This is a genomic window from Mycobacterium sp. C31M (assembly GCF_053345865.1).
In genome coordinates this window covers 225,898-283,568 of record NZ_JBKFAX010000006.1, presented here as the reverse complement: position 1 = coordinate 283,568, position 57,671 = coordinate 225,898, and the positions used below count along the sequence as shown (strand labels likewise).

Annotated in this window: 35 protein-coding genes and 1 tRNA gene (1 of these 36 running past the window's edge); 17 read left to right on the top strand and 19 right to left on the bottom strand. The window is 67.0% G+C overall.

The window, feature by feature from the left end; all coding sequences use genetic code 11:
• Positions 1-109 precede the first annotated feature (109 nt).
• The 4 genes from ACLBYA_RS12095 to ACLBYA_RS12080 are packed head-to-tail and all read left to right on the top strand — an operon-like array spanning position 110 to position 6,252.
• Complete coding sequence (locus tag ACLBYA_RS12095; RefSeq protein ID WP_447709638.1) at positions 110-844, top strand: hypothetical protein; 735 nt, start codon at positions 110-112, stop codon at positions 842-844.
• A complete protein-coding gene (locus ACLBYA_RS12090; RefSeq protein WP_447709637.1) occupies positions 841-2,229 on the top strand; it encodes a cytochrome P450 in 1,389 nt (462 codons plus the stop codon). The genes ACLBYA_RS12095 and ACLBYA_RS12090 overlap by 4 nt, the downstream gene beginning before the upstream one ends.
• 39 nt (positions 2,230-2,268) lie before the next feature.
• Entirely contained in the window at positions 2,269-4,413 is a 2,145-nt protein-coding gene (locus ACLBYA_RS12085; RefSeq protein ID WP_447709636.1) for an Rv1355c family protein, read from the top strand.
• A gap of 3 nt (positions 4,414-4,416) precedes the next feature.
• Positions 4,417-6,252, top strand: a complete 1,836-nt coding sequence (locus tag ACLBYA_RS12080) for a putative bifunctional diguanylate cyclase/phosphodiesterase (RefSeq protein WP_447709635.1) — start codon at positions 4,417-4,419, stop codon at positions 6,250-6,252.
• 32 nt (positions 6,253-6,284) lie between these two features.
• On the opposite strand, the gene ACLBYA_RS12075 is transcribed toward ACLBYA_RS12080, so the two are convergent.
• Positions 6,285-6,953: a class I SAM-dependent methyltransferase gene (locus ACLBYA_RS12075; RefSeq protein ID WP_447709663.1), complete on the bottom strand. Its 669-nt coding sequence runs from the start codon at positions 6,951-6,953 to the stop codon at positions 6,285-6,287.
• Positions 6,954-7,143: 190 nt separating this feature from the next.
• On the opposite strand from ACLBYA_RS12075, the gene ACLBYA_RS12070 reads away from it, so the two are divergent.
• A complete protein-coding gene (locus ACLBYA_RS12070) occupies positions 7,144-8,940 on the top strand; it encodes a putative bifunctional diguanylate cyclase/phosphodiesterase (protein WP_447709634.1) in 1,797 nt (598 codons plus the stop codon).
• Here the strand turns inward: ACLBYA_RS12070 and ACLBYA_RS12065 are convergent.
• Positions 8,937-9,692 (bottom strand): FAD-binding protein, encoded by a 756-nt coding sequence (locus tag ACLBYA_RS12065; protein ID WP_447709633.1) that lies wholly within the window; start codon positions 9,690-9,692, stop codon positions 8,937-8,939. The two genes, ACLBYA_RS12070 and ACLBYA_RS12065, sit on opposite strands and share 4 nt — an antisense overlap.
• A 393-nt stretch (positions 9,693-10,085) precedes the next feature.
• Between ACLBYA_RS12065 and ACLBYA_RS12060 the strand changes: the two genes are divergently transcribed.
• Both ACLBYA_RS12060 and ACLBYA_RS12055 read left to right on the top strand, forming a co-directional pair.
• Positions 10,086-11,318, top strand: coding sequence for an acyl-CoA dehydrogenase family protein (locus ACLBYA_RS12060; protein WP_447709632.1), 1,233 nt, complete (start codon positions 10,086-10,088; stop codon positions 11,316-11,318).
• Complete coding sequence (locus tag ACLBYA_RS12055) at positions 11,319-12,434, top strand: acyl-CoA dehydrogenase family protein (RefSeq protein ID WP_447709631.1); 1,116 nt, start codon at positions 11,319-11,321, stop codon at positions 12,432-12,434. It begins immediately after the preceding gene.
• 3 nt (positions 12,435-12,437) lie between these two features.
• On the opposite strand, the gene ACLBYA_RS12050 is transcribed toward ACLBYA_RS12055, so the two are convergent.
• Positions 12,438-12,695 (bottom strand): hypothetical protein, encoded by a 258-nt coding sequence (locus ACLBYA_RS12050; RefSeq protein ID WP_447709630.1) that lies wholly within the window; start codon positions 12,693-12,695, stop codon positions 12,438-12,440.
• Between the two features lie 74 nt (positions 12,696-12,769).
• Here ACLBYA_RS12050 and ACLBYA_RS12045 point away from each other — a divergent pair, with 74 nt between their 5' ends.
• The gene (locus ACLBYA_RS12045) at positions 12,770-13,006 is read left to right on the top strand and encodes a hypothetical protein (protein WP_447709629.1); all 237 of its coding nucleotides are present in this window, start codon (positions 12,770-12,772) and stop codon (positions 13,004-13,006) included.
• Here ACLBYA_RS12045 and ACLBYA_RS12040 read toward each other — a convergent pair.
• On the bottom strand, positions 13,003-14,574 hold the full coding sequence (locus ACLBYA_RS12040) for an FAD-dependent oxidoreductase (RefSeq protein ID WP_447709628.1): 1,572 nt from the start codon (positions 14,572-14,574) through the stop codon (positions 13,003-13,005). The genes ACLBYA_RS12045 and ACLBYA_RS12040 overlap by 4 nt on opposite strands.
• Positions 14,575-14,715: 141 nt before the next feature.
• Between ACLBYA_RS12040 and ACLBYA_RS12035 the strand changes: the two genes are divergently transcribed.
• From ACLBYA_RS12035 to ACLBYA_RS12025, 3 genes are read left to right on the top strand one after another with little or no spacing between them, the layout of a single operon-like run.
• Positions 14,716-15,297 carry a TetR family transcriptional regulator gene (locus tag ACLBYA_RS12035; RefSeq protein ID WP_447709627.1) on the top strand — a complete coding sequence of 194 codons (582 nt, stop codon included), beginning with the start codon at positions 14,716-14,718 and terminating at the stop codon, positions 15,295-15,297.
• A gap of 22 nt (positions 15,298-15,319) precedes the next feature.
• Positions 15,320-15,823, top strand: a complete 504-nt coding sequence (locus ACLBYA_RS12030) for an AMP-binding protein (RefSeq protein ID WP_447709626.1) — start codon at positions 15,320-15,322, stop codon at positions 15,821-15,823.
• Complete coding sequence (locus tag ACLBYA_RS12025) at positions 15,760-16,752, top strand: AMP-binding protein (RefSeq protein ID WP_447709625.1); 993 nt, start codon at positions 15,760-15,762, stop codon at positions 16,750-16,752. The genes ACLBYA_RS12030 and ACLBYA_RS12025 overlap by 64 nt, the downstream gene beginning before the upstream one ends.
• Here the strand turns inward: ACLBYA_RS12025 and ACLBYA_RS12020 are convergent, their stop codons facing one another.
• From ACLBYA_RS12020 to ACLBYA_RS11995, 6 genes are all read right to left on the bottom strand, one after another.
• A complete protein-coding gene (locus ACLBYA_RS12020; protein ID WP_447709624.1) occupies positions 16,753-17,541 on the bottom strand; it encodes a DUF2127 domain-containing protein in 789 nt (262 codons plus the stop codon).
• A gap of 34 nt (positions 17,542-17,575) precedes the next feature.
• Positions 17,576-19,171 carry a TROVE domain-containing protein gene (locus tag ACLBYA_RS12015; RefSeq protein ID WP_447709623.1) on the bottom strand — a complete coding sequence of 532 codons (1,596 nt, stop codon included), beginning with the start codon at positions 19,169-19,171 and terminating at the stop codon, positions 17,576-17,578.
• A 366-nt stretch (positions 19,172-19,537) separates the two neighbouring features.
• Positions 19,538-41,971, bottom strand: coding sequence for a non-ribosomal peptide synthase/polyketide synthase (locus ACLBYA_RS12010; protein ID WP_447709622.1), 22,434 nt, complete (start codon positions 41,969-41,971; stop codon positions 19,538-19,540).
• Complete coding sequence (locus ACLBYA_RS12005) at positions 41,968-43,761, bottom strand: ABC transporter ATP-binding protein (protein ID WP_447709621.1); 1,794 nt, start codon at positions 43,759-43,761, stop codon at positions 41,968-41,970. The genes ACLBYA_RS12010 and ACLBYA_RS12005 overlap by 4 nt, the downstream gene beginning before the upstream one ends.
• The gene (locus tag ACLBYA_RS12000; protein WP_447709620.1) at positions 43,758-45,482 is read right to left on the bottom strand and encodes an ABC transporter ATP-binding protein; all 1,725 of its coding nucleotides are present in this window, start codon (positions 45,480-45,482) and stop codon (positions 43,758-43,760) included. The genes ACLBYA_RS12005 and ACLBYA_RS12000 overlap by 4 nt, the downstream gene beginning before the upstream one ends.
• A 2-nt stretch (positions 45,483-45,484) precedes the next feature.
• Complete coding sequence (locus ACLBYA_RS11995) at positions 45,485-45,739, bottom strand: MbtH family protein (RefSeq protein WP_447709619.1); 255 nt, start codon at positions 45,737-45,739, stop codon at positions 45,485-45,487.
• 114 nt (positions 45,740-45,853) lie between these two features.
• Between ACLBYA_RS11995 and ACLBYA_RS11990 the strand changes: the two genes are divergently transcribed.
• On the top strand, positions 45,854-46,798 hold the full coding sequence (locus ACLBYA_RS11990; protein ID WP_447709618.1) for a methionyl-tRNA formyltransferase: 945 nt from the start codon (positions 45,854-45,856) through the stop codon (positions 46,796-46,798).
• Between the two features lie 63 nt (positions 46,799-46,861).
• Here the strand turns inward: ACLBYA_RS11990 and ACLBYA_RS11985 are convergent, their stop codons facing one another.
• Positions 46,862-48,190: a lysine N(6)-hydroxylase/L-ornithine N(5)-oxygenase family protein gene (locus tag ACLBYA_RS11985; protein WP_447709617.1), complete on the bottom strand. Its 1,329-nt coding sequence runs from the start codon at positions 48,188-48,190 to the stop codon at positions 46,862-46,864.
• The gene (gene panD / locus ACLBYA_RS11980) at positions 48,190-48,597 is read right to left on the bottom strand and encodes an aspartate 1-decarboxylase (RefSeq protein WP_447709616.1); all 408 of its coding nucleotides are present in this window, start codon (positions 48,595-48,597) and stop codon (positions 48,190-48,192) included. Before panD ends, ACLBYA_RS11985 begins: the two co-directional genes overlap by 1 nt.
• A 284-nt stretch (positions 48,598-48,881) precedes the next feature.
• Between panD and ACLBYA_RS11975 the strand changes: the two genes are divergently transcribed.
• Positions 48,882-49,685, top strand: a complete 804-nt coding sequence (locus ACLBYA_RS11975; RefSeq protein ID WP_447709615.1) for an ABC transporter substrate-binding protein — start codon at positions 48,882-48,884, stop codon at positions 49,683-49,685.
• An 11-nt stretch (positions 49,686-49,696) separates the two neighbouring features.
• Here the strand turns inward: ACLBYA_RS11975 and ACLBYA_RS11970 are convergent, their stop codons facing one another.
• Entirely contained in the window at positions 49,697-50,917 is a 1,221-nt protein-coding gene (locus ACLBYA_RS11970; RefSeq protein ID WP_447709614.1) for an oxygenase MpaB family protein, read from the bottom strand.
• A 73-nt stretch (positions 50,918-50,990) separates the two neighbouring features.
• Here ACLBYA_RS11970 and ACLBYA_RS11965 point away from each other — a divergent pair, with 73 nt between their 5' ends.
• Positions 50,991-51,686, top strand: a complete 696-nt coding sequence (locus tag ACLBYA_RS11965) for a TetR/AcrR family transcriptional regulator (protein ID WP_447709613.1) — start codon at positions 50,991-50,993, stop codon at positions 51,684-51,686.
• On the opposite strand, the gene ACLBYA_RS11960 is transcribed toward ACLBYA_RS11965, so the two are convergent.
• Genes ACLBYA_RS11960 through ACLBYA_RS11945 form a run of 4 tightly spaced genes read right to left on the bottom strand, consistent with a single transcriptional unit; the run spans position 51,683 to position 55,771 of the window.
• Positions 51,683-52,093 (bottom strand): DUF5078 domain-containing protein, encoded by a 411-nt coding sequence (locus ACLBYA_RS11960; protein ID WP_447709662.1) that lies wholly within the window; start codon positions 52,091-52,093, stop codon positions 51,683-51,685. The two genes, ACLBYA_RS11965 and ACLBYA_RS11960, sit on opposite strands and share 4 nt — an antisense overlap.
• A 35-nt stretch (positions 52,094-52,128) precedes the next feature.
• Positions 52,129-52,458, bottom strand: a complete 330-nt coding sequence (locus ACLBYA_RS11955; RefSeq protein WP_447709612.1) for a DUF732 domain-containing protein — start codon at positions 52,456-52,458, stop codon at positions 52,129-52,131.
• Positions 52,455-55,352 (bottom strand): MMPL/RND family transporter, encoded by a 2,898-nt coding sequence (locus tag ACLBYA_RS11950; RefSeq protein ID WP_447709611.1) that lies wholly within the window; start codon positions 55,350-55,352, stop codon positions 52,455-52,457. Before ACLBYA_RS11950 ends, ACLBYA_RS11955 begins: the two co-directional genes overlap by 4 nt.
• Entirely contained in the window at positions 55,349-55,771 is a 423-nt protein-coding gene (locus ACLBYA_RS11945; RefSeq protein WP_447709610.1) for an MmpS family transport accessory protein, read from the bottom strand. Before ACLBYA_RS11945 ends, ACLBYA_RS11950 begins: the two co-directional genes overlap by 4 nt.
• A 201-nt stretch (positions 55,772-55,972) precedes the next feature.
• On the opposite strand from ACLBYA_RS11945, the gene ACLBYA_RS11940 reads away from it, so the two are divergent.
• From ACLBYA_RS11940 to ACLBYA_RS11930, 3 genes are all read left to right on the top strand, one after another.
• The gene (locus tag ACLBYA_RS11940) at positions 55,973-56,626 is read left to right on the top strand and encodes a TetR/AcrR family transcriptional regulator (RefSeq protein WP_447709609.1); all 654 of its coding nucleotides are present in this window, start codon (positions 55,973-55,975) and stop codon (positions 56,624-56,626) included.
• A gap of 17 nt (positions 56,627-56,643) precedes the next feature.
• A complete protein-coding gene (locus tag ACLBYA_RS11935) occupies positions 56,644-56,826 on the top strand; it encodes a type II toxin-antitoxin system Phd/YefM family antitoxin (protein WP_447709608.1) in 183 nt (60 codons plus the stop codon).
• A 116-nt stretch (positions 56,827-56,942) separates the two neighbouring features.
• Positions 56,943-57,167, top strand: a complete 225-nt coding sequence (locus ACLBYA_RS11930; RefSeq protein ID WP_447709607.1) for a PIN domain-containing protein — start codon at positions 56,943-56,945, stop codon at positions 57,165-57,167.
• A gap of 208 nt (positions 57,168-57,375) precedes the next feature.
• On the opposite strand, the gene ACLBYA_RS11925 is transcribed toward ACLBYA_RS11930, so the two are convergent.
• A tRNA-Ala gene (locus tag ACLBYA_RS11925) sits at positions 57,376-57,448 on the bottom strand.
• Positions 57,449-57,504: 56 nt separating this feature from the next.
• Positions 57,505-57,671: the end of an MFS transporter gene (locus ACLBYA_RS11920; RefSeq protein ID WP_447709606.1), read on the bottom strand. The gene runs 1,102 nt beyond the window's last position; only the last 167 of its 1,269 coding nucleotides appear in the window; its start codon lies beyond the right edge, outside the window — the gene reads right to left on this strand; its stop codon occupies positions 57,505-57,507.

The window sequence follows — 57,671 nt, the reverse complement described above, 5'->3', positions numbered from 1 at the left end:
AGTCTGGCATCTGCCCTGGATATCGCGATACTTATCTGGACTATTTGAAATTATCCAGGGACCATACGCCGGTGTGGCAACGTCCCGATACTGATTGGTGGATACGCGAATGACCGTGCCGATCGCCGATTCTGACATAAACGGCACCGCTATAGATTCGTCCGTCCGCTGGCGTAGCCATGACGCCGATTGCACGCTCGTTCTCGCGACCCCATGGGCCGAACCCGAGCTGTGGGATGACTTCGTTGCGGGGGCGGTGCGCAGTTACCGCAAACACGGAGTCGTTCAAGCGATCGAACCGAGCACACTCGCCGACCCATTCACCACATCTCTGTTCCTCGCGGCGGTCACCGATGACGGCCGCGTCATCGGCGGTGTCCGGGCCCAGGGGCCCTACCGTGACGCCGACGAGGCCCACGCGATCGTCGAGTGGGCCGGCCAACCCGCCCTGCCCGCGGTGCGCAAGATGATCTCCGACCGACTTCCGTTCGGTGTCGTCGAGATCAAGACCGCATGGACAGACGACAGCGGCCCGGCGGGCCGTCAGCGCGGTCGGGAATTGACGCCTATTCTCGCCCGCATGCCTCTGCATGCCACCCTGGTCCTCGGCGCCAAGTTCGCGATGGCCACCGCGGCCGATCACGTCCTGGACCGCTGGCGGTCCTCCGGTGGTGTGGTGTCGACACGGATCCCCCCGACGCCGTACCCCGACGAGCGATATCGCACCAGGATCATGTGGTGGGATCGCGCCGAGTTCAGCAGATACGCCGATGCGCAACAGATCTCGGCGATCATCGCCGAGTCCAATCATCTGGCCGACCTTTCGGGAGCCGTTCCTGCATGATTGGTCGCGCAGTGAACACCCATCAAGTGACCGACGTTTCCGCACTCCCACTCCCCCCGGTGAACCCGCTGCCGTACCGGCAGCGCGCCAAGGCCCTGCGCAACTTCCATACCGGTGTGGACGAACTGCGGGACGCCGGCGGCCCGATCAGCCGGTTCCGGCTGGGGCCGTCGTGGCTGCTCCCGCCGATCGTCGTCGCCACCTCCCCGGAGGCCATCCGCGACATCCTGTCGGTCAAGAACGGCTCGGTCGACAAGACCTCGCTGGTGCTCTCGGAGCTGCGCCGGGTACTCGGCGCCAATCTTTTCAATCTGCCCTATGAGCAATGGCTCCCGCGCCGTCGCACCATCCAGCCGGTCTTCACGCGCCAACAGGTTCAGGCCTTCGGCGGGCACATGGCCGATGCTGCGGAGTGGGTGGCCACCGACTGGACCGACGGCAAGACCGTCGATCTGGATCAGGAGGCCCGCCGGCTCACCCTCAGCGCGCTGGGACGCTCGGTGCTGGGCCTGGATCTCAGCGATCACATGGCCGATATCGCCGACCCGCTGCGCGAGGCGCTGACCTATGTCGCCGACCGGGCGCTGCGACCTGTGCGCGCGCCCAACTGGTTACCCACCCCCGCCGGGCGCCGCGCCCGCGCGGCGAGTGCGACGTTGCATCGCCTTGCCCACGACATCCTGCAACGCTGCCGTGCCGACCCGGACGTGGACGCACCGCTGGTACGCGCGCTGCTGGCGGCCACCGATCCCGAGACCGGAAAGGGACTGTCCGACAGCGAGATCGCCGAAGAGCTGATCGTCTTCCTGTTCGCCGGGTACGACACCACGGCAACCACACTGACCTACACACTCTGGCAACTGGGCCGCCACCCTGATATCCAGGATCGGGTCGCGGCCGAGGTCGCCGCGCTGGGTGATCGCCGGCTCGAACCCGCCGATGTCGGGGCAATGCCCTACACCGTGCAGGTGCTCAGGGAGTCGCTGCGACTGTGTCCGCCAGGGCCCAGCGGCACCCGATTGGCCACCAGCGATGTGGCCGTCGCCGGATACCGGGTACCCGCGGGCACCATGTTGGTGTTCGGACGGCTGGCGGTGCAGCGCGATCCGGCGCTGTGGGATGACCCGTTGACCTACGATCCGGACCGGTTCAGCCCAGAACGCAGCCGAAACCGCAACCGCTGGCAGTACATTCCGTTCGGCGGTGGGCCTCGGTCGTGTATCGGTGACCATTTCGCCATGCTCGAGTTGACCCTGGGCCTGGCAACGTTCATCAAACACGCCCGGATACGCTCCACCGGCGAGGATTTCCCGCTCGAGGTGCCGTTCACCATGGTGGCGGGCGGACCGATTCCCGCGCAGATCAGTCTGCGGGGGCGTCGTTGACGAGAGACCTGGTGACGGGCAAGCAGTGAGGACAACAGAATGAGTGATGTGTCGGACGACCTGAACCACGGTGCGGTCATCCTCGACCCGGCGGACCCCGCGGACGCAGCGACGTTGGCGGGGCTGCGCGCCGACGAACGGATCGCGGTCATCGACCACTACTCCGAGCAGCACGCCCAGCTCACCGCCCTGCGCACCCCGGCGGCACGGACGCTGCGTGACGAACCGATGCGGTGGGCGCACTATCCGTGGCGACGTGCCGTGGTGGCCGTCCTCGGCCCGCAGGGCTTCCGCGCCGTCCGCCTGGACCGCAACCGCAACCTGATCACCTCGGAGGAACAGGATCGCCTGCACGGCTTGGCAATCGGTGTGGCCGGCCTGAGTGTGGGTCATATCATCGCGCACACCTTGGTGATCCAGGGACTGTGCGGCGAGCTGAGATTGACCGATTTCGACACCCTGGAGCTGTCCAACCTCAACCGTGTCCCGGCCACCGTGTTCGACCTCGGCGTCAACAAGGCGGTGGTGGCGGCGCGGCGGATCGCCGAGCTCGATCCGTACCTGCGGGTGCGAGTGCACGACGAAGGGCTGACCCGCGAAACCCTGGACACCTTCGTCGATGGCCTGGACATCGTCGTCGAGGAATGCGATTCGCTGGACATGAAGGCATTGCTACGGGAGGCTGCCCGCAGCAGGCGAATTCCGGTGTTGATGGCGACCAGCGACCGCGGTCTTGTCGACGTCGAGCGGTTCGACTCCGAACCCGACCGACCGATCCTGCACGGTTTGCTCAGCGATGTCGACGCCGCGTTGCTGCCCGGTATGAGCAGCCGGGACAAGGTTCCCCACATCCTGCGCCATCTCGAGGCCGACCGGCTCTCACCCCGCACCGCGGCATCCCTGGTCGAGGTCGATCGGTCGATATCCACCTGGCCGCAGCTCGCGGCCGATGTGAACCTGGGCGCCACCTCCATCGCCGCGGCCGTTCGCCGGATCGGACTCGGTGAGCCCCTGCCGTCGGGACGCACCCGCGTCGATATCGAGCAAGCGCTTGATCAACTCAGTGAGCCCGACATGTCGCACGTGCCCTCGACAGCTGCCGAGGAGCCCGCACCACCGGTGCCCGAGCAGGTGCCTGCCCTGATCGCGCACGCGGCGAGCAGGGCACCGTCGGGCGGCAACATCCAGCCATGGACGATCGTGACCGACAAAGCGGCAGTCGGCATCCGACTGAACCCCCGATACACCGTGAGCATGGACGTCGGTTTTCGTGGCGGAGCAGTCGCGGTGGGAGCCGCGCTGTTCAACGCGCGCGTCGCGGCCGCCGCGCACGGCGTGCTCGGTCCGGTTGCCGTCACTGCTGACACACCCGACGTACTGACCGCCACACTGCAGTTGGGTGACGGCATCGACACCGCGTTGGCGGCCTTCTACGAGCCCATGCTGGCGCGTACCACCAACCGTCACCCCGGTGTACCGACCGAGATCACTGCCGAGACCGTTGCAGCGCTGACCGAGGCCGCTGCCGCGGAGGGCGCGCGACTGCGGCTTCTGACCGATGGGCCTGTGCTGGCGGCGGCGGCCGACCTGTTGGGAGCCTCGGATCGGATCCGTTACCTGACACCGCACCTGCACGCGGAGATGATCAGTGAACTGCGCTGGCCCGGCGATGCCGACCCGGACACCGGGATCGACGTCCGCAGTCTCGAACTGGATGCCAGTGACGATGCGGTTCTCGGCATCCTGCGGCGCTCCGATGTGATGCACCACCTCGACCGTTGGGACGCCGGCAGCGCCCTCGGCGACTTCGCCCGCGACCGGGTACGCAGCGCCTCCGCGCTCGCCGTGATCTCGGTCGACGGTGCAAAACTCGCGGACTTCGTCCGTGGTGGGGCAGCCACCGAGGCGGTGTGGATCCGCGCCGAACAGCACGGGTTCGGGGTGCAACCGATGTCACCGGTCTACCTCTATGCCCGTACCACCGAAGAGCTCAATGCGCTATCCGAGAGGTACAGTGGAGAACTGGCAAAACTGCGATCCGAGTTCCGTGCGCTGGTCGAACTCGAGGACGGCGAGGAGGTTGCACTCGTGTTACGACTCGTCAATGCTGCCGCTCCGAGCGTCGCAAGTCGCCGCGACACCCGCCGTATCAAGCTGCCCGACTCCCGAGAACACCTGCACTAGCCCATGTCCCGTGGCCTGAGCGAACTCGTCACCAGCATCGCCGGACAACTCATGGCCGCCGACGTCGACTCCGCGACGGCGATCAGTGATGCGGTGCTGGCCGACCTGGCGCATTTCATGGGCCTCGATGTGGCCTTCCTGCGGCACAACGACCATTCGATCCGCGCGACCAGGCTGATCGCACAATGGCCGGTCCGCGAGTACGTCCCGGATCCGGACCCGATCGGGGTCGTCTACTTCGCCGAGGCCGATCCGGTGTTCGCGGCGGCCGAGCATCTCAAAGAGCCGTTCGTGATGCGGCCCGAGCCCAGTACCGATGAGTACCAGCGCCGTATCGAGGAGGGCACGGCGGTGCCCCAGATCTCGATGGCCTCGGTCCCGCTGCTGAACAAGAACGTCACCACCGGAACCCTGGGATTCATCAAATACGGTGACCGAGAATGGCATTCGGCAGAGATCGACGCACTCAAGACCATCGCGACGCTGTTCGCCCAACTCCAGGCCCGGATAACCGCCGAACAGAAGTTGCGGTACCTGGCCGACCATGACGATCTCACCGGGCTGTTCAACCGCCGCTCGCTGATGGCCCGACTCGACGATCGATTGGCCGCCGGCCGGCAGGGCCCGGTGGCCGCCCTGTTCCTGGATCTCGACCGGCTCAAGGCGATCAACGACTACCTCGGTCACGTGTCCGGTGACCGGTTCCTGGAACTGTTCGCCGAACGTCTCCGCGAGACCGTGGACGGCAGCGCGATGTTGGCCCGACTCGGCGGTGACGAATTCGTCGTCGTACCACATGACCCGATGTCTCTGGACGATGCCCGGGCGCTGGCAGAGCAGTTGCTGGACAGTCTGCGCGGGCGGGTCAAGGTCGACGGTGAGACGCTGCGCAGAACGGTGAGCATCGGAGTGGCCACCGGCACCCCGGGCCGGCACGAGGCCGCCGACCTGATGCGCCATGTGGACCAGGCACTGCTCGCCGCCAAGAGCGAGGGCGGCAACCGCATCGAGGTGTTCAGTCAGGATCTGGCCCTGCGCAACGACCTTCGCAACGACATCGAACTCCATCTGCGCGGCGGTATGGAGGCCGACGCACTGGTACTGCACTATCAGCCCGAGGTGGACCTGCGCACCGGGAAAGTACTCGCCGTCGAGGCCCTGTGTCGGTGGATGCACCCCACCCGCGGCATGATGCTCCCGAGTTCCTTTGTTCCGGTGGCCGAATCATGCAACCTGGCAGCGGAATTGGGACGTATCGTATTGCGCTTGGCATGTGCACAGCTGCACAGCTGGCGATCGGTGGATCTGGCGAAGGGCATCGTCCTACGGGTCAACGTGTCCCCCGTCCAGCTCGTGGCACCCGGTTTCGCCGAAAGCGTCGCCGAGACCATCGCGGAGTTCGACATCGACATCGGCTCGGTATGCCTGGAGGTCACCGAAAGCCTTGTCGTCAAGGACATCGAGACCGCCTACGCCAATATCACCGGACTCAAGCGCATCGGCGCCAAGGTCGCCATCGACGATTTCGGCACCGGTTACAGCGCGCTGTCCCGGCTGAAGTCACTACCCGTCGACACACTCAAGATCGACCAGGCCTTCGTCCACGAACTCGGCCGCGACCCTGGCGATCTGGCGATCGTGCGAGCCATCGTGGCACTGGCCGAGGCCTTCGAGCTCGAGGTTGTCGCCGAGGGCCTGGAAACCGTCGACGCTGCCGAGACACTGCTCGATATCGGGTGCTGGCGAGCGCAGGGCTATCTGCTCTCACGACCCGTCGACGCACCGACTATGCAGCAGTTGTTGCGCCACCCGTACCTGCCGCTGCCCACCGGGGCGTGAGCCGGCCCGGCAACTGATAAAGAGCTGTGCCGCTAGGCCTTCCGCGCGGTCAGCAGCAGGGCCGGCAGGTGTACCCGGCCCTGCTCGTCGACATCGAAGTTGTGCTCGGGCAGATTGGGCACATCCGGCAATCGGACGGCGACAAACGCCTTGCGCAGGCTCTCGACGTCCCAGTGTTTGGCCACCGCATCATGAACCTCTTGCTCGGTGACCAGGTTCGGCACCGGGAACGGCGAATCCGGTGGCAGTGCATCGGTGGTGAACACCAGCATGAACAGTTGCGCTCCGGGCGCCGCGGCGGCACGGATGCCCTGCAGGTAGCCGTCCCTTGCCTCCACCGGCAGCGAATGGAACAACGTGCAATCGATCACGGTATTGAATTCGTCGGCGTACGCGAGTTCACGCACATCGCCCTCGACGAATTCGAGATCGGTCAGACCACGTTCGGCTGCACCGTCACGGGCTTCGGCGATGGCAACCCCCGACAGGTCGATTCCCACCACCCGGTAACCGGCTGCGGCCAGGGCAAAACTCACATCGCCGACCCCGCAGCCGACGTCGAGCACCGGTGCGCGCACCGCACCGGATTCGATGACGGCCACGATCTCGGGCTGGGCCACGCCGATATTCCACGGCGGCGGTCCGGCGAACACATGGTTGCGGTAGGCGGCATCCCAGTCCATCACTTCCGACATGCGCAGGACATTACCGGGTCCTATATCGCGTTATGACATAGACACAACGCCTAGACTCACCGAATAGCTAGTGGCATACACAGACGGGAGCATCAGGTATTGGCGCCGAGACTGCCGACTCGCGCCACCGACGCCCCAGACCCGCCGCGGCGGGCAGCGCGCGTCGGACCCCATCGACCAAGTTCTGGAGGATCGGGTGCCAGCTGACCTGGAGGTGATCGTCACCGGCGCCGCCACCCATCTCATCGCCGCCGATGCGGCGACGTCGGTGGCGGCCAGCACGCAGGTACTCACCGATCTCGCCGGTCATTTCGACGTCGACATCAGCTTCCTGCGCCATCATGACCATGTCGGGCGCACCAGCCGACTCATCGCCCGCTGGCCGCCCGAGACCAAGGCCGAGCCGCAGGAATTGGTACATTTCGCCGACGCCGATTCGGTGTTCAAACTGGCCGAGAATCTCAAGGCGCCGACCGTCGTCGGCCCGGGAGCCACCCAGGACCATCAACGCTCCGTTGCGCTTGCCCCGCTGTTGTCCGGCGATATCACCACGGGCGTGCTCGGCTTCACCAAGACCGGTGGCCGCAGCTGGACCGAGCCCGAACTCGAAGCCCTGATGGCGATCGCCTCACTGTTCGCGCAGGTACAGGCGCGGATCGCGGCAGAGGAGAGGTTGCGGTTCCTGGCCGAGCACGATGACCTCACCGGATTGCACAATCGCCGTGCGTTGATGGCGCATCTGGACGAGCGACTGACACCCGGCCGGACCGGTCCGGTCGGTTGTTTGTTCTTCGATCTGGACCGGCTCAAGGCCATCAACGACTATTTGGGGCACACCGCTGGCGACCGGTTCATCCGGATACTGGCCGACCGGCTGGTACAGACCGCCGGACCAAGCATGATCTGTCGGCTCGGCGGTGACGAGTTCGTGGTGATCCCCGCGGTCGCGACCGATACCGCGACCGCGACCGACCTGGCCCGCCGACTGCAGGCTGAGCTGCTGCGGCAGGTGTCGATCGACGGTGAGATGGTCACCCGGACCGTGAGCATCGGGGTCGCCACCGGGTCACCTGGCCATGACACCTCCTCGGATCTGCTGCGCAAGGCCGACCGTGCGGTGCTGACCGCCAAGAGCACCGGCGGAAATCAGGTCACGGTCTACTCGGCGGCGATCTCACTGGAGAGCGAGTTCCGCAACGAGATCGAGCTGCACCTGCAGAGCGTCATCGAGACCGACGCGCTGTTCCTGCGGTACCTGCCCGAGATCGACATGCGCACCGGCAAGATCCTCGCCACCGAGGCCCTGGTCCGCTGGCAACACCCCACCCGCGGCCTGCTGTCGCCGGACTCGTTCATCGGTGTCGCCGAATCGATCAATCTGGCAGGCGAACTGGGCCGCTGGGTGCTGCACACCGCATGCGCCGAGCTCGCCCGTTGGCGGGCGGCCGGCGCCGGGTCGGACATCGTGTTGCGGGTGAACGTCTCACCGGTGCAGTTGGTGGCCGACGGGTTCGTCGAGTCTGTGGCGGCAACCCTGGCCGAGTTCGCTCTCCCCCGCGGCTCGCTGTGCCTGGAGATCACCGAGAGCATGGTGGTGCAGGACATCGAGACGACCCGGACCACGCTGGCGGGTCTGCACGATGCCGGTGTCCAGGTCGCCATCGACGACTTCGGTACCGGTTACAGCGTGCTGTCCCTGCTCAAGTCGCTGCCCGTGGACACCCTCAAGATCGACAAGAGCTTCGTCCGTGATCTGGGCGCCAACCCCGGCGACCTGGCGATCGTCCGGGCCATCATCGCGCTGGCCGAGGCCTTCGACCTGGAACTGGTCGCCGAGGGTGTGGAGACCGAGGCCGCGGCGGTGACGCTGCTGCATCACGGCTGCCACCGGGCACAGGGCTTTCTGCTGTCCCGGCCGATACCGGGCGAGGAGATGGAGGCCCTGCTGCGCAGAGGCCGTGTGTCGGTGGACTTTTCGGTTGGCCGACCCTAGGCGGGCGGGTCCACCTCGCGCAGGACTTCCAGTCGGCCGAAGCGACCCGCACGCTGTCCGACCAGGCTGATCAGCCCGCCGGGCTCCAGTTGTTCCTCGGCGAGGACCGGGTTTCCCGGGCTGACGGCCACCCCGATACGCGCCTGCACGGCGAGCGGACCGTTCGCCGTGTCGAGCACGACACCCTCGATCCGGCCCTCCTCACCGAATACGAGGCGCTGCAGGGTGGTGTCGGCCTCGATCTCGATCTGCTGTTGGGCGGCCAATTCTTCGAGCCATTGGCTCAGCGTGCGTCCCGGTGCGGTCACCTCGGCCAACGTCGCCACCTCGACGGCCGAACCGCCGGTGGTCCGCATCGCGACCGTGGGCCAGTAGGCGACCCGGGTGAACATCACGCCATAGGGCGAGCCGAGGCAGCGCGCCGCCCAATCCCACAGTCGGGATCCCACGAAGGTGTCGACCTGGGCGCGGCGCCCGGTGTCGACCGGGGCGGGGATGTAGACGTTGCGTTTTGCCAGTTCGGGGGCCTCGATGGTCGGCAGTTCGTCGATCAGCGCATCGAGGTACGCGGCGGTCTCGGGATCGTCGAGCCTGGGCAGCCAGCCATGCGCGCCGCTGTCCGCCGGAACCTGGCCGCCCTTCGGCGGTGTCGCGACGAACACCTCCAGGTCGTTGGCAGCGGCGGCCACGGCGCAGGCCAGGCCCGCGGGCCCGGCTCCCACGGCCACCACGTCGACCATCTCGTCCCACATGTGTCGTTATAAACCTTGCAGTAGCTGTAATCCACGCCACATCCGATACGCGGCGAACCTTGGCAACTCTATCTCATGTGTCCTGATCGGCGGTTTGGTCACTAACTCGCACCCGACTCAGGTTCTGGCAAAGATGAGCCGTGATTCGCATCGGGGTTCGATGAAGTTTGCCAGTGCTGATCATGGCAATGCGATCACGATAACACTCACGACCTTGTTCGATCCGATTCCGAACTCGGGTACCCGCACTTCGACGCCCTCCACACACCTGTTTCCACCAGTCACCCTAAGTCCGTCGGTCACCGACAAAACTGAACACGAGGGTTTCCTAATTGACGATTGACTGCTACTTATATAGCTAAGTTAGATAGCCGGACTGGGAAGGGCAGACCCATGGACCTGAGTTGGTCGGAGGCCGATACCGCCTTCCGCGATGAAGTCCGTCAGTTCATGACGGACCGGATGACCCTCGAGATCCAGCGCGCCGGGCGGCTGATGACCAGCGTCTACAGCGATCACGAGGCCAGCCTGGCGTGGCAGGCGATCCTGCACGAGCGTGGCTGGGCGGCGCCGGCCTGGCCGGTCGAGTACGGCGGCTGCGACTGGAGCCTGACTCAGCACTACATCTTCAGCCGCGAGTCACAGCTGGCCGGCGCTCCGTCGCTGTCCCCGATGGGCATCCGCATGGTGGCGCACGCGATCGTGAAATTCGGCACACCGGAGCAGAAGGACTACTTTTTGCCCCGCATCCTCACCGCCGAGGTGTTCTTCTGCCAGGGCTACTCCGAGCCCGAGGCCGGATCCGACCTGGCCGCACTGACCATGGTCGCGGTCGAAGACGGTGATGACCTGATCTGCACCGGCAGCAAGATCTGGACCACCCACGCCACCGAGGCCAATTGGATGTTCGCCCTGGTCCGAACCTCCCGCACCGGGAAGAAACAACAGGGCATCACCTTCATCCTGGTCGATATGGCCACCCCCGGCATCGAGATCCGCCCGCTGGTGATGACCTCCGGCGAGGAGGTCCAGAGCCAGGTGTTCTTCGACGAGGTCCGGGTGCCCAAGGCCAACATCATCGGCACGATCGACGACGGCTGGACCGTGGCGAAGTATCTGCTCGAGTTCGAGCGGGGTGGCGGTGCCACCGCTCCCGCCCTGCAGGTGATGGCCGAGGACATCGCCCGCGTCGCCGCAGGGCAACCGGCTCCCGGTGGCGGTCCGCTCATCGATGATCCGGCCTTCGCCCGCAAATTGGCCGACGCCCGGATCCGCACCGAGGTCCTCGAGATCCTGGAGTACCGGGTGCTGGCCGCCCTGGCCGGTGGCGGTCACCCCGGAGCCGCTTCATCGATGCTCAAGGTCATCTCCACCGAATTGAGCCAGACACTGACCGAACTGGCGATGGAAGCGGCCGGCCCGCGCGGTCGCGCGTACCAGCCGCACGCCACCTGCCCGGGCGGCCCGATCGCCGATTTCGAGCCGCCCACCGACGGTTACGTCACCGGCGAGCCCTGGCAGGCGGTCGCCGCACTGCGTTACTTCAACGACCGGGCCGGATCGATATATGCCGGCAGCAACGAGATTCAGCGAAACATCCTCGCCAAAGCAGAGTTGGGACTGTAGATGGACTTCACACTGACCGACGAGCAGGAGCTGCTGCGCGACGGACTCACCAAGTTCCTGTCCACTCGGTACGCGCTCGAATCCAGCCGTGCCGCAGCCAAACTCGGGCCCGGCTGGCAACCCGAGATCTGGCGATCCTTCGCCGACGAGCTCGGCATCCTGGGGGCGGCACTACCCGAGGAGGTGGGTGGGATCGGTGGCGGTCCGGTGGAGGTGATGGTCATCGCCGAGGCACTGGGACATGCGCTGGTCGTCGAGCCCTACGTCGACACCGTGGTGGTCGCGGGCGGTCTGTTGCAGCGCGCCGGCGGCAAGGTCGCCGACGCCCTACTGGAGCAAATCGCGGCGGGTGAGGCCATCGTGGCACTGGCTGCCACCGAGGCGGCCTCCGGGGACCACTGGCAGGACGTGGCCGCCACCGCCCGGCGCGACGGCGACAACTGGTTGATCGACGGCACGAAGATCCTGGTGCTGAACGCGCCGCTGGCCACCCATCTGCTGGTGACGGCAACTACCGATTCCGGCCTGTCGCTGTTCCTGGTCGACGTTGCCGACGCACCCGCCGGGTTGACCGTGCACGGTTACCGCACTGTCGATGACCGTCGCGCCGCCGATATCGAGTTCGCCGCGGTCCCGGCGGTACTGCTCGGAACCGACGGTCAAGCCTGGGAGTCGCTGGAGCGGGCTCGTGACGAAGGGGCCGCCGCGGTGTCCGCCGAGACCGTGGGCAACATGCGAAAGGTATTGGCCGACACCGTCGAATACTGCAAGCAGCGCCAGCAGTTCGGCACCCCGATCGGGAGTTTCCAGGCGCTGCAGCACCGGATGGTCGACATGCACATCGAGCTCGAACAGTCGGTGGCCGCCGTCTACCTCGCGATCCTGAATCTCGACGCCGAACCGACCCAGCGCGCCCGTGCGGTATCGGCGGCCAAGGCCACCATCGGCCGCGCCGCCCGGTACATCGGCCAGAACGCGGTTCAACTGCACGGCGGTATGGGTATGACCGAGGAACTGGCCATCGGTCACTACTTCAAGCGGCTCACCGCCGTGCAGTACGAATTCGGTTCCACCGACCACCACATCACGCGCTACGCCGAGCTCACCCGGCCCTGACGGCTACTCCGGTGCGGGCTTGTACTCCCAGCTCGCACCGGCGGTCAGCGTGCCCGGTTCCAGTTCGGTACGCCCGGCGTCTCGGATGTGCACCGTCTGGGCCAGGATCTCGTCGGGCTTGCCGCCGATCACGATGACCGGATGCTCGTGCTCGATGCCGTAAAGCCGCACAGCGGCATGCACGGCATGGGCGGCCGCCTTGCCACGCGACATGTTGGCATTCGAGTTGACCCTGATCACCAGCCGCTTCTCGGGTTCCATCCGACCAGTGTAAGAAGCGCCGGCACGCCACTCCCTTTGCTGCAACCGCCGCACCCGGGCGGTACCCTCGTCAGATGGACGCCTCGGCACTCACCATGGCCGCCTACCTGCTGGTGGGCGTGCTGTCTGGGGCCTGGTTCTGGCGGACCATCCGCGCGACCGGGCACCACGGGAACCTTGTGCTGATGTCGGTGAGCACGGTGTTCGGCGGGCTGTGGCCGATCATGATGCCCGGGGTGACGCTCTACCGGTGGATGTTGCAGCGCCCCAGCGAGTTCCACGAGGATGCCAAGACATCGGTCCGCAGTTAGGACGCCCCGGCCGCGGTGGTACGCATCTCCGGGATGCCGATGAACTTGACCCGGGGGCGGTCGGCCGCGGTGCCGCGTTCCCGCTCGGCGGCATCGATCGCGCGCCAGCCCGCCCAGTCGACGGGCGTCACATCGGCATCGGCGAGCAGGGCGCGTAACGAGTCCGGCCCGGCGACCGTACGATCCAGCGTTCCGTCGCTGTAATCGCACCACAATGCGTCGACGGTCTCCTCGGCACAGGTCCGGTTCGTCCCGATGACCCCACGCGGCCCGCGTTTGATCCAACCCGTCACGTAGCTACCGGCCGCGCCGTCGACGCGGCCACCATCATTGGGCACCACACCGGTTTCGTCGTCGAACGGCAGGCCAGGCACCGGCACACCCCGGTACCCGATCGAACGCAGCACCAGACCGGTCGGCAGCACCTCCTCGGCCATACTTTGGACGCGCAGCCCGCTCACCCGCTGTTCACCGATGATCTCCACCGGAGATGTCATGAATCGGAACACGATTCGCTTGTTACCGGGCGTCGTGGGCCGCGCAGCGTACTCACGGGCGATATCGAGCTTGAGCGTCGCCCACAGATCGCTGTCGTCAACCGGCGTGTCCAGCGGACCGTCGATGATCACGTCGACACCGTCGAGGTGCCCCAGAGCCAGGAACTCCCCCACTGAGAACGCCGCATCGGCCACACCGCGCCGGCCGAGGATCACCACCTCGTCGATCGTGCTGTGCCGCAGGGCCTCGAGCGCGTGTTCGGCGATATCGGTGCGACCCAACGCAGACTCGTCGAGCAGCATCATCCGGGCGGCGTCCAGGGCGACATTGCCGTTGCCGACGATGACGGCGCGCTCGGAGTCGAGTGCGAATTCCCGCCCGGCATGGTCGGGGTGGCCGTTGTACCAACCCACAAAATCGGCGGCGGGGTGGCTGCCCGGCAGCTCCTCCCCCGCGATCCCGAGTGCCCGGCTGCTGGCCGCCCCGACGGCGTAGATCACCGCGTGATGGTGAGCAAGCAGGTCCTCGTGGGTCAGGTCCCGGCCGATCTCGACACCGAGGTGACAACCGAACCGCGGGTCGGTGAAGACGCGGTCGAAGATGCCGACGACCGACTTGGTGTGCTGATGATCCGGCGCCACACCGGCCCGGATGAGGCCGAACGGCGTGGGCAGCCGCTCGAAGAGGTTGACCCGCACACCGTCGATGGCCATGAGCTCGGCTGCGGCATAACAGGCCGCGGGCCCGGCGCCGACGATGGCGACGGTGAGATCACCGGCGGTGGCCGATCGCGACGGCCGCCGGCCGGCCGTATCCGGTTCCAGCGGGTGCCGCTCGAAATACGCGGCGTTGATCTCCCGGAACCGCTCCTGCCCGACCGGCAGGTCTTCCTCGTAGTGGATCGCGTCGACGGGGCATTCGTCGAAACAGGCGCCGCAGTCGATGCAGGATTCCGGGTCGATGTAGAGCATGTCCGCCGCGGAGGCATCCACCGGCCGGATGCAGTCGACCGGGCACACGGGCACACAGCTGGCGTCCTTGCAGCAGTTCTGCGTGATGACGTAGGCCATGACTCCCCCTTAGCTGGACACTTGTCTGATTATCGTAGGCGATAACGGGCCGTGAATCATCTCGCTGGGTTTGGATCGGCAGATAACCCCTCGTCATGGCTATGTATTGCCAAGCGGACACAACCGCTATACCTTGGACACATGTCCAGCCCAGCGGTGGCTGATGTCACCTATTTGCAGGATCAGGCCTCCCGGCGCAGGCAGACGCACCAGCAGGTCTTCGGAGCGGCCGCGGCAGCCCTGCACGCCCGTGCCGAGTTGTCGCTCGCCGAGCTGGCCACCCGCGCCCGGATGGCGCCCGCGATGGTGTCCGCGCATTTCCCGACGGTCGATGCGGTGTTCGCCGAGCTGTATCTGACCCGGCTGAACGAGCTGCCGCTGGCCATCGACCCGGCCACCGGAATGCGGGCCCGGGTCAGCGAACAACTGCGCGCCATCGCCCTGATGCATGCCGACGAGCCCCTGCTGGCCGCCGCCTGCGCCCAGGCATTACTCGGTGAGAACGATGACGCCGTTGCCGGAATACGCGGACGGGTGGCTGCCGAGGTACATCGCCGCACCGCCGCCGCACTCGGCATGGGCGCCTGGCCGGAGGTCCTCGACACCGTGGAGACGCTGTTCTGGGGTGCGCTGCTGCAGGTGCGGGCGGGCATGATGAGTCACCACGCGATGGCCGACCGGTTGGACACCATGTTGGAGCTGGTGCTGCCCGACTTCGACTGAGCCCGGCGTAAGGTCGGCGGCGATGACCGACGACCTGATCCACGACCTGGTGGCCGCGGCCGCATCGGTGGCACCGGAGCGTTCCGCGATCATCGATGTCGACGGTTCGTCGATCACGTTCGCCCAGTTCGATTCTCAGATCCGCCGGTTGGCGGGCTGGGTGACCGCACACAGCCGCCCCGGCGACCGCATCGCGGTGATCGCCGACAACAGCGCCGACTACGCCCGGCTGTACTATGCGGTTCCGCGCAGCGGTCGCATTCTCACCCTCATCAATCAGCGGCTCGCCGCCGACGAACAACGGGCGCAGCTCGACGTGGTCCGCCCGCCCTGGTCCTTGGCGACGCCCGCTACCTCACCGACCTGCCGGGGCCAACGCTGTCATTCGACGAGCTTGACCCACAACGCAATCCGGATGCCACCCCCGACATCACGGTATCGGCCGACACCGCGGCCTGGCTGTTGTTCACCAGCGGCTCGACCGGCGCCGCCAAGGGGGTGCTGCACACACATCGGTCGATCATGACGGCGGTGCGCGGCACCGTGGCCGGCCGCGCGGTCCGCCCCGGCGGGGTCTACCTGCTGCCGTTCCCGATGTGCCACATCGCCGGTTACAACATGCTGGTGCATCACATGTGTGCCTCGACGGTGCTCCCGGTCGCCACCTTCCGACCCGCGACATTCGTCTCTGCGGTCAACACCCACGGTGTCACGTCGTGTTCGTTGGCGCCGACCATGCTGCACAGCCTGTTGGCCCACCTCGAACAGACCGATGACACGGTGCCCACCCTGCGCGATATCAGTTACGGATCGGCGGCCATCCCGGCCGATCTGTTGCACCGCGCCGTCGACCGGCTCGGCGTCGGCTTCCATCAGGGCTACGGGATGACCGAAACCGGCGGCAACATCACCTTTCTGGGGCCCGATGAACATCACAGCGGCGATCCGGAGATCCTGCGCAGTGCCGGCACACCGCACGCCGAGGTGCAGCTGCGCATCGGCGAGAACGGCGAGATCATGGTGCGCGGTGCACAGGTCGCGGCACGCTACTGGCCCGATACCCCGGTCACCGTCGACGGCTGGCTGCCCACCGGTGACGTCGGTGCGATCGATGATGCCGGCCGACTGGTGGTCACCGATCGGCTCAAGGATGTCATCATCACCGGTGGCGAGAATGTGTCCTCGCGTGAGGTGGAGGACATGCTGTCGGTGCATCCCGCCGTCGAGCAGGTCGCGGTGGTCGGTGTGCCCGATGCCTATTGGGGAGAAGCGATCTGCGCGGTTGTGGTGGCCCGGACGCCAGTACCTGCCGAAGAGTTGATCGCCCACGTCCGGGACCGGCTGGCCGGCTTCAAGCGGCCCCGGCACGTGCTGTTCGTCTCCGAACTGCCGACGACGAGCAACGGCAAGGTCGCGAAATCAGCCGTGCGGCAGTACGCCCGGGCGACCGTGTGATCAATTCCGATTGAGGCCGGCCCGTTCCACACTGAGCAGACTCTCGGTGTGATGTTCGGCTTCGTAGGCGGCGCCGCCGCCGTTGAGCCCGAACAGTCGCTTGCTCCACAGCAGCCACACCACGGCCACGATGTTGATGAGGACCGCGAGCAGCCGCAGCGCGGTCATCCTCTCGGTCAGCTCGTAGATCTCCAGTGGCAGAAAGGCGCTCGTCGCGATCACCGCGAAGTACTCACCCCAGCGTTTCATCGACCACAGCCCGACGGCCTCGATCAGCTCGATGACGGCATACGCGATGAGACCGATGGCGATCCACAGCAGGGTGGTCTCGGACAATCCGAGGGCCGCATCGATGTGCTGCACGACCTTCGAATCGTCGAGGTTCCAGCCGATCTGATCACTCAGCGGCCTGATCAACGGCAACTCGGCCTCGAACTTTGCCTGCAATTCGGCATGGGCGCCGCGCAGTTCCAGCACCGCCGCGGCCACCAGCATGATGATCAGGCCCCGGATCACCCTTTCCACGGCGAGCAACCGCATCAGCGTGCGGTCCCGGAGCAGCCGTCCGCGTGGCACCTCCGGTGCCGTATCGGCAGGCCCACTGCCGGCCGGCGGGCCGACGACAAACGTCTCGCAGCGCAGACAGCGCCATGCCTCGCCGACCGGGGTATCGACCCGCAGTCGCTCGGCCAGCGCGGTCTCATCCGGAGCGAAGGTCGCATGCCCGTGCAGACCGCAGGACCGCAGTGCGAAATCCAGCTTCGGCAGGCGACTCCGGCGCGTTCTCATACGGGGAGCGTACGAGAACACGCCGGAGACCGGCCTACAGCACGCCGCGGCCGAAGTCGGCGAGCAGCTGCGGCACCGAGCTGTCGAAACCCGACACATCGAGCTGGCCGGTGTCGGCCGGATCGGCGATCGAATTCCCGGTGGCCGTCATCGCGACGACCACCAGCCGGGCCGGGATACCCATCTTCTCCCGGTAGGCCCGCAGCGCCTGGTGCGGATGCATGCTCCCATAACAGGTCTCGTTGTCGGTGTAGATGTGGAAGGTGTCCACCTCAACCCGACGCTTGAGTGCCCATTGCATCGGTGCCGCACAATCGGTGCGGCCCATCGGCAGACCGGCGGTGTAGCGGCACACGTCGTCGAGCCGACGTCGCGGGCTGATATCCAGCTCGGACAGCGCCGTCTGCGGCCAGCCCCGTCGCCCCGCGGTGAATCCGACCACCCGGTGGCGCGCCTCGGTCGCCGCCGACACCATCGCCAGCGCCGCCGAAGCCTCCCGGCACGACAGCGGCAGTCCGGACACCCGGCTCTCCATCGAGCCCGAGATGTCCAGGGCCAGCAGTGTCCGCTTGCCCGACGGCTCGATCGCACCGTAGGCCGCGTAGAACGCGGCATCCAGTGCGTCGCAGATCACTGCGGCCGGCGTCCACTCACCGGACCCACGAACCGATCGACCTGCCGCATAGGTACGCAACGCGACCAGCACATTGACCGGATGCACCCGGGCCCGCTTGAGCCGTAACGGATCCAGCAGCTGCGCCGCGATCATCGCACCGGTGACACCGGCGGCCAGACCCAGCCGGGTCAGCCGCGGCAGCTGGCGCATCAGCGCTGTCTGCGGAATCCCGTTGTGTAGCAGCGCCTCCCACACCTGCGCGTGGCCCAGCGCGACGTCGGGCAACATCTCCCACGTCAAGCCGGGGTGCCGCGCCAGCAGATCGATCCACACCGTGACCCGATCGGTGGCCTGCGCCGCCTCGAAGGCATCGACCAGATCCGGCACGGCATCAGCGCGCCGTCCACACACGTGGTCGAACAGCGCCCGACGCACCGGGTCGGTGGTCGAAGGATGCGACAGCCGCAGCAGGTCGCGGTGCGACCAGCCCTCGCGCTGCCGGTACTTCAGCAGCTGGTAGGCCAGCTTGTCGGTCGGCATGGCGGTGTACCAATTGCCCACCGCCCGAACCAGAGTGGGACCCCAGCCCCGGAACTGCTCGACATACCGGGCGAACAGGAACAGCTGGGATCCGGTGCGGGCGACCTGCGGCAGCGCCGCCAGCGCAGCCCGGCGTCCATCAACATCCGGAGCGGCGGCGGCGACTGCGAGGGCAAACAGCGCCGGATTCTGCCGCGGAACGCGACTGGCGGTCGACACCTCGACGATACGGCGAACCAGCCCCACCGGATCGGTCGCCGCGAGTCGAAGGACGACCGCGGCATTCTCGGCGGTCAGATCTGCGGCACGGGTGTAGTAGGTACCACCATCGGCACCCAGGGTGAGGAAGCGGTGTACACGCGCCCAGTCGTCGACGGCGAAGGTGTAACCACCTGCGGCGTTGCGGATCTGGCGCGAGTCGGCGCGGACCGCCTGCGCGGTGGCCCGCGTGCTCACCGCGGTGAGCGGGTCCATGATGAGTTCTCCTTGGGATGGGTGTCGGCAGGCTGCGGGCATGTTGATGCCACCGGGTAAGGATTTGAACCTTTGATGCCGGATAACCGACGGCGTCCGGCTCGCAGCTGTAGCCGGTTTGGGTTGTGTGGTGTGGGCGTGTGTATGCGAACCGATTGAACTGCTCTGCCGGGCTGAGCTACGGGCACCTGAATGCCCGGCGGGATTCGAACCCGCGACCTGTCGATTAGGAGTCGATAACCGATTCACTCCGGCGCACACCACTGACTTCCTGTGGGCGCAGACGAACGCAGCGCCTCAGCGCGATTGCTCCGACAGTGTTCTGCGTTTCGTCATGAGATCAAGATACCCACCACCGCAACCCATTTACCGCTCGCCGAGTTGCTCGGCGATCAGCGGGCCCAACCGCTCCAGCGTGTCGGCATCCATCATCTGCGAGTGCGTACAGTCCAGGGCCACCACCTGCAACCGGCCGCCGATGTGATCGCGCCACTGCGTCGAGGCCACGCCGGAGAGGTCCATCTCCAGGATCGCCGCATCGACGAAGAACACGTCACCGTCGTACCGACCGTAATCGGCACCGGCGGTCAGGCGTTCGGCGGCAACATAGTTGTCGATGACCTGGGCTATCCGATCGTCGTCCAGCATGGCGATGGCGTCACCGCTGTCGCGTACCAGCGCCACCGCGTCGGCCACCTTCAGCCGCACATCGGCGTCGACCGGGAAACCCATTTCGCGGAGCAGACCGCCGAGTACCGCCGTCGCGTCGAACTCGGTGTCCGGAGCGGTATCGGTGCGGGCATCCAGCATGCCGACGAACCCGACCTGCCGACCCCGGCGGCGCAGGACCTGTGCGATCAGCAGCGCCATCGAACCGCCGAAGGACCATCCCAGCAACCGGATCGGCCCACTCGGCGCGACCCGTTCGACCGAGTCGGCGTATTCGGCCGCCAGCTCGGTGATGTCGGTGGAGAGCCGGCCGGTCGTGAACAACGGCGATTGCAGACCGTACAGCGGTACCCCGTCCGGGATGAACCTCTTCAGTCCGCTGAACTGCCAGCTCAGACCGCTGGCCGGATGCACACAGAACAACGGCGGCCGGCTCCCACCGGCGCGCAGCGCCAGCACCGGGGACAGTCCCGCCTCGCCCGGGGCGCTGTCCGTGCTCAGGAGCGCATCGATCTCGGCCACCGTGGGGGTGACCATCAGGTCGGCCACCGCGACAGCGGTGCCGAACTCGCGCCGGATCGCGGCGGCGAGCCGGACCAGCAGCAGCGAGTGCCCGCCGAGCGCGAAGAAATCGGCATCGATACTCCTCACGTCGACACCGAGCAGCGCCCCGAACAGCTCGCACAGGCGGTGCTGCTGTGCCGTTTCCGGTGCGCGGCCCGCGGCGGTCCCCAACTGCGGTTCCGGCAGCGCCTTTCGGTCCAACTTGCCGCTCGGGGTCAGCGGATAGTCGGTCACCGCCACGAATGCCGCGGGCACCATGTGCACCGGCAACGCGGCGGCGGCGTGCTCGCGCAGCGCCACCTCGCCTGCTGTGGCGCGCACGTAATACGCGACCAATCGGTCGTTGCGCACCACCGCCCGCGCCGAAACGACCGCGGGATGCGCACTCAGCACCGCCTCGATCTCGGCCGGCTCGATCCGCACACCGCGCAGCTTGATCTGGTCGTCGGTGCGGCCCAGGTATTCGAGGTTCCCGTCGCACCGCCAGCGGACCAGGTCACCTGTCCGGTACATCCGGGTGCCGTCACCGAACGGGTTGGCCACGAAGCGTTCCGCGCTCAGACCGTACCGGTGCAGATACCCGTCGGCGAGCTGAATGCCGGCCAGGTACAGCTCCCCGGGTGCCCCGTCGGGCACGGCGGCGAGGTAGTCGTCGAGCACGTAGGCCCGCACGTTCCAGCCCGGCATACCCAGACGGACGGGGCCGCCGTCAGCGGTCCAACCCAGCACATCCACCGCGGCCTCGGTGGGCCCGTAAAGATTGTGCAGCGGGACTCCCAGCGTCCGACCGAACCGGGCCGCCAGTTCATCGGACAGCGCCTCACCGCCGACAGTCACCCGGGTCAGCGCTGTGCACTGGCCCGCGCGTGGCTCGTCGAGGAACAGTTCCAGCATCGACGGCACGAAGTCGACCGCGGTGACTCGTTCGGTGATCATCGTGTCGGCGAGATACGCCGGGTCACGGTGTCCGCCGGGACGGGCCAGCACCAGGGTGGCGCCGACACTCAACGGCCAGAACATCTCCCACACCGAGGTGTCGAAGCTGATCGGGGTCTTGACCAGCATCCGGTCGTCCGACGTCAGCGGATACGCACTCTGCAGCCAGGCGATGCGGTTGACGATGCCCGCGTGTGCGACGGCAACCCCCTTGGGGCGACCGGTGGACCCGGAGGTGTAGAGCACATATGCCCAGGCGGACGGGTCGGTCGGCGGTACCGACGGTCGGGTCGGCTCACCGCGCACCAGTCGGATGACCGCCGGGTTGTCCAGCACCGCGATCGGTTCGGCATCGTCGACCATGTACTGCAGCCGATCCGGCGGGTAGTCCGGGTCCAGTGGCAGGAAGGCCGCACCGGCCTTTGCCACCGCCACCAGCGCAACCACCAACTCGACCGAACGGGGCAGCGATACCGCGACGATCGCGCCCGATGGCGCATTCAGGGTCGCGGCCAACCGGTCGGACCAGGCGTCCAGTTCGGCGTAGGTCAGTTCATCGTGTTCGAACCGGACAGCGACGGTGTCCGGGGTTCGGCCGGCCTGCCCGGTGACCAAGGCGCCCAGGCTGTTCGGTGGCACGGCGTGGTCGGTGTTGTTGCGGGTAAGCAGGATCGTGTCCTGTTCACCCTTGTCCAGCAGGGACACCGCACCGATCCGGGCGTCCGATCCCCGCGCCCACGTCTGCAGCACCCGCAACAGTCGACGGGTGAGCGTGTGCACGGTGCTCTCATCGAACAGGTCGGCGCTGTACTCGGCCATGACCGTCGCGCCGCCACCGGCGCGGTCGTCGATCAGGGTGAACCCGAGGTCGAACATCGCTGCGGCGGTGTCTGGTTCGTGCCATCGGGTGGTGAGTCCGAACATCTCGGTATCCCCGCCGTCGCGCAGGTGGTAGCCCACGAACACATTGAACAGCGGGTTGCGGCCGGCCACGCGTGGTGGGTTCAACAGTTCGACGAGCTGGTCGAAGGGCAGATCCTGGTGGTCGAACGCCGCCAGGTCGGCTGTCCGCACCCGGGCCAGCAGCTCGTCCAGGGTGGGGTTGCCCGAGAGATCGGCCCGCAGCACCACAGTGTTGACGAAGAACCCGATCTGTTCGGCCAGCGCCGTCTCAGCACGACCGGCAACCGGTGTGCCGACCACGATATCGTCGCCGGCGCCGAGCCGATGCAACAGCGTCGCGACGCCGGTATGCAGCAGCATCAGCGGGCTGACCTGTCGCTGCGCAGCAGTATCACGCAGTGCCGCAGCGATTTCCGTGTCCAGATCGATGTGCAAGGTTGCGCCGCGCCCGCTGGGGCGTGCCGGCCGCGGACGGTCGGTGGGCAGCGTCAACTCGTCGGGCGCGTCGGCCAGCGCCTGCTGCCAGAACTCGCGGTGCGCCGGACCGGTCTGTACCAGCAGGTCTCGCTGCCACAGTGTGAAGTCGGCGTACTGCACCGGCAGGGCGGGCAGCGCCGGGTCCTGTCCGGCGGTCCTGGCCGCGTAGGCCCGGTTCAGATCAGCGAGCAGGGGTCCGTCCGACCATTCGTCGGTGGCGATGTGATGCAGGAGCAGCAGGACCGTGTGGCGCTGCGCGGCGGTGCGAAAGACCGTGACGCGCAACGGTATCTCGGTGTGCAGATCGAAGGGCCTGCGTGCCGCTGCGATGATCCGGTCGTCGACATCGCCGTCGGTGCAGTCGACGATCTCCAATGGCACCCGGGTACCGACCGGCAGAATGTGCTGGTGGTAGCGGCCGTCATCCTCGGTGAACACGGTGCGCAGCGATTCGTGTCTGGTCACCACATCGGTGAGCGCCGCGCCGAGAGCGTCGAGGTCGAGCACCCCGTCGACACCAAAGGCCAGCGGGTAGTTGTAGGCGATGGCCCCGGCTCCCCCGAGCCGGTCGATCAGCAGCAGCCGCTGCTGGGCCGCCGAGGCCGGGATCTGGTCCGGCCGTGGCGCGGCGACCAGTTCCGGTCGAGGCCCGAGGGTGTACTGCACCTGGCTATCCAGGTGCGCGGCGAGTTCGGCGACCGTAGGCGCATCGAACACATCACGCAGCGACATCTCGGCACCCAGCTCCGAGCGGACCCGATTGATCAATCGAATGCTGATCAAGGAGTGCCCGCCGAGATCGAAGAAATCGTCGTCCGGGCTGACGTTGTCACAGCTGAGCACCTCGGCGAACAGACGGCACAGCGTTTCCTCGGTGGGACTCTGTGCGGCGCGGCTCGCAGCGCGGTGCTGTTCGACCTCGGGCAGCGCCCGGATATCGAGCTTGCCGTTGTCGGTCAACGGCAGTTCGTCGAGCACGGCCATCGCCGCGGGCACCATATAGGCGGGCAGCGATGCCTTGAGGTGGGTGCGTACCCGCCGGATCAGGTCCGGATCGTCGTGGCCCGCGGCAGCGACAAGGTAACCGGTCAGATGGTGTGATCCCGAGGTGTCCGGGTCGGGTCGCGCGATGACGGCGGCCTGCTTGACATCTGGATGAGCAACGACCGCACTCTCGATATCTCCGAGTTCGACGCGGTAACCACGGATCTTGACCTGGTCATCGGTGCGCCCCAGGAAGTCCAGGTTGCCGTCGGCCCGGCGCACCACCAGGTCACCGGTGCGGTACATCCGCGAATCCTCGTCACCGGATCCGTCGGCGAACGGGTTGGCGACGAAGCGGCCTGCGCTCAGCGCCGGTTTCCCCAGGTATCCGCGGGCCAGTCCGGCCCCGGCGATGTACAACTCACCGGGTGTGCCATCGGGGACCGGCCGCAGCCAGCTGTCCAGGATGTGGCCGCGGGTATTCCAGATCGGGGTGCCGACCGTGGCGGTCGGGCTGTCATCGGTGCCGCCGCCAAGGGTGTTGATGGTGTATTCGGTGGGCCCGTAGAGGTTGTATCCGTAGCTGGTATCGCTGTCGCGCAACCGGTTCCACACGGTCGCCGAGACCGCCTCCCCACCGAGCAGCACCAGCACGGGTGCGTGGCGACTCGCTTCCAGTAGGCCCTCCTCGAACAGCAACTGGGCGTAGGTGGGGGTCACGTTGATGACGTCGATGGCATGCCGGTGGCAGTAGTCCACCAGGGCCGAGGCATCACGACGCAGATCCTCGTCGCAAATGTGCACCTCGTGGCCCTCGATGAGCCACAGCAGTTCTTCCCAGGACATGTCGAAGGAGAACGACACGGTGTGCGCGATGCGCAGGCGCCGACCGCCGGCCTTGTTGATGGCCGGCGCGAAGATCGCCTCGCGGTGGTTCAGGTGCATGTTGGTCAGCCCGCGGTGCGGGGTGAGCACACCCTTGGGTTTACCTGTCGACCCGGACGTGTAGATGACATAGGCGGGCTCGTCCAGGCGTGGCCGGTGACCATCCCATACCGCCGGGGCGGCAGCGGTTTCGGCGAGGATACCGGGATCGTCGAGCACGACCACCGGGCGGTCGGTGACCCCGGCGATCCGGGTGGCCACCGTAGCGGTGGTGAGTACGCAGGCCGGTTCACCGTCGTCGAGCATGACGGCCAGCCGGTCGTCGGGGTAGTCGAGTTCCAGCGGCAGGTAAGCCGCACCCGATCGCAGCACCGCGAACAACGCCACCACGGCGGTGATGGATCGTGGGATGGCCAGCGCCACCGTGCTTTCCGGCCCGATGCCGCGGTTGGCGAGCAGGCCGGCCATCCGGGTCAGCCGGGCGTCCAGCTCGCGGTAGTCGATACTGTCGTCACCGCAGACCAGGGCGGTCAGCTCGGTCGCGGTGACGCATCGGTCGGCCAGCAGATCCACCACGGTGGCTTCCGGAATCCGGTGGCGGGTCGACTCGGCTTGGGCGACAAGCGCATCGGCCTCATCGGTCAGCACCGGTTCCAGCGTCGCCAGCGACTGGTCCGGCTCCCCCGCAGCGATCTGCAGCAGGACCTGCTGCAGCCGGTCCAGCAGGCGTTGTGCCCGGGTCACGTCCACCACGTCGGGCCGGTATTCCAGTTTCACCCACAGTCGCCGGCCCGGAGAGGCCACCCAGGTCAGCGGGTAGTGCGAGGCGTCGATCGAATCGTGACCGATGATGCCGTGCTCGGCCTCCATGTCGGTGAAGGTGTCGTCGTCGAGGAAGTTCTGCAGCACGTAGAGGCTGTCGAACAAGGCGCCCTGCATGCCGGCGGCGCGCTGGATATCACCGAGTCCGAGGTACTCGTGGTCCATCAGCTCCAGCCGATTGTGCTGCACGGCCTGCACGGTGTCGGCGAGGGACTTCTGTGGGCGCAACGTGATGCGGGTCGGGACGGTGTTCAGGAACAGCCCGATGACCTCGTCGATACCGTCGATATCGGTAGGACGCCCGGCAACCGTGGAACCGAACACCACGTCGTCGCTGCCGGTTTCGTAGCCGAGCACCAGGGCGAGCGCGACGCTGATGACCGCGTTGAGTGTGACCCCGGCGGTGCGGGCGGTGTGATTGAGCTGCTCGGTCTGCTCCTCGGTGAGCAGGAACTCCAGCCGTAATGCCAGAGTGGCCTCGGTATCGACCGCCTCGGGCACCAGTAACGTCGGCCCGGCCAGACCGGCCAGCGCGGCGCCCCACTGTCGCGCCGAGGCGGCGCGGTCCCGACCCGCCAACCAGTGCAGGTAGTCGGTGAAGTCCGATTGCGGTGTAGGCAGATTGGCCGACGCCGCACCGGATCGGGCGGCGGCGTATTCGGCGAACAATTCACGCAGCAGGTGTTCGCGCGACCACCCGTCCAGGAGCAGGAAGTGGTAACTGAAGATCAGCCGGTCTGTGTCGGCACTCCGGATGACGGTGAACCGGGCCAGCGGCGGTGCGCTGAGGTCGAAGGTGCGCAACCTGTCCGCGGCGGTGATGGCACTGATCCGCTGCTGCGCCTCGGTCGCTGTCAGAGTGGAGATGTCGACGACCTCGGGCACACAGTCCGGGCTCTCGGCGATGACGGCCACCGGGTGTGGCAGGTCGTCGGCGCGGAACCCGGAGCGCAACACGGCGTTGCGGCGCAGGACCGTCGCGAAGGCAGCGCGCAGGGCCGCGGTGTCGACCGGTTGGGCGAAATCGAACACGTTCTGCACGATGTAGACGCCCGCATCGGAGTATCGCGCCTGGAAGTAGACGCCCTCCTGCAACGGCGACAGCGGCCAGATGGTCTGCACCGCCAGGGTTGCGGTGTCGACGATGCGGTCTATCTGGGGCTGGGTCAGGTCGACGAGTGCCAGATCGGACGGGGTGAGCGCACCCGATCCGGCCGTGAGGCCGCCGAATTCGCGCAGCACCTGGACCCAGTGCCCGGCCAGATCGGTCACCGTGTCGGCGCCGAAACCGCCGTCGGCGTAGGTCAGGGTGGCCCGCAGTCGCGGACCGTCCTGCGTCTCATCGCAGATGACGTTGATCTCCAGGAGATACGGGGTGCCGAGGTCGGGATCGGCGGCCACCCGCAGCGTGTCGACCTCGGGTGCGGAATCCCAGTCGGCGTCACCGTCGGCGGTCCACCGGCCCAGGTAGTTGAACAGTAGCTGCGGCGCGGGCAGTCGACCCAGCACACCCGCGGTGCGCGGGTTGCAGTAACGCAGCTGGCCGAATCCCAGACCGCGGTCGGGCGTGCTGCGCAACCGCTCCTTGACCTCCTTGAGGGTGTCCAGCAGATCGCCCTCGGCAGCGGGCAACCGGACCGGTGCGATCGCGGTGAACCAGCCCACGGTGCGCGACAGATCGAGGTCCGCACCCCACCCGTCGCGGCCGTGCCGCTCCAGGTCGAGCACCAGCGGTCCGGTGGGATGGTTGTGTGCCGATCGCCGGCGACCGATGGCGATATGCAGTGCGGCGAGAAGAGTTTCGTTGACATCGGCGTTGGCCGCAGCCGGGACGGATGTCAGCAGTGGTGCGGTCTCCTCGACGGTGAGCCGGATCTCGTGATCACGGGTGGCGCCGACCGTCAATCCGACGGTGTGTGCCTGCGGGTCGAGTTCCCCGCCGGGGGCCAACGTGGCCGTCCAGTGGTCGAATTCGGCGAGCCGGGCTGCCTGCTGGGCGTTCTCATTGACGGTGCGGGCGTAGCTGCGCAGTGAGGTCGGCACCGGTCCGAGCGCGACACCGCGGTAGGCGTCGGCCAGATCGTCGATCACGATGCGCCAGGACACCGAGTCCACCGCCAGGTGGTGGGCGACCAGCAGCAGTCGGCCCTGGTGCTCTCCCCCGAAGTCGAACCAGACCGCGACCAGCACCTGCCCGGCATCCGGGTCCAGGCGGTCGGCCGCGGCGTCGGACTCGATACCGATACGTTCCCGCAATTCCTGCTCATCGCAGCCGGCGACATCGACGTGGCGGACCGGGACAGGCTGTCCCGAAACGGTTTCCAGCGACCACAGCATTGGGGCGGGGCGGTGCAATCGCAGACGCAGCGCGTCGTGCCGGGCGACGACGGTGTTGACCGCCGCTTCGATGCTCTGCACGGTCGCACCGACCGGGGTGCGCAGCAGTTCGGTCTGGTTGAACCGGGAGACGGTGCCGCCGAGTTCGGCGAGTCGCTGGACGATCGGGGTCAACATGACCTCACCGAGATCGGGCCCGCTGTCATCGGGGTGGGCCGCCGCGGTGTCGGCGCCGACCACGGCGGCAAGTCCGGCCGGGGTGCGGGCGGTGAAGACCTGCTGCGGGGTGAAGCGCAGGCCCTGCCGGCGAGCCCGGTTCACCAGCTGGATCGCCACGATGCTGTCACCACCGACAGTGAAGAAATCGTCCTCGATGCCGACCGGGGTGCCGAGGATCTCGGTGCACAGCGCAGCGATGCTGCCCGCCGTCCCGGTGCCGACGGTACTCGGTGCGGGTGGTTCGGTCGGCTGCGGCACCGGCAGTGCGGCCCGGTCCAGCTTCCCGTTGACGTTGAGCGGCAACGTGGGCAAGGTCATCAGCACCGCGGGCACCATGTAACCCGGGATCCGGTCCGCGAGTTGTTCACGTGCGGCGGCGATATCGAGATCCTCCGGACCGACCAGGTAGCCGATCAGCCGGGCCCGACCGCTGTCGTCGGTATGCACGGACGCGGCGGCGTTGCTGACATCCGGCAGCGCGGCCAGTGCGGACTCGACCTCACCCAGTTCGATCCGATAGCCGCGCACCTTGACCTGCTGATCGGAACGGCCCACATAGACCAGCTCGCCGGAGTCCGTCCACATCGCGGTGTCGCCGCTGCGATACAGCCGCGCCCCGGTGCCGGACGGGTCGGCCACGAACCGGGTGGCGGTCAACCCGGCGCGGCCGACGTAGCCGCGGGCCAGTTGCCCGCCGGCGATGTACATCTCGCCGACCACACCGGTGGGTACGGGCTGCAGCGCACTGTCCAGCAGGTGGATCTGCAGGCCCGGGATGGGCCCGCCGATCACGCTGCCGCCGCCGGTGGCATCGACGCTGCGCAACGAGCGGAACGATACGTGCACACAGGTCTCGGTGATGCCGTACATGTTGACCAGTTGTGGCGCGTCATCGGCGTGCCGGTCGTACCAGCCGGCCAACCGGGTGGTGTCCAGGGCCTCGCCGCCGAACACGATGTAGCGCAGTGCCAGTGTGGGATTCGCCCGCCGGTCGGCATCGATCAGCGGGTAGAAGGCCGACGGTGTCTGGTTCAGCACCGTGACGCGCTCGGCGACCAGCAGGTCCAGCAGACGGTCCGGGTCACGGGTGACGGCCTGTTCGACGATGACCAGCCGACCGCCGTGCAGCAGAGCACCCCACAGCTCCCACACCGAGAAATCGAAGGCGGCCGAGTGGAACATGGTCCACACGTCGGACGCGGTGAAGTCGAAAAGATCTGCGGTACCGGCGAACAACGCCGCCACCTGCCGGTGTGCGACCGCGACACCCTTGGGGACACCGGTCGAGCCGGAGGTGTAGATGACATAGGCGCTGCAGTCGGCATGCAGGTCGACGCGCGGTATCGGCCCGGGGTGGCGGACGGCGTCACCGATCAGCACCGCGTCCGCGACGGGTACCCGCTCCGAGGTGTCGGTGAGCACACAGGCCGGTGCGGCGTCGGTGAGGATGTGCTGCAGCCGGGCCGCCGGCGAGTCGAGGTCCAGTGGCACGTACGCCGCGCCGGCCTTGAGCACCCCGAGCAGACCGACGATCATGTCCGTCGACCGTGGAAGGGCCACGGCCACCAGTGATTCGGGACGGACGCCATGCTCGGCGAGTGCCGCGGCGACAGCGGTGGACCTGTCGTCGAGTTCGGAATAGGTCAGTTGTTCGGTACCACAGGTGACCGCGACCGCATGCGGTGTCCGGTGTGCCACCGCGGTGAAGGTCTCGACCAGCGTACGGTCGGGGCCCGGTGCAGACCGGTCCCCCGACACCCGTGCACGTTCGTCGGCGGTGCGCAGGTCCACGGCGCTCACCGGTCGGTCCGGATGCGCGGCGAAGGCAGCGAGAAGGTGTTCGACCCTCTCGGCGTAGCGGTCGGCATCGGTGGCGCTGACCATGGCGGTGTCGTATTTGATCTCGATGCCCAGTTCGTCGTCCAGGTAGGCGACCAGCGACAGCGGGTAGTGCGGGGCGTCGGTGCCGGTGAACCCGCAGTAGGTCACCGCGCGGGGATCGTCCGGCGTCGCGGTGTCGGTGGCCGGGAAGTTCTCGACCACCACGAGGGTGTCGAAGAACTCCCGGATGCCGGCGGCGCGGGCCAACTCGGCCAGGCCCAGCTGCTGCGCGCCGAGCAGTCCACTCTGCTGATCCTGTAGTTGCGCCAGCACCGCCGCGATCGGGGTGTCGTGCTGCCACGTCATCGGTACCGGGACGGTGTTGATGAGCAGGCCGACAAGCGAATCGGTGCCGGCCAGGTCGCCGCCGCGACCGGAGACCGTCGATCCGAAGATCACCTGGCGGCGGTCGAGCAGTCGGCCGAGCAGCAGACCCCAGGCACCGTGCAGGACGGTGCTCATCGTCAGGCCGTGTTCGCGGGCGGTGCGGCCGACGGCGGTGGTGAGTGCCTGCGGCACACGGCGGGTGACGCTGCGGTGTTCGCCGACGGCCGTCCGCTCGGCGCCGAACAGCATGGTGGGTTGCGCGCCGGTCAGCGCGGTGGCCCAGGCCCCTCGGGCGGTGTCGAGGTCGCTGCGGGTGACGGACTCGATGTGGTCACGCAGTGTGGCGATGACCGGACGCGGGGCGGCGCTGCCGGTCAGGCCGGCGTTGTGGTGGGCGACGATATCGTCGAAGATCACCGGGTAGGACCAGCCGTCGGCGACGATATGGTGCAAGGTCTGGATCAGCCGATGCTCGGTATCGGACAGCGATACCAGGACGTAGCGCACCAGCGGCGCCTCGGACAGCGTGAACGGCCGGGCGAGTTCGCGTTCGGCGATTCCCGTGAAGTCACCAGGTGCCGTGCGGAATTCGACATCAGCGGTGCGCCAGATCACCTGGGCGATGCGGCCGTCACGAAGTTCCCGGAAGCCCGCCCGCAGTGCCTGGTGTCGTTCGACGACGGCGGTGATACTGCTGCGCAACAAGTCCGCGTCCACCGGTCCGGTCAGTTCGGCGATCTGCTGGACACGGTAGGTATCGGTGTGTCCGTCGGCCGCGTCGGCGAAGGCGCTGTGTACATACATGCCCTCCTGCAGCGGAAGCAGCGGAAGCACATCCTCGACCTCGCCGATGCTGTCCCAGTCGTCGAGATCCTGCTGGGTGACCGCGATGAGTCCGAAGTCCGACGGGGTGTGCCCGGCCAGGGTGTCGCACCGGGTGAGTGCGGTCAGCGCGTCGACCCACATGGTGGTCAGCTCGTGGATATCGGCGGTGTCGATGAGCCCACCCGGCCAGGACAGCGTGATGGTGAGCACCGGGCCGCCGGCGCGGTCCTCGGCGAGTGCGTTGATCTCCAGCGGCATGGCGGGATTGGTGTCGTCGACACCCTCGCGCAGTGCGCCGATGCCCTCGACCGCTTCCCAGTCCCGGCCATTACCACCGGCGAATCGGCCGAGGTAGTTGAACAGGATCTGCGGTGCCGCACCGCTGACAGGCTGGGCGGGATCCAGATGGCGCAGCACACCGAAGCCGAGACCGCGAGTGGGCACCGCACGCAATTGTTCCTTGACCGCGCGTGCGGCAGCGGCCAGTTGCGGACCCGCGGACAGCACCTGATCCCAGCGCAGCGTTCCGGGGTCGACGGTGACGGGGTAGATCGAGGTGAACCAGCCGACGGTGCGCGACAGGTCCAGATGACCTGGCAGCAGCTCGGATTCGCGACCGTGCCCCTCCAGACTCAGAACGGCCGCCGTCGAGGTGTGGCCGCGGTCGGCGCGCCATTGGGCCAGCGCCAGGCTCAGCCCGGTGAGCAGTACATCGTTGACACCGCCGTACATGGCGGACGGGATGTCGGCCAGCAGGGCACCGCTGATCGCGCTGGGCAGCGACACACTGTGCCGGAGCACCGTGGCGGCGGTGTCGATCTCCGGATCCAGCGGGCGGGTGCCGAGGTCGGGGTCCGTGGTGGCCAGCACCCGGTTCCAGTGGTCGGTTTCGGCGTCGAAGCCGGCCGTGCCGATCGCCTGCGCCCAGGTCCGGAAGGAGGTGGGTGCGGGTTCGATCGCAGGGGTTTGGCCGGCGGTCACCGCGGCCCAGCTGCGGGCCAGGTCGTCGGTGAGGATGCGCCACGACACCCCGTCGATCACCAGATGATGGATGACCAGCAGCAGCTGCTGCGTATCGGCGAACCAGATCGCGCGGACCATGTGTCCGCCGGCGGGATCGAGATCGGCTGCCGCGGCGTCGATATCCTCGGGTGTCGGCGCACCGGGGCAACGTCGGATATCGATCTCAGGTGCCGATTCCGGAACTGTCAGCGTCCAGCCACCGTCGTGGCGGTCCAGACGGGCGCGCAGCATAGCGTGGGCGCCCAGAACCGGCCCGACGACGAGGTCCAGCTGCTCACCGGTGATTCCGGCAGGCGTGGCCAGCACCATCGCCTGGTAGAAGTTGGCCAGCGGGGTGTCGGACTGTGCGGTCTCGGCGAGCATCGGTGTGGCGGTGATGGTCCCGGCACCATCGTCGACGACGGGACTGACCGGTGCCGCCGTGCCGGTGATCGCCGCGGCGAGCCCGGCCACCGTGCGGCGGCGGAAGATATCGCGTGGGGTCAGGTGCAGCCCGGCCTTGCGGGCCCGCCCGGAGACGGCGATCGAGGAAATGCTGTCACCGCCGAGGGCGAAGAAGTCGTCGTCGATCCCGACCGTGGGCATGCCGAGCACCTCGGCGATGATGTCCGCCAGCAGGGCTTCCCGGTCGTCGCGCGGGGCACGTGCTGGTCCAAGGGCCGGGGCGACGGGCTCGGGCAGCGCCTTGGTGTCCAGTTTGCCGTTGACGGTCAGCGGCACGGTCTCCAGCACCCCGTACAGCGCGGGCACCATGTAGTCGGGCAGCACGTCGGTCAGTTCGGCACGCAGCCGTGCGCTCAGTTCGGCCGCCGCCTCGGTGTTCTCGGGCACGACGTAGGCGATGAGTTGTTTGGTGCCGGCACCGGAGCGGGCGATGACGACCGCCTGCCGGACCCCGGGCAGCGCCTGCAGCGCGGCGGTCACCTCCCCGAGTTCGACCCGGTAGCCGCGGATCTTGACCTGATCGTCGGTGCGCCCGAAGAAGTCCAGGATGCCGCTGCCGTCGGTGCGGCGGGCCACCAGATCGCCGGTGCGGTACATCCGGCCGCCGGGGTTGTCCGGGTCGGCGACGAACCGATCGGCCGTCAGGCCGGGGCGGTTGAGGTAACCGCGTGCCAATCCTGCTCCGGCGATGTACAACTCGCCGAGCACACCGTCACGGACCGGGCGCAGCCAGCTGTCCAGGATGTGGGCGCGGGTGTTCCAGATCGGCCGGCCCACCGTCGGGGTGCTGCTGTCGTCGGTGCCGCCGCCGAGGGTGTTGATGGTGTACTCGGTCGGTCCGTACAGGTTGTATCCGGTGCCGTCGGGTTGGTCGCGCAGCCGGTTCCACACCTCGTCGGAGACCGCCTCACCGCCGAGCAGGACCAGCGTCGGGGAATGTTCTGCTGCATCGAGCAGTCCTTCCTCGAACAGGTGGTGGGCATAACTCGGGGTGACGTTGATGACGTCGATCTCGTGGCGGTGGCAGTAGCCGACGAGTGCGGTCGCGTCGCGCCGCAGTTCCTCATCGCAGATGTGTACCTCGTGTCCCTCGACGAGCCAGAGCAGTTCCTCCCAGGACATGTCGAAGGAGAAGGACACGGTGTGCGCCACCCGTAACCGGCGCCCGCCTGCCTTGGCGATGGCCGGTTCGAAGATCTCGGCGCGATGATTGAGCTGCATGTTGGTCAGCCCGCGGTACGGCGTCACAACCCCCTTGGGGCGGCCGGTGGAGCCGGAGGTGAAGATGACGTAGGCCGGGTGGTCCAGGCGCCGGCTACCGACGAACGAGCCGAGTTCCTTGTCGGACAGCGCATCTGCCGGTGTCCGCTGCAGGGTGGCAGCCACCTCGGCACTGTCGATGTGCAGGACCGCGCCACCGAGTCCGTGCTGGTGACCGGTCAGCTCGATGCTCGACTCCGGGCACACCAGCAGCACCGGGCGAGCGTCGTCGATCATGCCGGTCAGCCGGGCGGTCGGGTAGTCACGCTCCAGCGGCAGGTAGGCCGCACCGGTACGCAGCACCGCGAACAGGGCGACGACCATGTCGATCGATCGGGGTAGCGCCAGGGCCACCACGTGCTCGGCCCGCGCCCCGTTCTTGATGAGCAGCCGCGCCAATCGGTTGATGCGGCCGTCGAGTTCGGCATAGTCGAGTTGTTCGGCGCCGAACACCAGTGCGATATCGTCGGGGCACCGGGTCGCCCGGTCGGCCAGCAGATCGGCGATGGTGCTCTCGCCGATATCGTGGGTGGTGCTATGCCACTGCGTGATCCGGTCGTCGTGCTCACCGGTGAGCACCAGGTCCAGTGCGGCCAGGGAACTGTCCGGTTGGGTGACCAACAGTTCGACGACGCGGCACAGCCGCGCCACCATGGCAGTGGCCCGGTCAGCGTCGATCACCTCGGGCCGGTGTTCGAGTTTGATCCGCAGCCGCTCCCCCGGGGTCAGCACCCAGGTCAGCGGGTAGTGCGTGGTGTCGACAAAATCGACACCGACGATGCCCTGGGCGGTCTCGAAATCGGTGAAGGTGTCGTCGTCGAGGAAGTTCTGCAGCACGTACAGGCTGTCGAAGAGCTGTTGGTGGCCGCTGCCGCGGGTGATATCGCCGAGGCCCAGGTACTCGTGGGCCATCAGGTTCAGTCGGAAATCCTCGACCGCGCGCAGGAGTTCGGTGACGGTGCTCTGCGGTTCCATGGTGACGCGGGCCGGCACGGTGTTGAGGAACTGCCCGATGACATGTTCGATACCCGGTAGCTGCGGGGGGCGCCCGGCCACGGTGGTGCCGAAGACGACGTCGGTGCTGCCTGTTTCGTAGCCCAGCACGATGCCGAGTGCGGCGGTCAGCACGGTGTTGACGGTGGTGTGTGCCTGGCGGCCGTGCCGCTGCAATGCCGCGGTCACTTCTGCGGACAGTTCGCCGTAGACGCGCTGCGGCATGGTGGGCGCGGTGTCCCGGTGCGGGGGCGCAATGAGTGTCGGCTCGTCCAGTCCGGTCAGCGCCGCGGTCCATGCCGCCGCCGACTCGTCGCGGTCCTGCGCGGTCACCCAACGCAGGTAATCCCGATAGCTGCAGGTGTCGGCGGGCAACGCCCCGCGCAGTCCACCGGAGTTGTACAGCGCGAACAGTTCTCGCAGCACCAGCTCCCGTGACCAGCCGTCCCACAGCAGGAAGTGGCAGGTGAGCAGCAGGCGGTCGCCGCGGTCGGGCAGCCGGATGAGGGTCAGCCGCACCAGCGGTGGCATCTGCAGATCGAACGGGGTTGCGCTGTCGGTGGTCATCACCTCGGCGAGTCGGGTCTGCGCGTCGGTGGCGTGCAAGGCCGCCAGGTCGACGACATCGACGCGGGCCGGGACGAACCGTCCGATGTACTGCAGCGGGCGCGGCAGGTCCGCACTGGTGAATCCGGCGCGCAGGTTGTCGTGGCGACTCAGCAAGGCCGCGAAGGCCACCTGCAACGCGTCGACATCGAGGTGGTGGTCGAAGTCGAAGATGTTCTGTGCGAGGTAGCTATTGACGTCCTCGGCGTAGGTGCACTGGTAGTACACCCCCTCTTGTAGGGGTGACAGCGGCCAGACATCGGCCACCTCGACGGGGCTCGATGCGGTCAGCGCGGCGAGTTCCGGTTCGGAAAGTCCATGCCACGCATCGTGTTCGGCCGGCGCGCCGACAGGCACCGCGACGGGCACAGCGGCGTCGAGTCCGGCATCCAATGCCCGTGCGGTCCGCAGCCGGAACAGGTCACTGGTCGCGATGGTCACGCCGGCACCGGCCAGCCGGTTGACCACACGCAGCGCGGACAGGCTGTCGCCGCCGAGGGCGAAGAAATCGTCGTCGATCCCGACCTCGTCCGCGCCGAGTACGGCGGCGACCGTCGCGCAGATCAGCGCCTCGCGCTCGGTGCGCGCCGTGACAACCGAGGTGTGGCGCCGCGGTTGCGGCAATGCGGCGCGGTCGCGTTTACCGTTGGGCAGCAGCGGGATCTCGTCGAGGACGGTGAGAGTGGCCGGCACCATATGCGCCGGCAACCGTCCGGCCAGCGCCGCCCGGGCGGTTTCGAGGTCCGGTGTTTCGCCGGGTCGGGCCGTGACGTAGCCGTCCAGCCGATGGTCGCGGGTGGTGACAACAGCCGCGGCGACACCTGGCTGTTCGGCCAGGGCCACCTCGATCTCGCCGAGCTCGACCCGGAACCCGTTGATCTTCACCTGGGTGTCGGCGCGGCCGAGGTATTCGACGGCCCAGTCGGCCGTCCAACGCGCCAGGTCACCGGTGCGGTAGAGCAGTTGCCCGTTGTCGCTGAACGGATCCGCCACGAAGCGGGCGGCGGTGGCGCCGGGTTGCCCGAGATAACCACGGGCCAACTGGGCTCCGCCGACATAGATCTCGCCGACCGCACCCGGGCCCACCGGTTCCAGGTCAGGTCCCAGCAGGAGGATGCGGGTGCCGGGAACGGGATGGCCGAGGGTCACCGGTCCGGTCACCGGTCCGGTCGTCAGCACATCGCCGGCGACCTCGGACGAGCCGTAGGAGTTGACGATCTCGGCTTCCGGAGACACCCGTTGCAGTGCGGTGACCGTCGCGGCGTCCAACGGTTCGCCGCTGCAGATCCAGCGCCGGATCGAGCCGAGCTTGCCGCCCGCGACCTCGGCCATGGCGGAGCCGAGACTGGGGACGACCAAGAGTTGGGTGGCGGCCACATCGTCGACCAGTCGGGCCAGCGCGGCGCCGTCCCTGGCGGTGCTGTCATCGGCGATGACGGTGGTGGCGCCGGCGATCAGCGCGCCGAGCAGTTCGGTGGTGCCATCGATGAAGCTCAGTGAGCTCTTCGCGACGCGGATGTCGTGACGGTCGTGCGACCACGCGGTGCGGGCCCAGGACAGGCGATTGGCCAGCGCTTGATGGGTGCCCACGACGCCCTTCGGCGCTCCGGTACTGCCTGAGGTGTAGACGATCGATGCGGCATCGTCGGGGTGCACCGGTCGATCGCCGACCGGTTGGCCGGTGGCGCCGGTGTGGACCGTCGTGATGCGGTGTTCGGGCAGCGGGCTGCCGTCGGTGAGGATGAGCCGCGGCGCGGCGTCGTCGAGCATATGGGTGATGCGCGCCGCCGGGTAGCCGGGGTCGACGGGCAGATACGCTGCCCCACAGCGCAGTACCGCCAGCAGGGCGACCGCGAGCACACTGCTGCGCTCGGTGGCGACGGCGACGATATCGCCGCGGTCTACCCCGGCAGCGGCCAGGGCTCCGGCCAGGGCGGCCGATCGCTCGTCGAGTTCGGCGTAGCTGAGCCCGGTGGTGTCATCGCGCACGGCGATCGCGGACGGGCTGCGGCGTAGCTGATTCTCGAACAGTTCGACCACGGTGGCGGTGCGGCCGGGCCCGCCGGCACCGGCATGCAGCACGGCCGCGCGGCTCTCGGCGTCGAGGATGTCGATATCGGCACACGTCCGTCCGTCACCGGCGGTGACGATCGTGTCCAGCACCCGTCGGTACAGGACCAGGACACTTTCGGCGATGACCGTGTCGAGGATGCTGCGGTCGTGGGTCAACGCAACCTGCAGGCGCTGCCCCGGCTTCACCATCAGGGTCATCGGATAGTGCGGTGCCTCAACAACATCCATACCGGTGATGCGGATGGTGGCCTGCGGGTCGTCGGCGGTCGGGTAATTCTCGATGACCAGCAGGGTGTCGAACAGATCCGGCACGCCGAGGGTGTTCTGGATCTCGGTGAGCCCGATGTGGTGGTGGTCGAAGAGGGTGGCCTGAGCTTGCGCGTGGCGGGTGATGACATCGGTCAGGGTGTCGGTCCGTGACCATCGGGTGCGCGCCGGCACTGTGTTGATGAGCAGGCCGACCATCTCGTCGATCCCGTCGACATCGGCGCCGCGGCCGGACACCGTCGTCCCGTGCAGCACATCGGTGCGGCCGGTGAGACGACCGATCGTGATGCCCCAGGCGGCGCCGAGTACGGCGCCGACGGTCACTCCGTGGGCGGTGGCCCAGCCGGCCAGGTCGGTGTCGACCTCGGTGGCGACGCGACCGAAACCGGCTCCATCGGAGGTGTTCTGCGGTAGCGCATCCGCGAGCCGGGTCGGTTCGGTGACACCGGAGAGCTCGGCGCTCCAGGCGGCCAGCGCTGCCTCGTCGCGGGTGCCGATCCGTTCGAGGATGTCGCGGTAGCGGGCCGGTGCGGGCAGTCGGCGGGTGTCCGGGTCGTCATGCAGCGCGGCCAGCTCACGGAGCACGATCGGCACCGACCAGCCGTCGGACACGATGTGGTGGACGGTCTGGATGAGGGCGTGTCGATGCGGACCGAGCCGCACCAGGGCATACCGCATGAGCGGCGGTACGGACAGGTCGAAGGGTTCGGTGCGCTGCTGTTCGGCGATGGTATCGATGCGTCGGCGGGCATCGTCGTGGCTCAGCGAGGTCAGGTCGTGGTCAGCCCACGGCACTTCGGTGTGTGTACCGGTGACCGCGACCAGGCGTCCGTCTGCCAGCGCCCGGAACGCGGCACCGAGCTGCGGGTGACGCGTGATGACGGTGTTGGCGGCCCGGCGCAGCCGAGCGGCGTCCAGCGGTCCGTCATAGGAGATGATCTGTTGCACCACATAGGGATCAACATCGGCATAGGTGGCGTGGAAGTAGATACCGGCCTGCAGCGGCGAGAGCGGCAACACCTCGTCGATCGGCGTGGGCAGCGCGTCGATATCGTCCTGGCCGAGACTGAGCAGATCGAAGTCCGAGGGTGTCGGACCGGCAACGACAGGACTGGCGGCGATCGCGGTGAGCGCGCTGCGCCACAGTTGCGCCAACTCGGTGACCCGGTCCCGGCCGAGCACACCATTCGGCCAGCTGAAGACGGCCTCCAACCGTGCGTCGGAGCCGTTCTCGATCGTGACGGCGTTGACCTCGAGGACCCGTGGCAGCGGCATCCGCGGATCCCGGTCCTCACCGACCGCACCGTCGGCCAGTGTCCACGGCTCATGTCCCGCCGCGGTGAACCGGCCCAGGTAGTTGAACAGCACCTGCGGCGCGACGGCGAGGTCCGGCCGGCCTGTGCCGAGATGGCGCAGGGCGCCGTAGCTCAGACCGTTGCGCGGTACGGCGCGCAGTTGTTCCTTGACGGCCTTGACCACCGCACCGGTTTCGGCACCGCCGGCGATCACGTCATCCCACGCTGCGGGGCCCGGATCGATCAGCACCGGGAACAACGTGGTGAACCAACCGACGGTGCGGGACAGGTCCATTCGCTGTCCTGCGGCACCCAGATGGTCGGCCTCGCGGCCGTGGCCCTCCAGTTCCAGCAGCACACCGCCGTCCGCGCCGCGCCAGCGCACCAGCGCTGCGGCCAGCGCGGCGACCAGTGCGTCGTTGACCCGGCCGCGGATCGCGGTCGGCACCGGTCCGAGCAGACGCGCGGTGACTTCGGGATCCAGTGCGACGGTGAGCCGCTCCTCGGTGGCCACGGTGTCGACCGCCGGGTCCAGCGGCCGGCTGCCGAGCTGGGGATCAGCCACGGCCGCGGCGTGTCGCCAGTACTGCTCGTCGCTGCCGAACTCGGAGACCGCGGCCCGCAGCTCGGTAGACCATTGCCGGAAACTGGTGTCCGGCTTGGCCAAGACAATCGGACGACTGCCGCCGACAGCGGCCCACGCGGTCCGCAGGTCGTCGGCCAGCACACGCAGCGACACACCGTCGATCACGGTGTGGTGCACCACCAGGATCAGCCGGCCGGGTTCGGTGAAGCCGGCATCCAGCCACACCGCAGCCACCATCACACCATCTGCGGGATCCAGCCGGGTCACCGCCCGGTCCCGCTCGGTGCGCGGGTCCGCGGAACCCGGCACGCGGGTGAGGATATCGGCGGCACGCATCCCGCCGGTCGGCACGGTCAAACCCGCCGGGTCGCCGACCGTGCCCAATCGTGCCCGCAGCAGGTCGTGGCAGTCCAGCACCGCGTCGAGCATCTCGGTGAGGGACGGCAGCGTCAGCTCGGCCGGTGTGTTGAGGGTGATGGACTGGAAGAATCCGTCTGTGCCGTTGCCGATTTCGTGCAGCCAGGCCAGGATCGGGGTGGGCTCGATGGTGCCGACGGCGTCAATGGCGGCCGGTACCTCAGTGCCGGCCGGAACGACGTCGGCCTCGGCCACCACGGCCGCCAACTTGGCCGGTGTGCGCAGGGTGAGCACATCACGCGGACGGATCCGCAGTCCGGCGCGGCGGGCGCGACTCACCAGGCTCATCGCCGCGATGCTGTCGCCGCCGAGGCTGAAGAAGTCAGTATCCGCACCGACCGCGGGTGCGCCGAGCAGTTCGGCGAACAGATCACAGATGGTCTGGGTCCGTGAATCTGCGGCCGGCGTGCTGGATTCGGGCCGAGCAGGTGCCGGGATCGGCAGTGCACGGCGGTCGATCTTGCCGTTGGCGGTCACCGGGAACTCGTCGAGCACCATGATCGCGCCGGGCACCATGTGGTCGGGCAACCGGTCCGCGCACCAGATCCGCAGTTCGTCGGGGTCGGCGCCGGTGGTGGACAGCGCATAACCGGTCAGCTGCGCGCCACCCGCAGGTGTCTTGCGCAGCACGACCGCCGCATGCCGCACCCCGGGGTATGCGGCGAGGGTGGCCTCGATCTCCTCGAGTTCCACTCGCATACCGCGGATCTTGACCTGATTGTCGGCGCGGCCCAAAAATTCGAGCACACCATCGGTGGTCCAGCGGGCGAGGTCCCCGGTGCGGTACATCCGAGAACCGTCCTGGGCGAACGGGTTCGCGATGAAGCGAGCGCCGGTCAACCCGGGCGCGTTGACGTAGCCGCGGCCCAGCAGGAAACCGGCCGCATACAGTTCGCCGCCCTCCCCGACCGGTACCGGTGCCAGGTCGTCGTCCAGGACATAGAGCTGGGTGTGCGGGTTCGGCCTGCCGATCGAGGTTTCGATGCGTTCGGCGCTGTCACGGTAGATCACATGGGAGACACCGATGGTGGCCTCGGCGGGTCCGTATCCGTGGTACAGCGTGGTCGACAGCTGCGCCCGGAAGCGGTCGAACAGGGCCGGGGTCAGCACTTCGCCGCCACACCAGACATGTTTGAGGCCGGACAGCCGCGTGCTTCCCTCGGCGAGATCCAGCAGCACGTCGAGCATCGAGGACACCAGGTAAACGAAGGTGACCTTCTCGGTGGCGATCAGATCCAGCAGGTACTGCGGATCGCGTTCCCCACCCGGGGCGGCGACCACCACGTAGCCACCCGAGACCAGCGGCAGCAGTACCTCGTTGATCGAGATGTCGAAGGACAGTGGTGCTTTGAACAGCGAGGCGTCGCCGGGACCGAAGCCCAGGATCGTCTCGACCTGCCAGCCGAGGCGCTCGCAGATCGCCTCGTGCCGGATCATCGCGCCCTTGGGCCTACCGGTGGATCCCGAGGTGAAGATGACATAGGCCAGTTGGCCGTCGTCGATGGCGACCAGCGGTGCCGTCGTCGATTCCTCGCTGAAAGCCCAAGCGGACAAGTCGATGGCGATGGAGTGCGGATCCTCGGCTCGCTGGTCGTCCGGCGCGACCAGCACCGCGGTGGCACCGGTGTCCGCCAGTACCTGGCGGCGGCGCTCGGCCGGCCACTGCGGGTCCAGCGGGACGAAAGCACCACCGGCGGCCAGCACCGCCAGGATCGCGATGACCATCTCGGGGGAACGCGGGACCGCGATGGCCACCACCTGCTCGTGGCGCACTCCCAGTGCCCGGAGATGGTTGGCGAGTTGGTAGGCGTGGTCGGCCAGTTCGCGATAGGTCAACCGGATTTCCGCGCTGACGACGGCCAGCGCGTCGGGTGTGCGGCGCGCCTGGCGTTCGAACAATTCCGGAACCGTGGTGGTCGACGCGGGCCAGGTGTCGTTGTTCCAGCTGCGCAACAACGTGATGCGATCGTCGGGAGTCAGACCGTCGGTGCTCTCGGTGGTTGTCATGTGCGCGTCCTCTCCGCATCCGCGTGATGCGCGGCCCAGGCTCGCCACAGCTGGGCGTAACGCCCCTGCGCGGCCTCGAGTTCGGTGTGTGTGCCCTCTTCGACGATGGCGCCGTGCGCCATCACCACGATCCGGTCGGCGGCCGCCGCCTGGGTCAGTCGATGCGCGATCACCAGTGTGGTGCGGCCTTCGGTGACTGCGGCCGCTGCCCGTTCCAGGTCGCGGGCGCCCAGGCTGCCGGCCTCGGCGGTGGCCTCGTCGAGGATCGCCACCGACGGGTCGAGCAGCGCCAGTCGGGCCAGCGCCAGTTGTTGGGCCTGTGCGGCGGTGAGCTCGTGCCCACCCTCGCCCACGACGGTGTTGACTCCGTCGTCCAGCGCGGCGACCCAGTCCCGGGCACCGACGAGGTCCAGTGCGGCAAGGATTTCGGTGTCGGTGGCTTCGGGTTTGGCCAGTCGCAGATCGTCGGCCAGCGGGCCGGCAAACACGTGGACCTCCTGGCTGATGATCGCCACATGTCGGCGCCGCTGTTCGTCGCTGAGCTCGTCCAATGCAACACCGCCGATCCGCACCGCACCACGTTGCGGGGTCAGCAGTCCCGCCGCGATACCCGCGACGGTCGACTTGCCCGCGCCGGTCGAGCCGACGAGCGCCACCCGCTGTCCGGGCTCGATCCGGATGCTCACACCGTGCAGTACCGGATGTGTGCCGTCATAGCTGAATTCGAGATCGGTCAGGTCCAGCGTGGCATCCAATGGTGCGGCACCACCGGCACGCTCGGGCGCCGGGGGCGCCGGGATGCTGACCAGCCCCACCAACCGGGCCAGGCTGGCGCCGGCGTCCTGGGCCTCGTCGACGGTGAACAGCAGCATGCTGATGGGACCGAACAGGCGGTGGAACAGCAACGCGGCCGCGGTCGTCTGCCCGACGGTGATGGATCCGTGCTGCACCAACCAGTATCCGGCGACCAGAATGACCGACAGCCCGATGAATTCGGCACGGTTGATGCGCCCCACGAAGCGGGTGAAGAAGGTGAACACACCGATCGAGATGTCCCGGACCCGCGCCGATGCCTGCTCGATCGCATTCTGATGGGTGGTGTGTGCGTGATAGGCGTGCACGGTGGGCGCCCCGAGCATGCTTTCCATCAACACCTGGGAGCGTTCGGCGATCACCCGACGTTCCTCGGCGTAGCGAGGAGCCGAGCGCGGCAGATACCAGCGCAGCGCCAGGAGATAGAACGGGATCGACACCGCGCCGGCCAGCGCCAGGCGCCAGTCCAGACCCAGCATCGACACCAGGGTGAGCACGGCGAGCAGCAGTGCCGAGAACATCGTCGGGAAGACCTCGGTGACACCCTTGTTGATGGTCGCCACATCGGTGCTGACCCGCGACAGCAGATCGCCCCGCCCCACCTGCTCGATGGTCGTGGTCGGCAGTGTCAGGGCGCGGTCGACGCCGGCCTCCCGAAGGTCGGCGAGCATGACCGCACCGAGTCGGCCGATCAGGTAGTTCGACACTCCCGTCGCCACACCACCGACGAGCGCGGCGGCACCGAGAACGGCGGCGATGGTGACGATCACCGACGAGGGCGATCCGTCGATGATGCGGTCGACGAGCACACCGAGGACGTAGACGGGCAGCACGGATGCGGCCGCTGCGAGCACACCGACGAACACCGTTGCCGACAGTGCGCCCAGTCGGTTTCGCAGTTCGCCGCGCAGCCAGACCCAGGTCTGGCGTCCCGATGCGACGGGTAGGATCCCGCGCTGATCGGTGGGGGCGGTCATCGCAGCACCGCCGCCCGGTAGTCGGGCCGGTCCAACAACTCCTCGTGGGTGCCGGCACCGGTCGCCCGGCCCTCGTCCACCAGCACCACCCGGTCCGCGACGGCGAGCAGGGCGGGGCTGCTGGTCACGATGACGGTGGTGCAGGCGGCTGACCCACGGTGCCGCAGGTCGGCGATCCCCTGTGCCACCGAACTTTCGGTGACGGTGTCGACGGCGGTGGTGGGCTCGTGCAGCACCAGGACCGGCGCAGCCCGCAGCAGCGCACGGGCCAGCGTCAGGCGCTGCCGCTGGCCGCCGGACAGGCTGGAGCCGCGCTCGGTGACCTTGTGGTCCAGACCGTCGCGGTGCACATCGATGACGTCGGCGGCGTTGGAGGCCTGCAGCGCCGCGGTCAGCACCCCCGGTTCGATATCGGCATCGGACAGATTGCTGCGCAGCGATCCGGTGAACAGATCGGCGCGGTGCGGTTCGACCAGAAGTGCGGTGCGGGCATCGGTCAGCGACAGATCGGCCAGCGGGACCCCGCCCAACAGGATCTCCCCGCTGTACTCGGTGGCGGCCAGCCGCCCCGCCAGCACCCCGACGAGCGCCTCGGCATCGCTCGATCGGGTCGTCACCACCCCGATCAGTTCGCCTGGGTCGACACTGAGGGTGAGGCCGTCCAGACTTCCGTACCGGATCGCGTCCAGCTGCACACCGTGCGGCCCCGACCCGATGGCTGCCGCGCCCGGTGACAGCGCGAACGGCGCATCCTCGATCCAGCCGACACGTTCGGCGGATGCTCGTGCCTCGGCCACCCAGCTCGGCACCTCGGCCATGGTGCCGAACGGTTCGAGCAGGAACTGGGCCAGGCCGATCACCGTGATGAGTTGCCCGATAGTGATCTCGCCGCGCAGGGCGTACCAACCCGCGAGCACCGCAACTCCGACCGCGAGCAGTGCGCTCAGCGATGTCGAGAATCCGAGGTAGACACCCTGGGTTCGGGCCGCGCGGATACCGGCGGTCAGCGCGTCCCGGCTGACCTTGCGGTACCGGGCCGAGGCGGCGCGCTCGGCACCGATCCCGCGCAGCGGACGCAGACCCGCGATCAGGTCCGCCGACATCGCGGTGGCCTCACCGGCCGCCTCCTGCTGGTCGGCGACCCGTCGGGTGATCACCGGTCCGCCGAAGTGCAGGACGAACAGGATCAGCGGTGTGCCGATCAGCACCGCCACACCGAGTGGCACGTCAATGGTCAGCAGAACCGTTGCACAGACGGCGATTGCGGTGATCGCCCCCGCGATACGAGGAATGTAATCCAACAGGTAGGACACATTGTCCGCGTCGGTGCTGGCGATGGACAGCAGCTCGCCGGTGCGCTGCGAGGTGCGCAGTCGACGTGGTTCCAGGATGCGGGCCGCCAGGTCGATGCGCAGTTGATGTCCCTCGGTAGCGATGGCCCGCATCAGATGCCGGGCACCGAGCCGATAGCAGGCGGTCAGTGCCACGAACAGTGCGGCCAGCACTCCGATCCAGACCAGCAGCTGCCCGGCGTCACCGGGCTTGACGGCGCGGTCGACCAGCACTCCGATCAAAACCGGAACCATGGCCTCGCACAGTTGATGTGCGCAGATCAGTAGCGAGCCACTGGTCAGCAGCCGGGCATTGCGGGTGACGGTGCGCCACAGGATCGCTGCCCCGGTACGGGACCGCTCGGCGTGCTCGGCACCGTCTGGTTGCACGGCTACGATGAGGCGTCTCCCTGCCCGGGGCTGCCGGCGGACGCCATCCGGAGCCGAAGACTCTTGGGCCGCATATCCGTCCAGTTCTCCTCGACGTAGTCCAGGCAGGCCTGCCTGCCTGCCTGCCCGTCGGAGCCGAAGGCGACCGACCAGCCGCCGGGAACCGGCTTGAAGGTCGGCCACAGCGAATGTTGCTCCTCGTCGTTGACGAGGACGAAGAAGGTGGCTGTCTCATCATCAAAAGGATTGCCCGACACAAAAACTCCTCAGCGGTGACGTGGCGTCCGGCGCACCCCCAGCGCGCCCGCCCGAACCATTCGACACTACCAAAGGTTAGGCTGCCCAATGCAAGCCACCTACGAAGGGGAGTCATGCGGGTAGCAATGTTCGGGTACCAGACCTGGGGACACAAGACCCTGGAGGCCCTCATCAAGTCATCACACGATGTCGTTCTTGCGGTCACACACCCACCGAGTGATCAACCGTATGAATCAATTTGGTCGGATTCCGTCGAAGAACTGGCTCGTGACAATGGAATCCCTGTTCACCTTGCCCAAAGGCCGGACGGCGCACTGCTGGAACGCGTCCGACAGGCCGAACCGGACATCATGGTGGCCAACAACTGGCGCACCTGGTTACCGCGCGAACTGTTCGACCTGCCGCGGCACGGGACATTGAATCTGCATGATTCGCTGCTGCCGAGGTTCACCGGATTCTCGCCGGTGATCTGGGCAATGATCAGTGGTGCCAACGAAGTTGGGCTGACCGCCCATCGCATGGACGATGAGCTGGACACCGGGGACATCGTACTGCAGCGCGCCATCCCGATCGGCGCACAAGACACCGGGACCGACCTGGTCCGCGCGACCATCGACCTGATTCCCGACGTTCTCATCGAGGCACTGGATCTGATCGAACAGGGCACCGCAACCTGGACAGCCCAGGATCTGGACGAGCGCACCTTCTTCCACAAGCGCTCGGCACGCGACAGCATCATCGACTGGCGTTGGTCGGCAACCGAATTGGACCGCTTCGTGCGGGCGCTCTCGGACCCGTACCCGAATGCGGTCACCTACTACCGCGGGCAGCGGATCCGGGTCATCAAGGCCGCGATCTCGCGCTACCGCTACGGTGGCACGCCCGGCCGGGTGTTCATCGCCGAAGGTGACGGCATGGTGATCGTGGCCGGCGCCGATGCCCATCGCGGGGAGGGGCGCGGCCTGGTGATCCAGCGGGTGCGACTCGACGACGGGACCGAGCTGCCTGCGCTGGAGTTCTTCGGTCGCGGCGGCGGGTATCTGACCGACCAGCCGTGAACGGCGGGTAGCGGGGTTGGAAGTCCAACCCCGCTACCGCACAGCTCTTTTCAGAGTCCTGGTTCAGATTCGCCCGACCAGCTCATGCGCTTGTCGGCGCGCCGCCACCTGCCCGGCCACCGATTCGACGATCTCACCGCAGCGCACCGCGATGTTGGACAGCAGTGACGAACTCAGCCCGTGGGTGTGCTCTGTCCCGCCCTGCAGATAGATCGCACCGGAGAGCTCCCTGGCCACCCGGAGTCGGTAGTCGCGGGTGAGTTCCGGCCGGTCGGTACCGGCGTCATACAGATCGCCGAGAATGTCCGGCAACGGCATCGGCACGAACCCGGTGGCATAAACGACCGCATCGCAGTCCAGCATCTCGACCGTGCGGGTCGGATGATGTTCGATGGCCACCCGCACCCCGGAAGAGCCCTCGACGGCGCTCTGCACCGCCGAGGCGCCACGGAAGAACAGCCGCCGCTTGCCGGCCACCCGCTCGGCGTACTCGCGGGTGTACAGCTCCTCGATCAGTGGCAGATCGACACATGAATAGTTGGTGGCGCGGTGGTAGTCGATCAACCGTTGCCGGACAGTGGTTTCCGCAGAGTAGAAGTCGTCCACCGCGGCGGGATCGAAGACCCGGTTCGCGTAGGGACTGTCATCGGCGGGGCTGTACCCGTACTTGGCGAAGACCCCGTGAATCTCGGCGTCCGGATAGTTGACGTGCAGGTAATCGGTCACCTCGGCAGCGCTCTGACCGGCCCCGACCACCACGAACCGGTTGTTGTCGGTGGACGGCACGTTTCCGATCTTGGACAGCAGCTCGTGGTTGTGGAACTGGCGCGCGGTCTCGGTGACCCCGTCGGGCAACTGCGCCTTCAGCCCACCGGCGAGGACCACGGTGCGCGCCCGTAGGGTTTTCCCGCCGCCGCCGCCAACTCGCTCGACATCGATTGCCAGACAGTCACCCTCATCACGGACCGCCACCGCCCGGGTGCCGTAGTGCACCGTCGCCGCGACCCGATCGGCGGCCCATTCCAGGTAGTCATGGAACTCCAGACGGGTCGGGAAGAATGTCTGGTGGTTGATGAAGTCGTTGAGCCGGCCGCGTTCGGTGACATAGCTCAGGAAGGTGTATCGGCTCTGCACGTTGCGCTGGCTGGCCAGATCCTTGAGGAACGAGATCTGCATGGTGGTGCCAGGTATGAGCATTCCGGTGTGCCAGCCGAATTTCGCCTTCGTCTCCACGAATTCGGCCGTCATCCGGTCGTGTGGTCCACGACCGTCGTTGTATTCCTCGACAGCGATTGCCAGTCCGAGGTTCGACGGGCCGAAACCCACGCCCACGATGTCGAGAATGGTGTCAACACCGTTGCTGTAATTGCCATTTGATGGCAGTGATGACATCAAGCACCCGCCATCTGGTTGATCGCACCGGGTACCGGCTCGGCGGGATCGGAGCCGAGGGCGACGATGCGGTTGTTCTCGTCCACGTGGACGACCCTTGGCGCATGGTCTGAAATGCCGCGCTCGTCAATTGTCCGGAAGGACATGATGATGACCAGATCGCCGGGATTGATCAGATGCGCTGCCGCACCGTTGATTCCGATGACTCCAGAGCCGGCCTTGCCGGTGATCGCATAGGTGGTCAGACGTGCCCCGTTGGTGATGTCGACGACGTCGACCTGCTCCCCTTCCAGGATGTCGGCGGCTCGCATCAGATCGTGATCGATGGTGATCGAACCGACGTAGTGCAGGTCAGCTTGGGTGACGGTGGCGCGATGCACCTTGCCCCCCAACATGGTTCGGAACATAAGTCCCTCCAGCGCTTGTTAAGTTGATTCCCCACAGACTGCAAATTCAGTTGCGGAGCGTAGGTTAACCTAACCTCATGACGCCCACAAACGTACGTTTCACGGTTCGCAGGACTTTCACAGCTTTGGCCGCAACAACTTTCAGCGCAATGCTTATTGCCGGCTGCGGTGCATCCACCCCGAATGCCGCCGAAACAGCCCCCACCAGCGCCGGAACAAATGAATCCATTGTCATTGCACACAAATTCGGCGAAACGAAACTCACAGCAAACCCACAGCGAGTGGTGACCGTCGGCTGGAACGACCAGGACGATGTGTTGGCACTCGGCGTGATTCCGGTGGGTACCCGGAGCTTCTTCGACAATTACAACGACTTTCCCTGGGTGAAAGAAGCCACCGACGGCCAAGGCGTTCCGGTCATTCCCGGCGACGAAATCAACTACGAGGCCATCGCGAAGGCAAAGCCGGACGTCATCTTCGCGATATACGAGACCATCGACAAGAAGACTTACGACCAGTTGTCGCAAATTGCCCCGACCGTCATTCAGTCCGACGAATATCCGGACGAGGAAACACCCTGGAATGTACAGCTTCTGACGATCGGCAAGGCCCTGGGCAAGGAACAGCAGGCAAGGGAGTTGGTCGACGAGGTGAATTCAAAAATCACGGAGACCAAAACTGCGCATCCCGAGTTCGCCGACAAGACGCTGGTCGCCGACTACACCTCCGAGGTGAACGCGCAGTACCTGTTGGGCGAGGGTGACCCGCGCCGTCAGTTGTTCGACGCGCTGGGGTTCAACGCGCAACCCGACACCGGTGACATCTCCGACGAGAAGCTGTCGCTGCTGGAGGGTGACGTGTTGTTCGTCAACGGACTGACCAAACAGCAGTTGGCGGGATCGCCGGCCTTCACCCGACTCGACGTCGTGCGCGACGACCGCACCCTCTACGCGGGTTCGGACTCCACGCTCAGCGGTGCCCTGACCTACAGCGGACCCGATGCCCTGTTGTACGCACTGGAGGTGCTCACCCCGCAGTTGAGCAACGCGCTCACCGGCAAGCCGGTCGCCGACCTGTCGGAGTCCTGACCGCCCTGCGGTCAGGCGACCCGACCGACGTGGGCGGCGGATTCCCCGATCGTCGCCTCGGCATCGCCGATCATGGTGCGCAGCAGCTCCTGCTGTTCGCGATCGCCGCGGGCGGCGTCGGCGTCGGCTCGGTCGGGCACAACCAGGACCGAGACGCTGCGCAGCACGTTGACCGGTAGTCGCAGCACCGGATACCACGGCGGCATATAGGCCGGCAAGCCCAGCGCACGCATCGTCCGCGGCCCGAGGAACGCGCTCGTGACCGACAGATGCTGGGCGCGCGCGAGCCGTCGGCGTAGGCCGGCGAAGCTTCGGTAATGCCAGGCCAGCGGGTCCTGCGCCATCGGCATGGCCAGTGCCTTGGTGGATTCGTCGGGTTCGGACAGTGCGGTCAGCGTGTGGTAGAGCACCCGGATACCGTCGCGGTAATCGCGCGGCAACCACTCGTCGTCCACGCCGATCAGCCAGCCGACATAACGGGTCAGGTGCGCGATCGCGTCGTAGTCCCTGGGCGACAACAGGATTCCCATGCCCAGCCCGCAGGCCGACGGTGCAACCAGGGCGCCGACCAGGGTGGCGGCCATATCGGTCTGGTTGATCGGCACGCCCCAGTCGTCGCCGCGCCAATCCGGCATGGAAGCCACGTGGCGTCGCACCAGGGCGTGGATCAGGCGCACCCGCAGGGTCGAGCGATAGCCGGCGCCATGTGGGTCCATGCCGTTCTCCGAGATCACGTCCATGGCCCACTGCATGGTTTCGGCGAAGCGCTTGTTGGACCCCTTCTCCAGCGCACCGGTGCGCACCAGGGTCTTGTTGAAACCGGAGAACTGATAGCCGCCCAGCAGCGAGACGTCACGCGCGACGTACATGCCGTCGGCCCCGCCGCGCCGCATCGCGCGCTCACCGCGGCGGATCTTGTCCCAGTCCACCCAGTCCGGCACGGTCTCCACCGCCGCGAAGAACTCGCGCAGTGGCTCCGGCGCGTCCGGCAGCGCGCTGATCCCCTCCGTCAGCGCGCGGTCGAACAACACCCGGGTCTGCGCCATCCCGGTGGCCGCCATCCACTCCACCAGGCAGTCGGCGCGCTCGTCGCCGACCGTCAACCGCTCCCCCAGTCGGCGCCATTGCTCGGTGTCGGGTTCGCGTAGCGCCAACGCAGCGGCGAAGACGCGGATGGCACCGGGCACCGATCCCGGCCGGGCCGGATGACGCGCAGGAACGGCTACAGGCATGGCTGCTCTCCTTTGAGCTCCACTTTGGATAACGAGCGTTGTCCGAATCTAGTCGGCGGGTAGGGTGCTGTCAATGAAGCGCGCGAAGGTGGAGCGGGACTACGGCGGGATCAGCGCCGCCGACCGCTGCGCCGACCGCCGCCGTCGGCTGCTCACCGCCGGTCGCCAACTCTGGGGCGAATCGGGCGTCACCGAGGTCACCGTCCGCGGCGTGTGCAGCCAGGCCGGACTGATCACCCGGTACTTCTACGAACAGTTCGACAACCGCGAGGCGCTGATCTTCGCGGTCGCCGACGACGTCCGTGATCAGTTGCTCGCGGCGATGGTGACCGCCGGGGTCGGCGACCCGGGCTCGCTGACCGACAAGCTGCGATCGGCCCTGACGGCATTCCTGGAGATCATCGCGGCCGATCCGCATGTGCACCGGATTTCCACCGGCGATGTCAGCAATGTTCCCGGGCTCGGGCAGCACCGCGCCGGGATCCTGGATCTGATCACCGAGGAGATCACCCGCCGCGCGCCCGATGTGCTCGGTGAGCAAACCCCGGGCACCACCGAACTGCGCCGCGGTGCGCTGTTCATCGTGGGCGGGGTCAATCAGCTGATCGAGGACTGGCTGCGCGACCCGGTACTGGCCCCCGCCGAGTTGGCCGGGATCGCCGCCGAGATGTGCGTGGCCTACTTCCGCGGTCTGGCGGGCTCCCCTCCTCGTGATTTCGGAGCGGTCACGTACTCTCAGCGTACGAAAGCGCGCCGAAATCACAACTAGCGCGCGACGGGCCAGTTCCACACGGACATTTCACCGCGCGGGTAGTTCATGCAGACCGCGGCCGCCTTGGCCACCACACCCTTGTTGTTGAAGAACACCTTGGCCCAGTTCCCCCACCGGGTGGCCACCTGCTCGTAGTAGATGTTGGTGGCGGTGTCCTCGGAGTACTGGCGCCGGCCCGCGGCGTCCAGTGAGTAGAACCAGTGGATGCGGTCGACGGCCATCTGCTGCACGTCGGGCGGACGGTTGCTCTTGTCGAGCATGTAGCGCTCGAAGTAGATCGGGCTGGTGTCCCGGGCTGCGGCCAGATATTGCTCTGCGTCGCATTGGGTTTGGATCTGCTTGCTCGGGATCGGATATTCGTCGGTGGCGTCGGCATGCGCCGGCGCGGCCCCCAACGCGGCCATTGCCGCGGCCACCGTCACGGCTCGCACGAGAAGATTCACTGTACCGCCTCCAATTTGTCCAGATGCACCGGGCAATACATTCGCAGCGCCGTGCCGAGGAACTGCCACACCTGTTCGGTACTGCTTGTGCGGGCCAAGTTCATCTTCAGGAACTCCGCGGAATCTGTTGCGGCCGGGTCGACTCCGGTGTCCATTCGCTTGCAGGTGATCTTGGCCATCCAGGCGTTGTAGTCCCGTTGGCCGTAGATCCCGAACCCGTGTAACTCACGAGCGAAATCGGTGTCCCGGTCGGCGGCGGCAATCCCGGTACCGAGTGGCAGCACCATCACTGCCGCCGCGGCAATTCCGAACAGAATCCTTCTCATGACAGCACCTCCTGCGGTTCACGCTGCAGCGGTTTGGGCCACGGCTTGGGCTTGGGGCGCGGGCGCACCTGCAACGGCCACCAGAACCACCGCCCCATCATCGCCGCGATCGACGGTGTCATCAGCGAGCGGACGATCAGAGTGTCGAACAGCAGACCCAGACCGATCGTGGAGCCCACCTGACCGATCACGATCATGTCGGACACGAGCATGCCGATCATGGTGAAAGCGAACACGAATCCTGCTGCAGTGACCACGGATCCGGTACCGGCCATGGACCGAATGATCCCGGTGTTGATACCGGCGTGCACTTCTTCCTTCATGCGTGACACCAGTAGCAGGTTGTAGTCGGCGCCGACGGCGAGCAGCACGATCACCGACATCGGTAGCACCATCCAGCCCAGTGGGATGCCGACGATGTGCTGCCACACCAACACCGAGAGTCCGAATGCGGAGCCGAGGCTGAGCACGACGGTGCCGACGATGACGGCGGCCGCCGCGATGGCCCGGGTCAGGATCACCATGATCAGGAAAATCAGGATCAGCGAGGCGACCGCGGCGATCAGCAGGTCGTAATCGGCACCCTGCTGCATGTCCTTGTACATCGCCGCACTACCGCCGACGAAGATCGTCGACCCCTCCAGCGGGGTGCCCTTGATGGAGTCGGCCACCGCGATCCGCATCGGATCGATGCGCTCGGTGCCCGCCTCGGTCAACGGGTCGCCCTGGTGGAAGACGGTGAACCGCACCGCTTTTCCGTCCGGCGACATCATCAGCTTCATACCGCGCTGGAAGTCGGCGGTCTCGAAGGCCTCCGGCGGCAGGTAGAACGTGTCGTCGTTGCGGGCGGTGTCGAACGCCTCCCCCATCGCCGTGTTGTCCTCCAGGTTGGCCATGTTCTGGTCCTGCTGCATCTTCTGCGCCTGGTACTGGTTCAGCATGATCTGCTTCTGGTTCTTCATCGTCTGGATCATCGCCGGCATGACGGCCGCCATCTGCGGTGTCAGCTGCGCCATCCGTTCGATATCGGGGACCAGTTCGGTGAAATCGTCACTCATCGTGCTGATGCCGTCCAGGCTGTCGAACACCGATCGCATCGACCAGCACATCGGGATGTTGAAGCAGTGCGGTTCCCAGTAGAAGTAGTTGCGCAACGGCCGGAACTGATCATCGAAGTCCGCCAGGTGATCTCGGACATCGTTGAGGTTGGCCGAGGTGTCGTTCATCTTGTCGGCCATCCGGCGGGTCACATCGGCAAGTTCCAGGGTGATGCGCTGCATGGTCTCCATCGAGTCGATGGTCACCTGCATCTCGTTGGCCTGGGCCAGCGTGTTCTCCAACACGGTCTGCTGGAAATCGTTGTTCATGATCTGGCCGGTACCGCTCTGTCCGACGGTGTAGGCCAGGGTGGAGTGCTTGATCGGTTTACCGTCGGGACGGGTGATCGTGGTGACCGAGGCGATACCGTTCACCTTGACCAGCGCCTTGGCTATTTTGTCGATCACCAGGAAGTCCGCCGGATTACGCAGATCATGATCGGCCTCGACCATGACCAGGTCGGGGTTCATCTTGGCGTCCGAGAAGTGCCGGTCCGCCGCGGCGTAGCCGACGTTGGCGGGCACATCGTCGGGCAGATAGATCCGGTCGTTGTAGGTGGTGTGGTACCCGGGCAGGGTCAGCAGACCCACCAGGCAGAGCACCATCGCCCCCACCAGGATCGCGCCCGGCCAGCGCACGGTCGCCGTGCCGAGTCGGCGCCAGCCGCGGGCGCGGCCATTGCCCTTGGGCTCCAGCACCTTTCCGAAGCGCGTCACGATCGATATCAGCGCTGGGCCCATCGTCAGGGCCGCAGCCACCACGATCGTCATACCGACCGCCAGCGGGAACCCCATGCTCTGGAAGTACGGCAGCCGGGTGAAGTGCAGACACAGGGTGGCACCGGCGATCGTCATGCCCGAGGCGAGCACCACATGCGCGGTGCCGTGGAACATGTCGTAGTAGGCGTCCTCTTTGTCCAGACCTGACCGCCGGGCCTCCTGATAACGGCCGATCAGGAAGATCGCATAGTCGGTGGCGGCGGCGATCGCCAGCGTCACCACCATGCTTGTCGCGAACGTTGTCAACCCGAACACCTCGTAGAAACCGAGGAAGGACACGATGCCGCGGGCCGACAGCAGGCCGACGAAGACCATCGACATGATCACCAGCGTCGTGACGAACGACCGGTAGATGATCAGCAGCATCACGATGATGATGCCGATCGTCACGCCCTCAATGGTTTTCATGCTGGCGTCACCGACGATGTTCTGGTCGGTGGTCAGCGCGGCGGGCCCGGTGACATAGGCCGCGACACCCGGCGGGGCCTCGGTGCTGTCCACAAGATCGCGCACCGTCTGCACCGACTCGTTGGCCAGCGCCTCGCCCTGGTCGCCGGCGATGTACACCTGCACATAGGCGGCCTTGCCGTCGATACTCTGCGCGCCGGCCGCGGTGAGGGTGTCGCCCCAGAAATCCTGCACGTGCTGAACATGTGTGGTTTCGGCCTCGAGCTTTTGCACGATCTCGTCGTAGAAGGTGTGCGCCTCGGGACCCAGTGGTTCGTCACCTTCGAGCACGATCATCACCGAGCTGGAGGTGTCGTACTCCTCGAACTTCTCGCCGACATGCTTGGTGGCGATCAGTGCGGGCGCATCGTTGGGGCTCATCGAGACCGCACGCAACTTGCCGACCTCTTCGAGCTGCGGGACGACGGTGTTCAGGATCGCGACAATGGCGATCCAGATGAGCACGATCGGCACCGCGAAGGCCCGGATGAAGCGGGGCAGCTTGGGCCGGGCCGCGTGCCGTGCGGGCGGAATCGGGCCGGTGGGCGCGTCATCTGTGGTGATGGTCATGCGGCCTTCACCAGGCAGTAGGTGGCGGCGTTCATACCTTCAGCCGTCCTTTCGTCTTTCACCTCGTCGTCGACGGTGACGCGGCAGCTGATGGAGGAACCGTCGCCCTGGGCCATGACATTCGGCATCACCGAAGGCAGCGTCGTCTCCAGAGTCAAGGTCCAGGGCAGGCTGACTTCGCCGGTGCGCTGGGGCTTTCCGTCCAGATCCGCGTAGTTGATCCGCGCGTAGGAGCCGGTGCCGAAGATCTCGTAGGTGACGACCTTGGGATTGAAGTTGTCGGCAGTATCGGCGTCGATCGGGGTGACGACCGCGCCGTCGGAGCCGAACACCGAACGCAGCTGCGAGACCGTCAGACCGCCGATGGCAATGGCGAAAACGACCAGAACGGGTAGCCAGACCCGCTTGATGACGTTCAACGTCCGACCCGCCGTGCACCGGAACCGCTGCGGTCCAACAGGTTCACCGATTCTGAGATTCGCACGACAAATCAAACCCTTCCCTCAGGTGACACCGCGCAACAACGGGCGGCAGGCGATCCTGAGAAAATCTAAGACTAAAAGTGGATAGAGTCAATCCGTTTGTGGCGAACGGTAAGCCTCGTCACTAAAGTGGGCCCCGTGATTGACAAACCATGCCGCGGCCTGCGCAAGGACGCCGAGCGCAACAGACAGCGTGTGCTGCAGGCCGCGCGGGAGCTGTTCGCCGCCAAGGGCATGGAGGCCACCCTCAACGATGTGGCCCACCACGCCGGCGTCGGCGTCGGCACCGTGTACCGCCGCTTCGCCACCAAGGAGGACCTCGTCGAGGCGATCTTCGAGGACGGTATCGCCGAGGTCGTCGCGCTCGCGGAAAAGGCGCTGCAGTACGAGAATTCGTGGGACGGGTTCGTCTGGTTCGTCGAGCGTCAGTGCGAGCTCGCCGCCACCGACCGCGGCCTGCGCGAGATGATCTACAGCCGGGCCTATGGTGGCGATCGCGTGGACAGCGCCCGCGAGCAACTCGTCCCGCTGGTCTATCGGTTGGTCGAGCGGGCCCGCCGCGACGGCCATCTGCGCCCCGATATCCAGCATCCGGACACCCCGGTCATCGGCTTGCTAGCCGGGACCGTCAGCGAATGGGCCGGGCACGTCGAACCCGAGCTGTGGCGCCGTTACGTCGCGCTGCTGCTCGAGGGCATGCGCAACCGCTCGGACATCAAGCCGCTCGGGGTGGAACCGCTCAACGAGGGCCAGATGCACGAGGCCATGCACGGCTGGGATCCGGCGAGCTGAGTCGGCCGGAGCACGATATGACCGTCAACGTGAACATCCACGAGGCGAAGACACATCTGTCGCGGCTGCTCGAACGGGTGGCCGCCGGCGAGCGGGTCATGATCTCCAAGGCCGGAAAGCCCGTCGCAGACCTGGTCCCCCACCGGTCCGTCGACGTTGCATTCGGTGGGCTGCGGGGTCAACTCACTCTGGCTGCTTGACGACAGCCCTCGCCTGGGCGCGTCTGCGCGGCAGGCCATCGGTGCGGCGCATGGTGTGCACGTCTCGGCCGCGACCGTGTGGGAACTGACCATCAACCAAGCTCGGCAAACGCGACGTGCCCAGCGGACTGCCCGCACTGCTGGTCGAACAAGGATTGCTTTTGCTCGACGTCACCGCCGAAGACGCCGAAGCGATCCGCGACTACCCGGAACTTGTACGGCACGACCCGTTCGATCGGCTGCTGGTGGCCCAGGCCGACCGGGCCGGTCTGCGCCTGCTCACCGCCGACCGGGTGCTGCTCGGACTCGGTCGAGACTTCATCCTCGACGCCACCGAGTGACGGCCCGGCTCGTCGGGTGTAAATCCTCGGCGGTTCAGATCTGATCGCTCATGCCCAGGCGCGTCCCATGATCTCCTGGTCACCGAGATCGGAATGTGGCGTCTGGATCTACCTCGGTACAGCCTCGCGAGCGCCGGTCCCGCGGAACTGAAGTCACGTCGCGCAATGAAAAGGGCCCCAGGCTCAAGGCCTGGGACCCTCTCAAACGTGGAGCTAAGGGGATTCGAACCCCTGACCCCCACACTGCCAGTGTGGTGCGCTACCAACTGCGCCATAGCCCCGTTTGTTGTGCTGTAGAAACGTACACCACTGCCCTACGCAGGTTCAAAACGGCTGGTCAGGGCACCTCTCCACCGGCCTCCGGGCCCAGCGGACGGGCCGGGGTGTGCTCCGCGGGCGGCCGTCCGCGGGTCTCCGGGGCGAAAATCCAGGCCAACGCGGCGATCAGCAGAATCAACCCGCTGATTACAAAGGCCCAGGAGAATCCGAAGTACTGCGCGATCA

What these genes read in the sequence shown, in the direction of transcription:
- ACLBYA_RS12095 (WP_447709638.1), top strand. Translation starts at nt 110, where the DNA reads ATGACCGTGCCGATCGCCGATTCTGACATAAACGGCACCGCTATAGAT.
- ACLBYA_RS12090 (WP_447709637.1), top strand. Translation starts at nt 841, where the DNA reads ATGATTGGTCGCGCAGTGAACACCCATCAAGTGACCGACGTTTCCGCA.
- ACLBYA_RS12085 (WP_447709636.1), top strand. Translation starts at nt 2,269, where the DNA reads ATGAGTGATGTGTCGGACGACCTGAACCACGGTGCGGTCATCCTCGAC.
- ACLBYA_RS12080 (WP_447709635.1), top strand. Translation starts at nt 4,417, where the DNA reads ATGTCCCGTGGCCTGAGCGAACTCGTCACCAGCATCGCCGGACAACTC.
- ACLBYA_RS12065 (WP_447709633.1), bottom strand. Translation starts at nt 9,692, where the DNA reads ATGTGGGACGAGATGGTCGACGTGGTGGCCGTGGGAGCCGGGCCCGCG.
- ACLBYA_RS12060 (WP_447709632.1), top strand. Translation starts at nt 10,086, where the DNA reads ATGGACCTGAGTTGGTCGGAGGCCGATACCGCCTTCCGCGATGAAGTC.
- ACLBYA_RS12055 (WP_447709631.1), top strand. Translation starts at nt 11,319, where the DNA reads ATGGACTTCACACTGACCGACGAGCAGGAGCTGCTGCGCGACGGACTC.
- ACLBYA_RS12050 (WP_447709630.1), bottom strand. Translation starts at nt 12,695, where the DNA reads ATGGAACCCGAGAAGCGGCTGGTGATCAGGGTCAACTCGAATGCCAAC.
- ACLBYA_RS12045 (WP_447709629.1), top strand. Translation starts at nt 12,770, where the DNA reads ATGGACGCCTCGGCACTCACCATGGCCGCCTACCTGCTGGTGGGCGTG.
- ACLBYA_RS12040 (WP_447709628.1), bottom strand. Translation starts at nt 14,574, where the DNA reads ATGGCCTACGTCATCACGCAGAACTGCTGCAAGGACGCCAGCTGTGTG.
- ACLBYA_RS12035 (WP_447709627.1), top strand. Translation starts at nt 14,716, where the DNA reads ATGTCCAGCCCAGCGGTGGCTGATGTCACCTATTTGCAGGATCAGGCC.
- ACLBYA_RS12030 (WP_447709626.1), top strand. Translation starts at nt 15,320, where the DNA reads ATGACCGACGACCTGATCCACGACCTGGTGGCCGCGGCCGCATCGGTG.
- ACLBYA_RS12020 (WP_447709624.1), bottom strand. Translation starts at nt 17,541, where the DNA reads ATGAGAACGCGCCGGAGTCGCCTGCCGAAGCTGGATTTCGCACTGCGG.
- ACLBYA_RS12015 (WP_447709623.1), bottom strand. Translation starts at nt 19,171, where the DNA reads ATGGACCCGCTCACCGCGGTGAGCACGCGGGCCACCGCGCAGGCGGTC.
- ACLBYA_RS12010 (WP_447709622.1), bottom strand. Translation starts at nt 41,971, where the DNA reads ATGACAACCACCGAGAGCACCGACGGTCTGACTCCCGACGATCGCATC.
- ACLBYA_RS12005 (WP_447709621.1), bottom strand. Translation starts at nt 43,761, where the DNA reads ATGACCGCCCCCACCGATCAGCGCGGGATCCTACCCGTCGCATCGGGA.
- ACLBYA_RS11990 (WP_447709618.1), top strand. Translation starts at nt 45,854, where the DNA reads ATGCGGGTAGCAATGTTCGGGTACCAGACCTGGGGACACAAGACCCTG.
- ACLBYA_RS11985 (WP_447709617.1), bottom strand. Translation starts at nt 48,190, where the DNA reads ATGTCATCACTGCCATCAAATGGCAATTACAGCAACGGTGTTGACACC.
- panD (WP_447709616.1), bottom strand. Translation starts at nt 48,597, where the DNA reads ATGTTCCGAACCATGTTGGGGGGCAAGGTGCATCGCGCCACCGTCACC.
- ACLBYA_RS11970 (WP_447709614.1), bottom strand. Translation starts at nt 50,917, where the DNA reads ATGCCTGTAGCCGTTCCTGCGCGTCATCCGGCCCGGCCGGGATCGGTG.
- ACLBYA_RS11965 (WP_447709613.1), top strand. Translation starts at nt 50,991, where the DNA reads ATGAAGCGCGCGAAGGTGGAGCGGGACTACGGCGGGATCAGCGCCGCC.
- ACLBYA_RS11960 (WP_447709662.1), bottom strand. Translation starts at nt 52,093, where the DNA reads ATGGCCGCGTTGGGGGCCGCGCCGGCGCATGCCGACGCCACCGACGAA.
- ACLBYA_RS11955 (WP_447709612.1), bottom strand. Translation starts at nt 52,458, where the DNA reads ATGAGAAGGATTCTGTTCGGAATTGCCGCGGCGGCAGTGATGGTGCTG.
- ACLBYA_RS11950 (WP_447709611.1), bottom strand. Translation starts at nt 55,352, where the DNA reads ATGACCATCACCACAGATGACGCGCCCACCGGCCCGATTCCGCCCGCA.
- ACLBYA_RS11935 (WP_447709608.1), top strand. Translation starts at nt 56,644, where the DNA reads ATGACCGTCAACGTGAACATCCACGAGGCGAAGACACATCTGTCGCGG.